The organism is Legionella cardiaca (assembly GCF_029026145.1).
Taxonomy (GTDB): domain Bacteria; phylum Pseudomonadota; class Gammaproteobacteria; order Legionellales; family Legionellaceae; genus Tatlockia; species Tatlockia cardiaca.
The window spans coordinates 2,062,401-2,120,071 of sequence record NZ_CP119078.1 but is presented as its reverse complement, the minus strand read 5'-3'; the positions used below and the strand labels follow the sequence as shown (position 1 = coordinate 2,120,071).

The window sequence follows — 57,671 nt, the reverse complement described above, 5'->3', positions numbered from 1 at the left end:
GACACGTTTTATACTATTAACACCCTGCCTGAAAGACTAAATAAAGTAAGTGATCCCTGGAAAGAATTCTGGACAATTAAACAATCATTGCATTTAAATGAATTGGATTAAGTCATCTATTCTTTAGAGGTTGAGAGAGAACGTGAGGTGAGTGCCTCTTGTAGATAAACAAGTTGCTGACATAAAAAAAAGCCATCGCTGCCAAATCAATCATGTAATTATTAAACGCTAAATGGGCTATAGTCAGTATTAAAAAACTGCGAAAAAATTCTGTATATTTTATATTAATGATAACACCGCGATTTAAAAGCATGCCGATTAAATAAAGCGTAGTCAGAATGAAAAGAACGAGTATCCAGCTCAATGGTGAATGCAAATCAAAAAATGCTAAATAAATAACAAAGAAGAAGATAGCAATAAAAAGATTCACTAAAATATAAGCAACAGGGTATTGAAACTTCTTTTCCGTGGTATCACTTTTTCTGGAGGAAAAACGTGTACCTAAGCGGTGAACAATCCATTCGGGAGGCATAAAAAATGCTAAAAAACGCTCCCGTATTGAGGATAAATTTTTTCCATAAAAAAAGGTATCGTACAGTACTTTAATATTGGCATAAAAGGGATTCCATGAAGCAAGTGGTTCTGTTGTGCCATAATCGGCAGGAATTGTTTCTTTTTCAAAAGTTCCGAATAATTTATCCCAAATGATCAAACTTCCCGCATAATTTTTATCAATATATTGTTTGTTTTTGCCATGGTGGACACGATGATGGGACGGTGTGTTAAAAATAAGCTCAAACCCACCCAGTCGCTTAATGAGCTTGGTATGGATCCAAAATTGATAAAGGGTATTTAGTGAGGAAACGATTAGAAACATCCAGGTTGGAAAGCCAAGCATCGCTAAGGGTAAATAAACAATCCAGGAGAATAAGGTTTGTATCATTCCCTGTCGTAAGGCAACTGATAAATTATACTGTTCACTTTGATGGTGTACTGCATGCCCCGCCCATAAAAAATTGTTACGATGGCTTGCTCGATGAAACCAATAATAAAGAAAATCAACGCCGAGCCATAAGAAAATCCAGGCGAAGATAGATTGCGGGTTAATCGAAAAAAATCCATAGTGATGATAAAGGTAGTTGTAACTAAAAATAAGCAAACCCTGTAAGGGTAACATGGTGGCTTGCTCGATGACTCCGCAACTAAGGTTGTTTGTGAAATCATTTAAGTAATAAAGTTGTTCGTGACGAATAACGGATATCCAGTATTCAATTGCCATTGATATTAAAAAAATGGGGATTGCTAAGGCAATTAAATTAATTTCCATATTCATTAACTGAAGTAGAAGATAAAGGAAAACAATAATTCATAAAGGCAGCCAAGGCAACTAGCAAATTATTGTGCGATAATTAAGTATAGACTAGGAAGGGAAAATCCTAACAAAAGGAAAAAATAATGAATAAAATCAAAGCCATTGTGCCTGCAATGATACTATTATTTTTTTGGATAACTTCCACCTATGCGGTAACCACCTGTTTTAATGAAAAAAAACTGGAAGTTATTGCCAAAGAACTTCATACAAATTTTCAAAAGGACTTTTGTACAACGGGAATTAAACCTAATCATTTGGAATGGATTTCCAAAACCGCTTTACCACAGATTATGAATAAATCCTTTTTGGGTGTAGAACCGCCTCCGAATTGGCAATTGTTAGCTGACGAAATCGTTCAGGATTGTTTCAAGGAGGGGGATTTATGTCATTATGAGACACAGAAACAGTTTGCTGCTTGTATGCAGGTTAAAATACCTGCCATTCTGTTGCAGCTAGGTCCTTGGCTTGCTGAAAACTGTGAAAAAATTAATAGCACAGTGATTGAGCATTGGTCTGACAGGAAAGGACAAGTGTTAGAGTTAATTAAGCAGTTTGAAATTGAATCTAAAAAATAAGTGGCGTTGAAGTTATCCCCGTTAAAAAGGGATAACGACAAGTCAAAATACTGCAGAGGTAGTGTTCGGATCAAAAGAAAGAGCTTTTTCTGCTACATTGTTAACCTGAGCCATGACCGACGATTCTTTTGAACCCTTAAAAAACGTGTAGATGCCAACACCTACTCCTAACGTACTACTAAGTGTTGCTACCGAAACTGCTGCTGCTTCACCAGCAATTAATCCTGTGATAAAAGCACCTGGTCCAGACCATAATCCTAAAGCAAAACCTATAGCAAATCCCAAGGCTCCTGCAACCAAGGTCACCAATGCTGTTGCAGCGACTGCGAGTAATGCTTTAATTACGTGAGGATATTCCCCTTCTAAGTGAAGACTACATTCATCAGCAAATTGCTGAATGACGGCAGTTTTATCCATATACTCATCCTTTAGAAGTGTTTTAACCAGCTTCAAAGTTTCCTCTTGAATAGCTTGATATTTTTGCGGAGGTAAATCTTTAGCCTGTTCATATAAATTATGAATAGCTTCATACAAAGGACAGGTGCAAGGTAGTAAGTCTCTTGCTTGCAGTAATTTATCGTTTGCTTCTTTCGTGTATTTTTCTAATAAAATCTCAAGTTCTGATATATTGGTATTATCTTTTGCTGAAGTCGCTAAACGTGTACAAAAAGTCCCTGGGATTCTTGCGAGAAGTTGCTCTGCTTTGCGTTGTTGCTCATTAAGGGTATCGGCCAAAAGATCAGCTTTGGTACCAATTAAAATGATTTTTTTACCTGGATTTTGGTTATGAAATGATTGTAAAATTTCATCGTCAATTTTCTTATCTGGATTATCCATTAATTTTTTCAAATCCACGCAGAAAACACCAAGGATGGCGCCACGATTAAACGCATTAGCTATGTAGGAGATACCCCCCGATTCCCCCTTGGTATCCCATAATTGCATCGTTTCGTCATCGATTTTTAGAATATCAAAATCTGGTGCTTTTGTTGGCTTATATTCTGAGTTAAAAGGAATGTTAAGAATACGCTTGAGTAATTGTGTTTTTCCTGTATTCGCTTCCCCAAAAAAGACAATTTTGTTAAGAGACATAAAAAATTCCCTAAAAAATTGGCAATTGTAACATATTAATTAATCAATAAAACATGCAAATGAAGAGGCAAATTTAGCATAATGAGATTAGATAAGTTATTAAAAAATTTGCAATTATTTTTAGAAAATCTACCTTAATAATATAAGTTAATTGCGAAGGGGTGTGATTATGAAAACAATTTTGATTACAGGAAGTAATCGAGGATTGGGATTGGAATTTGTTAAACAACTTGCTGAAAAAAATAATCATATTATTGCTACCTGTCGAACACCTGAAAATGCACATGAACTGTGGCAATACAGTCAAAACCGAAAAAATATCACTATTTATCAACTTGATGTAACTGACGATAATCAGATACTGTTTTTAGTCGGGAAACTTCAACATCATGCTCTTGATTGGATTATCAACAACGCTGGGATTGCTGGGCAATCGGGTGTAACTGTTGGCAACATTGCACGCGACAATTTTTTAAATGTGCTGAATGTTAACTGCATAGGCGCCTTGAAGGTTAGTGATGCCTTTCTGTCGTTATTATTAAAGAGCAAGGACAAACTCATTGTTAATATCAGTTCAAGCATGGGGAGTATTAGCAATAATCAATGGGGACGAAGCTATGCTTATCGTGCAAGCAAAGCGGCCCTTAATTGTGTAATGCGTTCTTTTGCATTGGATGTAATGAAAGATGGCGTCAAGGTAATGCTATTAAATCCGGGATGGGTAAAGACAGACCTTGGCGGTGCTGATGCGGAGCTTGATGTGAAAAAAAGTGTTAGCTTAATGCTCAAAGTAATCGAACAACATAAAAATGAAAGTCACGCAGAGGCATTGCGTAACTATAATGATGAGATTATTGATTGGTAGTGCAATGGATTTTTAAGTTTTCTTTTATCGGTTATACCATTAATATTGCGAGTATTGAATTTTATCCCTAAGCTTGGGCATGACTGCAATAAGAACGCTATTATCTTAAAACCTGTCAAGATTACACTACCAATTACGCCAATGGATAATGCAACCTATCACCATCAATAGTGCATAGATTTTGAGGAAAAAGAATGAATCATAAAGTTTTTGTAAATCGTATTTTAAATATGAAAAAGATCAAATACATTGGCTTAGATATGGATCATACCTTAATACGGTATAACACCAGGAATTTCGAATCATTGGTTTATAAGCTTGTGGTTGAAAAATTAATAAACGATAAAAATTATCCCGTAGATATTCGAAAATTCAAATTTAATTTTGACAGCTCTATTCGTGGTTTAATTATCGATAGTAAAAATGGAAACATTCTAAAACTGAGCCGTTATGCAGCTATCCGCCAAAGTTATCACGGCACCAAAGAAATTAGCTTTGCTGAACAGAAAAAAATATATCGCAGTATTTATGTGGATTTAAAAGATCCAAACTACATTGCAATCGATACGTCATTCTCAATCGCATTTTGTGTATTATATAGCCAACTTATTGATCTAAAAGATGAACGTCCGCAAGAATTGCCAACTTACTCTGGAATTGCCTTGGATGTTTTAAGCTCTGTAGATAAAGCTCATGCGGATGGTAGTCTAAAGGAATATATTGCCCAAAATATGGATGACTATGTTTTAAGAGAGAAAGAGGTAGTAGAGGGGCTTAAACGTTATATTCGCTATGGTAAGAAATTTTTCCTGCTGACTAATTCAGACTATTATTATACTAATCTTCTGTTGGAGTATGCCCTTACTCCCTTTTTAAAAGAAGGTGAGAGTTGGCGAGATCTTTTTGAGTTCGTCATTACTTTAGCGCACAAGCCACGATTCTTTTATGACAATTTAAGATTTCTGGCAATCAACCCCAAAGATGGCTCAATGTCCAATACTTATGGCCCCATTACTCCAGGTGTTTACCAGGGAGGAAATGCCCGAAAATTTACTGAAGATCTAGATATCAATGGCGATGAAATTTTATATCTCGGCGATCATATCTACGGTGATATTTTGCGTTTGAAGAAAGACTGTAATTGGCGCACGGCGCTGGTTGTTGAAGAGTTGGGTGAAGAAATTGAGTCACAAAGAAAGGCACTGCCTGTTGAGAAAAGAATTGTTGAGGCAATGAATGTTAAAAAAATATTAGAGCAAAAAAATATTGATCTTTACACCCGCAGTATTGAAGAAGATTCAACACAATATGATAGCCAAATTGCAGAGATACAGAAGCAGATCTCTGCCTTGGATATTGATATAGCCAAATTGTTACAAGAAGAGCAGACCTTCTACAATGCTCACTGGGGACGAGTGTTTCGTGCTGGTGCAGAAGAAACTTATTTCGCTTACCAGGTTGATCGCTATGCCTGTATTTACATGGAAAAGTTTTCAGATTTATTGGAGCATTCACCAATGACGTATTTTCGCGCTAATAGAAGATTGCTGGCTCATGATATGGAAATTTTAACTCAACCTCTATTGTTCTAGTTCCAAAAATAAAATCATGTGGGTTGGACTGCAAAGTTCCTGAGTAACCGCCACAACCCACGTCATCCCATCATCCAGAGCGAAGGATCTCCTGAATGTGAGATATTTACGCCACATTTAGGAGATCCTTCGTCGTAAACTCCTCAGGATGACGTGAGTCGTAAACTCCTCAGGATGACGTGAGTCGTAAACTCCTCTGAATGAATGTGGGTTGTGCACGGTTACTTTTGGATGCCTCGGACAAGCCGAGGTGGGGTAATGCTCACTAATAAAAATTTATCTTCGAAATCCTTTTAATAGGGAATCCTTCACGAGTGCTACGCCACGACGAAATTTTTGCTCGGGACGTGGTCTATATAGCGGGTTAAAAAGAGAATTCATATTTAAATATTCCTTACCCTCAGGAGAGTGTTCCGAGAAAAAATAATTAAACACACAACATCGAGGCATGTCAGTTACCACTCGATTAACAGAATGCCAGGATGTGCGATTAGTCTCCATTACTAATAGTCGATTAAAAAGACACGGAACAACAATGCGATTTTCTACAGATTCATCCCATAACTCGTAATTGCCGCCATTCGTTTCTTGCCAATTCGGGGAAACATAATAAAGTACGTTTACAGCTCGATAGAATTTTCTATCGACGTCGTGTGAATTATCGACGTGCGGATTGATATAATATCCCTTGAGTAACATGCTAATGCCACCGGCAAATCGGGAAGGATCGGGAATTTGATTTTTTATCTGTGTTATTTCCTCAACAATCGCAACTACTCGAGGATCTTGAATGGCAAAATTGATGTCTTGTATCAGACTTGAGGTATCCCTCAAATGGCTATATTTTAACTTTAATTCACCATGATGACTTAATAAATGCATTTTGCCGGGTTTAGGAAAATCGGCATAAATTTTTTCAGCTATCTCAGTAGGGAGAAAGTTGTCAAGTACGAAATGTCGTGCCACCTTGATAGGATGTGCACGAGAAAAATCCTTTTTTAATTGTTCTTTTGCCTCGCTTAATCTTTGGATGACTAAATCAGTCAATTGAGCTTTCATGGATAGATCGCGTGAATTTATCATTAAATTACATCCTGTTCTAAAAAATTACATAGCAACTTATACAGTATAGGCATTAATTAGCTTAATAAATATTCTATTCGTCTATTTATAATGAATTTTTTTAACAAAAATACTTCTTTTCTCAGAATATAAATTCACTGTAATAGTCTTAGCGTAACTCACCCCTGGGATAATCTTCTCACTTCATGGGTAATCTTACCCATATAGGCAACCAAGTGATTAAGATAAAATTCCAACAGTAAACCACAAAGAACAAAATAAATACACTTATTGAGTCTATTATGCCAATTCCTGACACTGAAATTATTACTTTATTAGATGAGGCTTTATCTGGACAAACCGAAGCTTTAATAAAATGGATTGACTATACGAATAGCCGTTCCTTCAATGAAGAACAAATTAGTCAGGTATTAAAAACTATCGATGGGATAGTAGCGAATAGCTCTACTAAAAATAGTAATGCTTTATTTTTAAGAGGATTATGGCTTCAGGAGGGTATAGGTGGCAAGATAAATACGGACAAAGCAATTAAGTTTTATCATCAAGCTATCGAACTAGGACATTCCTACGCAATGAATAATCGCGCCCTAATGCACCAGTATGGGATAGGGGGCAATATAAATATTCCTGAAGCAGTCAGTCTTTTTGAGGACGCTATCAAACTGAATAATGCCAGCGCAATGGATAATCTTGCCCATATGCATCAGTATGGTCATGTGACAGGTGAAAGGAATTATCCTGAGGCCATAAGATTATATGATGATGCAATTAAGCTTGGAAATGCCAGAGCAATGCAAAGTCGTGCTTACATGTATCAACATGGTATAGGGGGTGATAAAAATTACCCTGCAGCAATTAAACTGTATGAGGATGCTATCAAGTTGGGGAATGTTCAGGCAATGCGCGCTCGTGCTTTTATGCATCGTTCTGGTCAAGGTGGTAATAAAAATTATAGACAGGCTCTTGTTCTATATAAACAATATGAAAAGGCAACCGGGCAAAAGCTTAATTTGCAGGATTTATATAAGAAAATTATTGCTGATATAAAGAAGAATAATAAAGAACTAACTATCCTATATGAGCGAATTGATGATATGTATTACTATGGGCAAAAAATTGGCTTTAATAAAGGGGAAATAATTAGAGACCATACTCAAGCCTTAAAAAATAAACTGGAACAATTCCTGATAGATGCTTATTACCAAGAAACACCAAACTTAGAACAAGAGCTGGTATTTAAAGACGAATTTAAGCAGCTACTTAATAGCCAAGAGAAGAGATTAGAGATAGAGACGCATCGAGAAGCATGGAGACCAATAATTGCAAATATACTTCTTGCTTTAACTGGTATTGGGTTGCTAGCGATTATTGCAAAAGTAGTAGCACATGCAGTTGAAAGTCATGGGAATAAAACGGATTTCTCTATGAATAAAGCGTTTTTCTTTGCTAAAACACATTCTCAAATTTTGGCTGAAGAAATTGAGAAAGCAAATGATTGGTCTATACAACCATCATAGCTCCGGTCGTGACTACACTGCCAATTATGAACCGCAGTCTACTATTGGGGTGGGGTATGTCGAATTAGAAGATTCTATTAGCTTGTTGGGCTATAAGTGAAAGAGCTCGATGGTCCCTTCTTTACCCGCTTTATTATGGAAATGCTCAGGCCTTGATTGCAGTTGCTACTTTCATAATTTTTTGCCTGTTAAGTTTTTTACAAGCTCTTCATTCGCATCCCTAATTGTTTTCTCTGTAGGCGGAGAAACATTGATAGTAGTTCGCATCAGGCTAAGGAGATTATTAGGATGTCTGTATCCTGATAAGGCTGCGCGCTCCTCGGAGGTGAGCGTAATTATCTCTTGTACATTTTCAAAAAGTTGTTTTAAATTTTTCCTTAATAGACGATGAAAATCGCGAAAATCCATGTCCTCTTCAGTGTCTGGGATTGTAGTTCTTAGTGCTTCGACCATGGAAAGAACTGTGGTTGCGTAACCTATTTTTTGTCCAATAACTTGATATTTTTCATCTTCACTGCCATATTTTTTCAACAATTTTTCACTACGAGTTTCTAATTTAGTTTTATGATTCTTAAGAGTCCATTCCATCAAATTTAACTCATTGATATAGTTTTCTTTAAGAGTTGATTTATTAAGATGGCTTTTTAGTTGATGAATATCTAATATGACTTTTAAGCTATGTACGGCAGCATCGTAGCCCGTAACACAATTAGTTATCGTCCCGTTTTTATTGTATGTTCGATAAAATGTTTTTAACTTATCTTTCCATTCCGATGCACAGTACACCTGGTTTGACCAAGGGTCACAGATTACAGCATCAGTACCCCAGGAGTTAATATCATTAACGTTACTTTCAGGACTTCTTCCGATAACTAGAAAGATATGATCGCCTTTTTCTCCATCAATAGATAAAACCTCTACATTACTTGATGGAATTTGATTTGTTGTTGTTAAGAAATAATCCATCGCTTGTAATGCAAGCTCATAGCAATTCCCTAAGGAATATTTGCTGGTAAGTGAAATAGTTTTTTCATAATCATAAACGTCATCATCAGTGAGGAGCCGATAAGGATCCACGCGAGTCTGATTAATTAATGCTCTTACCTGTTTGAGTACGGCATTATTTAATGCTTCGAAATATTCGACAGGAAGATCATTATTTTCAAGTTGTGTGCAGCCATGGACAATCCGAGAGCGAGCGTAATCGTTTGCTTCGTTTGCCAGCTGCAAATGTAATTCTAGAGCGCTCATGCATTTATTATAGTAAGATTCTTAAAGTTTTATCTCATGTTTAAAATTTGCAAGCCTAATTGAGTAGGGTGGGCTTAAAAGCCCAACAACTTCTGGCTAGATCGTTTGAAGAAAGGGTTGGGCTTTTAGCCCAACCTACATGAGTTTATTTGGATGGTTTCAATATTAATCCTATGCAGTAGATTATTTGTTTAAGTCCGCAATGTTCCAAGCAATTTATCTTCTGGTGCCACCTCTTCTGCAGAAGTTTTTCTAATGATAGGTTTATCAAAAAAGGCATAGCTTCCAGTTACTGCTTTAGTAAGAAGGGATATAACAGCGGGTATAGTGCCAATTATCGTTACGAGCATTAGCATATTTTTCAAAAAAGGAGTCCAACTCTCATTACTTTCGTTTTTAACTTCATACCCACGAATTAATTGACCTGCTTTAATTTGAAACTCAAGAGATGCATTTTGAATAACTTCTATACTCTGATTTTCATCAACAACTTTTTTGAATTTCTCGAAAAGTATTGTTAAATCTTGTCTCATTGAGTTAATTTTTTCTAGATCATCTGGTTTTACTGAACCTTGTACTTTTTCAAATTTGCTAAATTCAGAATTGATATTTTTAGAGATTTCTTCATATAAGAAATTCATGAGGGACTTCAAGGTTACTCTAGCGGATGGATCGTTTATTATAAATTTATTTCTTAGTTCATTAAGATCTTGGTCTAATGAAAGAAATTGGCGATATAGTTCAACACGTAATGCGGCATCAAAGGCCGTTTTAAACTTTTCTTTATATTCTTCACCATCGTGAATATCTTTTACTTTATCACTCGCAATATTAAATGCGGCAAGTGAGGCTGCCATAATTTTAGCATCGGTATTAACGTCAGCAAAATCAGCACATTCGCCAGATGCACAGGTCGGAGCAGTGTCAGTAGCAAGTGTCTTTAATTTTTCTTTTATTTCGTGGAGATTATTCTCTTCCGTATTAATTAGAAGTATTGGTAATAATTTATTATATTCCGTCATAATTAATTCATAGATTTTGAATACATTCTCTGGCTTCATGAAAGGTTCCTATCGCACAAATATTGTACACATTATATCCAATATAAATTAAGATTTTATTAAGAATATTGCCTGAAATTTCTTTCACTTTTGTCATTTTTTTAAAGATTGCTATTCGATGTAGATTGAGCTGCCAGGGCACCCAATTCTAGCTAGATTGCTTGAGGGATCATCATTAATTTATCGAGATTTAGTGTCATTCCTGCGCAGGCAAGAATCTCTCTATGCTATTAACTCTTCTCTTCGTTTGAGAGATGGATTCCCGCCTACCCACGCAGAACATGAATTACTATACTTCAGGTTTTAAGGTTATCTTCATCATGTTTGTTTAACCAGTCTGACTGCGGATTGGCAACAATTGAGTTTTCTTATCTGTATTTTTTGCAATACAATCAGATAGAATTTATTGTTTTTAACATTCGCTGTAGAAATAATTGCGCCTCCTCCGAGTTAAAAAAGCGCGAATTGAACGCAAGTCCTATCATGTCACCCAGATTGCTGCTTCGTACAAGAAGATTTATTTTTTCAGGATTAAGGTAATTCCATAATGTAACTTTTTTTCCTCCTTGTTCAAGGAGGTTGTCGATTAGATAATCTGCAGGTTGAAATAATTTGCTTTCATTATCTGCTTTGTATTGATTAAAAATAAACTGAGGTTGTCTATAATTAATTTTTTTCATATCCCGGTCTAAAAATGAATACTGGTATTGTTCGATTAGTCCAATAATGTGGATTTGGATTTGTTTTATTTGTCCTATCAAGTCATCCGATGAACTTATTTGTACAAGGATAGGGATATTATCGGCATAATAACCTATCATATTCTGAGGAGTCAGTGAGACTCTGTTTGATTTAACAATACTAAGGTAAATTTTATCTTCCTGAACCAAGGTTTTTAATGTGTTACAAAACATATAAAGATAGAAAGCATAAAGAGAAAACTGATTTTTTTGACAAAAATATAGTATTTTTTCTGTGAGCTCTCTGGATAGTTGCTGGTAAACGACTTCTCCCATAAAATCAGGTTTTTGACAGTCCGCAGGCAGCCAACTATTTTCTGAAAGAAGTGAATTGATGTTAGCGATATAATTTGCATAGTGATGCAGATTTTGAGTATAGGCTGATTGCTCCAATTGGTATCTGCTTAAATAATGCTTGTCTTCGCTTGGTATATCGTCTTTTCTATCTTCCTGGTAATACCACCGCTCCAGCTCTTTAAGAAATTGTTCGGCAGAAAGCCCATCACATACAAGATGATGCAACCTAAGTAATAAAATTCTATTTTCTTTGTCTTGATTGTCCACCACGAGATAGGCTTTTAGTAAGGGCGGTTGCCATGGAGCGATTGGTTCTACTAATAGGTTATTCAGTGTTGCATAAAGATGATCAGTTTCGATGTGTTTAATTGCGGTTTGTACCTCAGAATGAATGCACCATTGGATACTTTTATCCTGTTCTATAAAGGATGTGCGCAAGGAAGGATTGTGTTGAATGGTTTTTTGCAAAGCAATATTCAATTGTTGTAAATCAACATCTTTATTCAGGATCTTAAATAGCGGAACATAGTAAGGTAGGCCATTGGGGTGTTTTTTTAACAATTGCCATAAGTTTGCTTGTAACGCTGAAGCTTCGTAATAGGATATATTTTTTTGATTGGCAAACTCTGTCGCATCCTCGGTGTTTTCATTGGCAAGCAGACGAGATAACCAGTTATCTAATAAGGTTTGTGCTGTTTCTTTTTTTATTTTATCAGTCCGGTATTTCAGCGCAAATTTCAGATGATCTTCAGACAAATGAACTTTGAACGACAATAATCTGGGTTCATCTCCCCATAAGTAGTTTTGCACATTGGTTGCTTTTACCATGGTCATCTGCAGCGTGGTTTTCAGATTCAATTCAATGCCTCGTTGGAAATCAAACGAGATCATTGGTTTGTTTAAACCCAGTTCTTTTAAAATAGGCAGACGGAAATACTGTTTGTCTCCTAGAGATAAGATCTGATCTTGTAGCAATTTGCTGTGCGTAAAAATATTAGGTTCGATTTTTGAAGTAATTACCACATCATTCGATGTATCACCGAAGACTGTAGCAAATTCACCGTTTTCTCTGCCTGAGAAAAGGACCACTATTCCGAGCTGTTCCTGTTGAAAGGTAGCAAATAAGACGTCAAACAGGTTTGCCAGCATGAAATTGCTCATCGATAAATTATTTTTTTCAAGAACATTTAAACTGCGTTTTATTTTTTCTAAAGCTAATACTTCAGAGACTACATGCGCTTCCATTGGTTGTTTCGTTTCCATTGCAAGAGGTACAGTGACGGGCATATTTTCCAGCCTTTGCTGCCAGTAAGATTTCAAATCATCATTCAAAGCGTAATAAACATTATCCCATTGCCATGAAATGAAATCGCCATACTGTGAGAGTGGGTCTTTCAAAGGCTCATCATCATAAGCCTGAACTACTTCATGAACGAATGAAGTAACGGTATAACCATCACAAATAAGGTGATGAAAATTGAGTAACCATAAATACTGTGTTTCATTTTGTTTAATGAGCTTTGTCTTGATTAATGGGGCTTTGGTCAAATCAAAAGGCGAGTTGAAAAAATCAACGACATCCTTTTCATTATGGTTGTCCAAAAATTCAAGATTAAGCAAACAGTCTTCATGAACATGTTGATTTACTTGTCCCAAGACCTCATAAAAACTACAACGTAAAATGTCATGGCGTGCCATTACTCTGGAAATCGCTTCTTGTAATCTATCTCTTGATAAAGCACTATCGATACGTATTGTAATTGGAAGCTGGTAGGCTTCTTTTTCGGGCGTCTGTTTCAAGAAATTCCAAATTTCCTGTTGTTGTAATGAGAGAGGGAAGGTTGTTGCACGAACTCTAACTTGTTCAGAAAGAGAGGCATAATTTTCCGGTGAAGTCTGATTGATTTTTTTTGCCAGCAACTCTGCTGAGGCATAGGTAAAAATGTCTTTGGCAACAATGCATTTTCTCTTATATTTTCGATTGATTTGATGAGCTAATTGAGCGGCCATAATTGAATCCATCCCCACATCAAACCAATTATCCTGCATTGAAAGATCACCTGACGAGATTCCCAGAATTTCTTGCGATATTTTGAGAATATCCTCTGCTTTTACCGTGGTTGCATCGAATTCATTGTTCTCTTCATTTTCTTCTTGAGGTTCTGTTAATGACGCTATTTCATCCAAGGGTTTAAGAAAATGTCCCAAAATAAGTTGTGGAAACTGTATTTGCTTTTTAAAAATATATTTGAGTTCTTCGATGGTTAAGGGAGTAATTCCTTTGGCAGATAAATAGGCTGTCAGCGCTTTTTCATTTTTCTTAAATAAACCAGTGTTTTTTACCGGACCCAAAATTAAAGATTGGGCCGCCTGATTTTGGTTGCGGCGTAAAGAGACCAATGCATTCAGGAATGAATTCGCTGCGGCATATATTGCCTGTCCCTGATTACCAAATATTGCACTTAATGAAGAAATACAAATAAATACTTTAAGTGAGTAACTACCTGTAGCTTGATGGAGATACCAGGCCCCCAAAGCTTTTGCCTTAAGGATGGTGTTCATCTCCACTTCTGTGGTTTCTAACCATGGTTGGTCAATGGTTGTGCCGGCAGCATGAATTATCATTGTCAATGGAGGAAAATGAGCAGGTAGGCTTTTCATGAGTTTTTCTACTTCATCAGCGTCAGATACATCGCAGCAACAATAGTGTAATTGCAGCCCTTTTGCTTTTTGATCAGTGATTACAGTGGACCAGGATGGTTCATTTTTTCGGCGTCCAACGGCAATAATATAGTTCAGGCCAAGTTCTGATAGTACTTCAATTAACGCTTGGCCAATATCACCATAAGCACCCGTAATCAAACATACATCCTGGGCTGTAATTTTAAAATCGCTATTGGCTAGGTGGGCATCGAGAGGGATAATTGTTTGTTGCTCATAGTGTCCTGTTGGTCCATAGCGTAATATTCCTTGTCTCTCAGGTTGAGCAAAAATAAAATCAAGCCACTTTTGATCGGTTTCTTTTGTTATCTGCAAACAACTGAGGGGCCATGCGGGATATTCCTGTTGTACTGATTTTAGTAAAGCCAATAAGGCTGTGCCTGTAAGTGAATCAGCATGAGTGAGGAAAATAAATGGTTTTTCCGATGCATTCTTTATTAATGCTTGTGAAAGCAACATCATGAAAGCCATTTCATTTTGTAATTGTTCATTATCAGCAAGACAAAGATAAATAAAATGATCTGCCTGTTGTAGAACCGTAGCCAATTGTTCTTTCTGCTGGTTGGAGGAAAGATATATAACGACTTGCACTGCGGGAAATTTTTGTTTTAAAAGTGAAATGTATTCATTAAGTTGATTGTCTTCCTCCCTGCTTATCAAGACAACCGTTCCTTCTCTAATAGCAAGTTCTGGCTGCCAATCAAGTTTTTCCCATTGCGGCTGATAAAGGCAGGATTTCCATGTGTTCTCTATTGAAACAACATCAGGTGTGGGGTCAAATTTTGGCAACCAATAATTTTTGCCTTTAAAGGGGTATTTAAGCAGGGGTTCTTCCACAAAAAGATGATGTTTATCAAATTCCTGCCAGTTGAGATCAATTCCTCGCAAATATAAATTTCCCAAAGTTTGCAATAATCCTGGCCAGGGTTGATTACAGTCAGAAACGGTTGGTAAGGCAAGTACATCATCATAGGTTTCCTGTATTTGTGAAGTAAGCAGGGGTTTAGGGCCAATTTCCAGACAGATATCAGTGCCTTTTTCAATTATAGTTTCTAATCCCTGATGAAATTGTACTGTTGCCAACATGTGGTTGCGCCAATAGGCTGCATTGATTTGACCGTTTTGAATTTCTTTTCCAGTAACATTGGATATAACAGCTATTTTTCCGGGCTTGTAATTTATTGTACTTGCTATTTTTTCAAATTCTTCAGCAATGGGCTTAATCAATGGTGAATGGAAGGCATGTGACGTGGCAACTTTTTTACAGCGTATATTCATTTCCTGACAAGAAAATTGGCATGCTGCGATGTCTTCGTGAGTGCCCGAAACGACGATTTGAGTTGGTCCATTTTTTAAAGCAATGACCAGGCTGTTAAAATTTTTAATTAGAGGCTCTACCGTTGAGGAAGGGGCGGTAATTGCCAACATGGAGCCATTGTCCGGAAGTTTCGAAAAAAGCATGGCTCGTTTACAGACAAGCATAAGCGCATCTTCAAGAGAAACAATTTCGGCAATGCATGCGGCAACATATTCACCTAAACTGTGGCCTAATAAACATTGAGGCTGCAAACCTAATTTCAATAACCATTGAGCCAGCGCATATTCATAGACAAAAAGAGCTGGTTGTGCGTACGTTGTATTATTGATATCTATAGATTCCGGCGTGTTTAATAAAATTTCCCGCAAATCATAGGGTAACCACTTTTTGCTCAAGGCACAGCAGTGTTCGATAATGGCGGCAAAGGGGGGTAGGGTGGCATACAATTGGGCAGCAACATTCGCCTGTAAACAGCCTTGGCCTGTAAATAGCCATGCCATTTGATTTTCGTCAGTAATACAGCCTTTCTGCCAGTTTTTATCTACTAACTTCTCTATCCATTCAGTTCTGCTTTGTGCTACTACAAAGGCACGATACGGTAAGTGGGTTCGTTTTGTTAACAAATGATGACATAATGAGGCAAAATGAATGCTTTCAGACTGTTGTTCGCCATACGCAAGATAGTTTTGTATGTAAGCACTCAATGTTTCTTTATCCTGAGCACTCACAACCCAAAGATGGTTTGGGCGGTTAACTTTTTCTTGAATTATTGCTGGTTCTGGTGCTTCTCCTAAAATAATGTGGGCATTGGTACCACTAAAACCAAAAGAACTGACGCCGGCGTAACGCTTGTTGTCATTCCAATTTGTAAGTTTTCCTGGCACTAACATAGTCTCTTGTTGATGTAGTTTTGGATTGAATTGGTGCAGATGAAGATGTGCCGGTATTTGACCATGTTTGATTGCTAAAACGGTTTTAATCAGTCCTGCTACCCCGGCAGCTGCTTCAAGATGACCAATTCGAGTTTTTAAAGAGGTGATATAAAGAGGAGTTTGGCGTTCAACGCCATAGGTACGACGAATTCCTTCCCACTCGATTGGATCACCAAGCTCCGTGCCCGTACCATGTGCCTCAACGTGGGTAATCTGCGTTGCCTGTAAATTCGCCCGACGTAAAGCGGTTTCAATGACATCAACTTGCGCATTTAAATTGGGAGCTGTCAAACCATTGCTTGCGCCATCCTGATTGACGGCACTGCCATGAATAACAGCATAAATTTTATTACCATCCTGCACAGCGTCGCGTAGTTTTTTCAAAATGACAACACCGCATCCTTCACCTCGAACATAACCATCTGCGCTGATGTCAAAGGTACTGCAACGATTTTTGGGAGATAACATATGGCTTTTACAAAATATAATATTTCCTTCCGGTGATAAAATGAGATTGACCCCTCCAGCAATAGCCATGTGGCAATCACCATCCTGTAAACTACGACTAGCCTGATGAATACTGACTAAAGAAGAGGAACAGGCAGTATCAATGGACATACAGGGTCCCTGAGTTCCGAGGAAGTAAGCCAGTCGACCGGCAGCAGTCGAGAAGCTGGTACCAGTAGCTTGATAAGTATTTAATTCTTCAAGAGGCACATTTTTTTGTATTAATGCATCATAATCATGCGTACTAATGCCTAAATAAATACCCGTTTTTGAATTTTTTATACTCTCAACGGCAATACCAGCATCTTCTAATGCATGCCATGTTACCGTAAGAAGCAATCGTTGCTGCGGATCGAGGTAAGTGGCTTCGCGAGGAGAAATATTAAAGAATTTGGCATCAAAAAATTTGATATTGTTAAGAAAGCCACCTTCAGAACAGTACATATGCCCTTTCTTTTCCCAATCAGAGTCGTAATACAGGCGGTTATCCCAACGATCAGACGGAATAGGAATGATATTGTCATTATTCTCTTTTAGATTTTCCCACAGCTCCTCGATGCCGTTAATATTTTTATAGTTTTGCCCTGGAAAGAGACAATCTATTCCTATGATCGCAATAGGTTCATAAGGCATGGTTTCTTCAATTACCTGGGGTCTTACTTCTGCTCTAAGCCGTTGGCTTAGGCTGCCAATAGTGGGAAACTCCCAAACCAGCCATGGATCCAGCGGTTGTCGTAACAGCTTTTCAAGATCGCCAATCATCGCAACGAGTTCAACGGAACTCATGCCGTATTCAGCAAAAGCCTTGTTTATATCAATCTTGGTGACAGGTGTTTGTGTATGATCAGAAACCCATTGTTTTATCCAAGGGATAATATCTGTAGTTTGTTGCGCCTGCTGCATCAAAGGTTCGTGTACCATGCTTTCTTGCAGTTGCTGCAAACGTGCAATCACTTCAAACTCTTCTTGAAGATAGGCATTTTTGCAAGTACTCCGTTGTATTTTTCCGCTGCTAGTTTTGAATATTTTTCTAGGAGGGATAAGTACAATATCGCGGGGAACAATGTCAGCGCTTTCAAAAACAGATTTTCTTATTTGTCCCAGAATACGTTGATATTCTGTTTTATCCAGGTCGGGATTTACCTCTGCAATAATAATACATTCTTCTGAACTGTCATTCTCCAGAGAAAAGGCAGCTGCACTGTTTTTTATTAATGCAGGATCACTTTCATAGCAGACTCTTTCTATGTCCTGCGGATAAATATTACGTCCATTGATAATTATTAAGTCTTTTAATCTGCCGCAAACAATCAGAGCACCATTCTGGTTAATAAGACCTAAATCGCCCGTTCTTAAAAAGGGACCTTCCTGAGTATCACTGGTAAATGCGTTAAATATTTCTTTGGTCTTTTCTGGAGCGTTATAATAACCTGCAGAAACTGATTCGCTCTGAACCCAGATTTCTCCAACCTGACTCATTGGAAGTACTTGCAGACTATTTGGATCCACTATTCTTAGCAGGCCCTTATCTACTGTTCCGCAAGAGACTAATTCTATTTGCGACTCAGGCGTTTTACTCGGAACAAGTAAACCTTGTTCCCATGACTTTTTATCTATTGAGATAAAACGAGAATTGCTTTTCTCAAAAGAGATACAAAGCGTTGTTTCTGCCATGCCATAACCGGTTCTTACTGTGTTTTTTGCTAAACCGTAAGGTGCCAGTAACTGTTCAAAATTTCTTACTGTTTGAGGTTTAACAGGCTCAGCTCCATTAACCAGAAAAAGAATATGAGAAAAATCGAGTTTTAGTTTAGATACATCTGTTTTTTTGAATGCTTCAGTAACCAAATCGTAAGCAAAATTTGGAGCCATGCTGAAAGTCCCTTTTTCCTGACTAAAAACTTGAAACCAAAACAGAGGATTTTTCAGAAAAGTAAGAGGCGCCATAAAAACACAGGTTCCACCATGAGATAAAGGCAGTAGCGTATTCCCGACTAACCCCATGTCGTGAAAAATGGGAAGCCATGAGACGCATTTTTCAAAAGCTCTTTCTTCTAAGTAGTGAGTCATTAAGTCAAGATTGGCAATTATATTTTGATGAGTTACTACAACCCCTTTTGGGGCACCTGTGGAACCCGAAGTGTATTGTAAAAAAGCGATATAATCTGGTTTTACGGTAGGTTTTATTCCTTCGAAAATATAACGCTTTTTCTGTAACTCCTCTATGCATATCAGATGACTGGTTTGGGGAAATTCAAATTGGTTTTCCTGACAGAAATTTTTAATTGCTTCAGTCGTCAGAACAAGCGAAGCATTGGAATTTTCGATGATTTTCAACAGGCGATGCAAATGTCGTACTTGTCGTGGCGGATAAGCTGTTATTGCAATATTTCCAGAGTTAAGTATGGCTAAAAAGGAAATAATGTATTCAATACTGGAATCAAAGATTAATAATATCGGTTGCTGTGTCAAAGGAAGGTTTTGTCGTAATTGAGTCTGTAATATGGCATCGGTCAGCAATAACATTTGTTCTTTTAATTGTCTGTAGGTGAGTGTCTGATAACTTTTATAATCTTCTTTGAGGAATTTCAGAGCTATTTTTTCAGGTTGAGTTTCAGCAAGATGAATAATTTTAAGGGGGAGTATATTTTCAAATTGATCTACCATAGCCTAATCCTTAAGAACAACAAAAAGTTAATACGTAAAGGTCAGTATGTAAAAATATAGAACAATGTCGCGCAAAAATCAGGTTTAAGAGAGCCGCTTATAAAAGTAATGGACTATACTAAATTAATTGGATATCAGAAAAATCAAGCGTGTTGCCATGGCATGGGGGTATTGATGTCTGGAAAATTAGAAGAAGCTCAACCGGTTGCAATTTTTGATTTTGATGGAACAATAACACGAAAAAGTACTACGGTACCGTTTCTTCGTTTTGTTTTCGGTGTTTCATTCCTTGCCAGGCTAAGCTGTCAGTTACATTCTTTACTTTTATATTATTGTCGAATTATAGATATCGATGAGTTAAATCAAATCATAGTTCAATCTTTTTTTAAGAACCTCTCCCGCGACTACCTTTTTCATCAGGGGCAAAATTTCTCTGAGAAAATTCTGCCTTCGCTGATAAGAGAAAGTGCGTTTCAGCGGATAAAATGGCATAAAAGTCAGGGGCATTATTGTATTTTGGCAACCTCCGCTTATGATCTTTATACCGAGCATTGGTCAAAGACTAATTGTTTCAATGATTTGGTATCTACCAAAATTGCTTTTGATGAGCGATGGCAGGCGACTGGTACTTTAGATGGGAAAAGTTGTTATGGTAAAGAGAAATTGCAACGGGTTCTCGAGTTAATTGGCGATAAACCAAGAATAGTTTACGCCTATGGTGATAGCGCTGGAGATAAAGCAATTCTTGATTATGCTACTTATCCTTACTATAAGTACTTCAAGTAAAAATTTCATCCACTATCAGAGGTTCTATGCTGAAAACAGAGGAGTTGAAGTATATCTCGGATGAGTTTGGTTTGATGGAAAGACTTCAAGTTATAAAGCCATTGGCCAGTGGCGATGTCAATTCTGCCTATCAGGTAGCCTGCGGTTCGCAAAAATATGTAATTAAAAAGATTAATAAAGAAAGATACGTTAAGGATTACTCTGTTGAACTCGACAAACTGACGCAGTCTTTGTTATTCAGTGAGCAAATTGCTGCACAATTATCCGAAACTAATCACGTTAGGTCTGCCTTTTTTACTGGTACTGACTGTATTGTACAAACAAAGAATGAACTGATTTTACTCTATCCGTATTTAGATGCTATTGCACTTGAAAATCATTCCCTATCTACAGATCATGTAAAGGACATAGCTGAATTTCTATATCAATTACATCACTGCCAATTAAGTTTTGATCATGATTTTGCCAAGAAAAAATTTGAAATTTACAAACAGCTTGGTGAGAAAATTATAAATCTTTCAGTGTGGAATCGAATGTCTTCCTTAACCCATCCTGGTTATTTTTTCCCCACAATTAATGCTATAGCAAATTATTTATTAGCTAATAAAGGCAATCTGCTTCATGCACTTGAGAATATGGAAGGTACGGTACTGTGTCATAACGATTTAAAACCTAAAAATGTACTTTGGAAAGAGAATTATTTTTGGGTGGTGGATTGGGAAACGGTGGGATTATTTGACCAAGCCGCTGATTATCTGGATAGTTTGTTGGCATGGTGCACTCTTTATAATAAAGATGGCGTTTCCATGGATCAAGGTAAATTACGTGTTTTTATGGAAGCTTATCCACTTCCAGAACAAGCTAATTTGGCAGAAAGTCTCAATATTGTTCTGATAAAATGGTATTTTTGGCTTGCCTTTTGTCTAAATAAATTAGTCAAGAATCCTAAAAAATTTAAAAGCAATTTTTGGCATATCCGTTATTCAATTAACTTTATAGTTTTTTTGATTAATGGCAAGATTATTTCTCAGATAGAAAATACACATTCAGGTTGAATTTAAAATATCTCATGAAAGGACTTTTGAGCATTATTTTTTTTATTACTATGGGATCAAGTATTATTAATCCCTTGGTAGGGCCTTTGATTTTTTCCGCGCAAGGTTTTTTGCCGGATGCAGAAACAAGTCAAAAAATACATGCCTATAGTTTAATCATGGGATTTTATGCTTTGGGGATGGTAATTGGGAACCCAATTTGGGGTATTATTGCTGATAAAACCCAAGGAAAGAAAGCTTTAATTTGGGCCTTGATAGGGACTCTCCTAAGTTACTTGCTTAGCATTGGTAGTATTGTTTTTACCTTCTTTAGTTTGTTTGTATTAAGTCGTTTTCTGGACGGCTTAATGGCCGGCCGACGAGTTATCGCTATTTCTATGTTGCTCGGTAAGGTTGAAGATAAAATAAAATCCTTTCAATTATCAGAAATGGCAAATGCTGCCGGACTTTTTTTAGGCCCACTTTGCAGTGGTTTCTTAATTACTTTTTTTAATGAAAAAACGTCTTTTTATGGTTATTCCCTGCCATTTATAGTTATGTTTATGGCGATTGTCATTAATTTAGGCTGGGTAGGCTTTTTTCTTGATAATACTAAAAGAACAGTAAAAACAGTTGTAAAAAAAATAGATACATCGAGAGGAACCTTTTTAATTTACGGACGTTTTTTTATTTTTCAATTCGCGTGGTATCTTTATTTTCTGGCAATAACGCCTTATGTAATTACTCATTGGCAATTTAATTCGTTGGCTGTAGGTATTTTTTTCTCAGCTATGGTTATTTTGTATTTTCTTTTTTTGTCTTTGCTTCTTTTATTAAAAAGCGTTATCCGACAGGAACTTTTGGCAGCAGGATCACTGTATCTTCTTATACTTACAATGTCCTTCTTAAGTTATTTTCATTATAACTTTTATCTTTTTTTAATGGGTAATGTGTTGATAGCCTTCGGTGTGGCATGTAGCTTACCTGTGTTTATGGCAAAAATACTAACTCAGAAGCAGGAAGATGAGCATAGTACTGCAATTGGTATTCAAAATGGTTTAATAGGGCTGGCATGGTTACTCGCCACCTTGGTCTTAAGCTTTTTTTCCTTTGTCCCTTTAAATTTATTTTTCTTATTCGCTGCAGTTAGCCTATCTCTTCTGCCAATTTTATCCTGGTATACAAAGAGATAATCCAATAACTTTATAAAACTATCTATAATTTTATAAAGTTAAGCTTTTATTATTACTGCGGAATTAGAAAAGGGATTTTAATATGGCCAAAAGAGTTAGTAAACCAGTTGTTATCATAACAGGTGCAGCTGGAAAAATTGGGATGGCTCTAACTCGCGCCTTACGAAACACTTACAAAGTTATCGGATTCGATATAGATAATTGCGAAATTCCTTGTGATATTACTTCAGCTAACTCCGTCGCTTTAGCATTTAAATTATTTAAGGAAAAATACGGTAGTAAAATTACAGCAGTAATTCATCTTGCGGCTTATTTTGATTTTACAGGCAATGAATCCCCATTATATAAATCTGTTAATGTGGATGGGACAAAAAAACTACTAGTAGCATTGCAAGATTTCGACGTAGAGCGATTTATCTATTCCAGTACTATTTTAGTTCATAAGCCATGCCCTCTTGGAGAAACCATTCATGAGGATTATCCACTTAAACCCAAATGGGCATATCCAAAATCCAAAGCTAAAGCTGAGGAAACAATTGCAAGTTATCATGGAAAAGTCCCCTATCTTATCCTGCGCTTGGCTGGGCTATATGATGATGTTACCTGTGTGCCAACACTTGCTAATCAAATAGCACGAGTCTACGAACGTGATATGAAAAGTCATTTATACGCTGGCAATGTCAAGGCAGGGCAATCGTTTATTCATCAGAAGGATCTTATAAAGGTATTTAAAAAAGCACTTTTGTACCGTAATAAATTAGCTGAAGAAGAAATAATCATTGCAGGTGAACCAAAAACCATCAGTTATGAAAAATTACAACACCAGATAACTCAATTAATTCATAGCGAAAAATCAACTTTATACACCGTTCCGTCTCCAATTGCCAAGGCTGGAGCCTGGGTCGAACAACATGCAGAACCGCTAATCCCCGATGATTTTGATCAAGGAGAAAAACCTTTTATTCGCTCTTTCATGGTTGATCTTGCCTCGGATCACTATGCATTAGATGTCTCAAAAGCAAAAAAAATACTTCATTGGGAGCCTAAGCATACAATTGAGGAAACTCTACCTAAAATAATTGAAGCGCTTAAGGCTGATCCTGAAAATTGGTATGAAAAAAATGGGATAATCAAGCCTGATTGGATGGTTGCAGCTAAGGAAAGTCCCGAGAAAATTCGTCTGCTTTATGAGTCTAACTTTCGCAAGCAGCATCAACAAAATCTATGGGCTCATTTTTTAAATATTGCTTTTGGTTTTTGGCTTATAACTTCCCCAGTAACTTTGGGGTACTTGTCTTATCCCCTTATGCTAAGTGATATCCTTAGTGGGACTGTCCTTATTTTTCTGGCATTCCTAAGCTTATCCTGGCGTTTAGCGCCGGCCCGTTGGGGATGTGCGGTAGTAGGCTTGTGGCTATTATTTGCTCCTCTTATTTTTTGGGCTCCAACTGCGGCCGCTTATTTAAATGATACGCTTATTGGTTCACTTGTTATTGGTTTCTCCGTCCTTGTTCGACCTGACATAGGCGTAGCACCCAATGCTCTTGAGGGACCAAGCATTCCACCTGGGTGGGAGTATTCGCCTTCTAGCTGGATTCAACGACTGCCCATTATCATCTTGGCATTCATTGGTTTTTATATTTCACGCTATATGGCTGCCTATCAATTAGGCCATATTGAGCATGTGTGGGACCCTTTTTTTATTGGTTATTTACCAGATGCAAAAAATGGCACAGAAGAAATAATAACGTCTTATGTATCCAAAGCCTTTCCCGTTCCTGATGCAGGGCTTGGAGCGGCAGTTTACATTTTAGAGATACTAACGGGTATCATTGGTGGTTCAAATCGCTGGCGGACAATGCCATGGTTGGTGCTGTTGTTTGGAATTATGATTGTACCTCTTGGTGTTGTATCTATTGCCTTTATAATAATTCAACCAATTCTTTTAAATACATGGTGTACTTTATGTCTGATAGCCGCCGTTGCCATGCTAATTCAAGTGCCATACTCATTTGATGAATTAATAGCCACAAGTGTTTTTCTTTGGCGAAGATGGAAAGCTGGCAGACCAATATTACGGATTTTATTTGTTGGTGATAGCGATAATATAACTAAAGCCACAAAAGAGGAAGAAACGTATCCCTTTGAACAATCACCGCGAATAATTCTAAGAGATATGTTGAGTGGTGGTATTACACTACCTTGGAATCTAATGTTTTGCTTACTCATTGGCTTATGGTTAATGTTTACTCGTATTACTTTAGGCACGGAAGGTTCGATGGCTAATGCTGATCATCTGATAGGCTCTCTTATAGTTACCATCACTATAACTGCATTGGCTGAAACGGTTCGTGTGTTACGTCTCCTGAATTTGTTTTTTGCCTTGGCTTTAATAATCACTCCTTTTATTTATGAGGCAACAACTTTGGCAACTATTATGAGTATAATTTGTGGGGGGGGGCTATTTATTCTATCACTTCCTCGCGGGACCATTCGCTCATCTTATGGTGCTTGGGACAAAATCATTCTTTAATTCATGTAACTATTTAAAAATAAATACTATTTTTTACAGAATGGGAATTGCAAATAACTCTTAATTCCAATAAATTAAAAATTTGAAATGTGTTTCATCACTTAGGTGTCATTTAAGTTTTATTTTTTTGCAGGTTCTTCGCTGCTTTTTTTATGCTTTTTTACTTTCTCACAAATATCCTTCGTATGTTTTGTTTCGGACGAAATATCACAAATATTTTTAACCTCTGTGACCTCAGGGTGATCCTTTTGCTTGTCATTGTGTTTCATAGAAACTCCCTAAATGCATTTTATTTAACATATAGTAAAGTTATAGCCATTTGGCCACATTAGATTTTCTTAGTAACCGCTATTTCGATAGTTGTGTTAGATAACTGCCGGTTATAAGATAAAATTAAGACAGGAATTTGAAAGATAATCTAAAAAAAGAAGTGGCCATGAACGCTCTCTATAAACAACTAATTCGATCCTCAGTTTTAGGGATGCTTGTTATGCTCGCGCTTCTTTTTGTTCCCGCAGGTACTTTAAACTACTGGCAAGGCTGGGTTTATATGGCTGTTTTTATGATTGTATGCGCCCTATACAGCGTCTATCTGGCAAAACATGATCCGGCTCTTCTCAAGCGTCGGACTGAAGCAGGCATATCCTATGAAAAGGAGCCTGCTCAGAAAATCATCATCTTTTTTCTTTTTGTTATGTGTATTGTACTAGTAGTTCTGCCGCCGCTTGATGTACGTTTCGGTTGGTCGTTAGTACCATGGTATGTCTCACTTATAGGGAATGCGCTCGTCGCTTTCTCATTCTATATTTTTTATCTTGTTTCGAAAGTAAATACTTATGCTGCCGCCAATATTCGGGTTGAAGAAGGACAAAAAGTAATTACGACTGGCTTATACAGCTTCGTGCGTCACCCGATGTACTTTGGTGCCATCTTTCTTTTGATCGGTACGCCACTTGCGCTTGGATCATGGTGGGCATTGCTTTTGGCTCCCATTTTCCTGGTAATCCTGGTAGCCCGCATCCTAAATGAGGAAAAAATACTCGCTCGAGATTTGCCCGGCTATACGGAGTATCAGAAACAAGTCACAACTCGGCTTATACCTTTTATTTGGTAATTAATCAGGAACTCCTAAGTTGAAATTTCTAACGAGAATTTGTAAAACACATGGCCTCCGATAGTGCAAACCGGTTTTTTAGAAATAACCGGTAACACTTAAAACAGTTACAAATTGCTCTAAGGAATTTATACTGCCCTCTAGCTTGCGCAAACTAATAAGTTGCATCATTCCTAAACTCATCAATGTTCACGTCACTACGGTCTTCAAAATCACCATAATTCCTTTTTCGTAGGCTTAGCAAATCCGCCAAAATGGTTGGTGCGGCAGTATTCAGCAAATCCAAAAGACAATTCTGAATCTTCGTTTTGTCGTTTTTTAGTACATAGAAGACTGATTAATTCTTTCCCTGATTTGGCTGAGTAGAGAGGCTAATCAAGGCAGCTGCTGCATTATTTTTATCGCGATTAGCGGAAAGAGTACTCTCTGGCTCTATTTGTGCCCACAGAGGAGTATGGTAATGAATGATGTTTGTTATGTTATGTTCTAAGCGAAAAATAATAAAAATCATCTTTATGATTAAAAATTAATCAGGATTATAGGAAGGATTGAGGTCTATGCATGGGTGAATTACACAATATCATCAGGTTAAGAGACTCGCCCTTAAATTAGGGTGAAAATTTTTTTAACTCTGGAGATTGAGCGGCAAAAGAGAAGTACATAAACTAGTCAGCCATTAAGATTGAATGGAAACATTCAACCTTAATGGAGGTAGAATCAGATAGTTTACCAAATTATACAACGGTTTTTATTGACCATAGGACTATTTTCATGGATAGCAAATGCTTGCTGAAATTGCGGCATATTGGCCAAAGTACCATTAACACGGTAAATCATAGGTGGATGAGGATCAGTTGTTACTAAATGTCGCGCTTTCTCCGGACGAATATTACTAGCCCATACATGAGCAGAACCTAAAAAGAATTGCTGTTCAGGAGTGAAGCCTGCAATTGTTTTTGCATTTTTATAATCTTTTGAAGCTTGAAATGCTTTAAAGGCTAACGTCAGTCCACCCAAATCAGCCGTTGCTTCACCAACAACGAGATTGCCTTGAACCGCTAAGTCACCATTTACCTTGTACTGAGAAAATTGCCTAGCAATACAATTTGTCGCAGCCTGGAATTTTTTCAAATCCTCAGGCGTCCACCAATTTTTTAAATTACCATGACCATCAAATAAGGCCCCTTTATCATCAAAACCATGAGTAATTTCATGACCAATAATGAAGCCAATAGCGCCATAATTAATGGCAGCGGGGGCTGTAGGATCAAAGAACGGTGGCTGAAGAATACCGGCTGGCAGATTAATATTATTCATCGAGGGATCATAATAAGCATTAATCGTTTGTGGAGTCATTGCCCATTCTGTTTTATCAACAGGTTTGCCAATTTTATCCAAGTCACGTTTGACTAAAAATTCATTAGCCCGGATTACATTAAGCACATAAGGCCCACGATCAATAATCAAACTGGAGTAATCCCACCATTTCTCAGGGTAACCTACACGCTCTTCCATTAGATCTAGTTTTTTTAGTGCTGCTTTACGTGTTTCTGGAGTCATCCAGTTTAAGGTTTGCAAATCTTCGCGCAAAACAGTACGGATATTCTGCAAGATTTCTAGTACTTGTTGTTTGGAAGTAGACGAAAAATATTTTTCAACATACATTTTACCAATGGCAAAGCCCAGCGCACCATTTTCGGTATTCACCACACGCTTCCAGCGTGGCAATAGTTTTTCAGCGCCACCAATTGCCGCAGTCATGCGGAAATCTTCGTCCACAAACGGTTGTGATAAGTAAGAAGCATAGGAATCGATCAGTCGCCAACGCAGATAAACCTTCCAATCTTCTAAAGAAACAGTCTTAAGTTGCTCATTTGCTTTCTTAAAAAAATCGGGTGTTGCCAAATTAATGGATTTAAGATTAGTTTGCCCTATGGCTTTTAGATAGCGTGGCCAGGAAAAATTGGGTGTTGTGGCTTCTAATTGTTTGCTATCCATGATGTGATAAATTGCGTAGGGATCACGTAATTCTGTCTGTGATAGGGACGCCTTCGCCAAAGTCGTTTCAATTGCCATTACAGTTTTGGCTTCTTTAGTAGCTTGATCAGGAGAATCACCCAATAACTCAAACATTTTCGCTAAATGTTTAAGATAAGCGGCACGAATTTTGGCAAATTTTCCATCCTCTTTTAAGTAATAATCCCTGTCGGGTAAGCCTAACCCCCCCTGTATGGCAGCACCTATCATTTCCTGACTGTTTTTAAAGTCTTGCATACTGCCAAAACCAAAAAGAGCATCAACACCTATCATTTGTAAATGAGCAATTACATCCTGTAGATCATTTAAATTGCTGATGCCTTCAATTCGAGCGAATTCAGATTGTAAAGGCACTGCCCCCACTTTGTTGATTAATGCTTCATCCATCCCGCTGAAGTAAAAATCGCCTACCTTTTGTTCAATGCTGCCTGGTTTGGCATTTTTATTATTAGCTGCGGTAATAAGCATTTGATGGATTACATCCTGAAGCTTATCCTGCAAAACGTAAAAAGTACCCCAACTTTCATATTCAGGAGGAATAGGATTCTGTTTTTGCCAGGTGCCATTCGCATAGGCAAAAAAATTTTCACTTGGATTAATCTTCTTATCAAGCCAGTCTATATGCAGGGCTGCCGCGTTTACATTCGATGCCGAAGTGGCTAGAAAAGGAACCCATAAACCGAGTAATGCAGTAAAAATTTTTCGTAGACGCATAAACTATCTCCTTTCAGGGGCAAGGTCATATTAATCTAAGTTGATTATAAGCTGTAATAGTTTGATTAATTTTGTCATTCTCACACATGGTAATCCTTTCTGTAAAAAGTCTGTCGTACCTGCCGGATAGATTTCCGCCTGCGCAGAAATGACTAAAAAGTATAATTTTGCCCTGTCCTTAATATTTATTCTAGTATGCAAATTTAGTTAAAATTGCTCAAGTTCGCTAACAACATTTAACCATTCCTCCTCAGCATCCATAAGTTCTTTTTGCAAGTTTTTTTGCTGATTGAGTAACATTTGTAAATTGTGTCGTTGGCCGTCTTCGTAAAGGGATAAATCAGTTAATTTAACCTCAACTTGTGATAAGCGTTCATGAAATTGCTCAACCATTTGTTCTAATTTTTTCATGCGATTTTGTAACGATTTTTTTTCGCGATATTGATTGCCATTATCTAAGTCTGAGGCGGTTTCTTTACCAGATTCTCTGGTTTGTAGCCATTGATGATAATCATCCAGGTCACCTTTAAAACTCTGCACTTGTTTTTGATAGACGAGATAAAAATCATTTACCGTGGTGCGTAATAAATGACGATCATGAGAAATTAAGATCAAGGCACCTTCATAACTTTGCAAGGCAATTTCTATTGCAGCGCGCATACCTAAATCGAGATGGTTTGTCGGTTCATCAAGAAGTAACAAATTTGGCTTCAACCAAACAAGTTTTGCTAAAGCTAGTCTTGCTTTTTCACCGCCCGAAAAATGATGAATAGGCTTCATTGCCATGTCACCAATAAAATTAAAACCACCTAAATAATCACGGATAGTTTGTTCTCTTGCATCCGGGGATAAGGCTTGAATAGTCGCAACAGGGCTTAAATTATTATCTAACTCATCCAATTGGTGTTGCGCATAATAGCCAATCTGTAAGTGAGGGGAGCGATGAATCGTGCCTGATATAGGAGGAAGAGAACCTGTCAGCGTTTTAATAAGTGTTGATTTTCCTTCGCCATTTGGTCCAAGCAACGCAATGCGATCGCCGGGATTAAGAACTAAGTTAATCTTTTTCAATATTGCCGTATTGCTATCATAGCCAGCCACGACATGTTCACAATAAATTAAGGGATTACCTGCGCGTGGACATGGATAAAAATTAAAAGAAAAAGGAGAATCAATCTGGGCCTGAGCAACAATATCCATTTTGGCAATTGCATTAAGTCGACTTTGTGCCTGCTTGGCTTTTGAAGCTTTGGCACGAAAGCGATTAACATAATCCATCATATGACTAATTTTTTGCTGTTGTTTCTCATAAGTCATTTGTTGCAAAGCAAGTTGCTGTGCTCTTGTTTGCTCAAAGCGGCTATAATCGCCGCTGTACAAATTCATTGTTTGTTGTTCAATATGCAGAATATGCGTGACAAATGCATCTAAAAATTCCCGATCGTGAGAAATAAGTAGAATACTACTTGGGCATTGCTTCAACCATTTTTCAAGCCAGAAAATGGCTTCCATATCAAGGTGGTTGGTTGGCTCATCCAGTAACAATAAATCGGCAGGTTTCATCAGGCAACGCGCGAGACTTAATCTCATGCGCCAGCCCCCAGAAAAACTATTCACTGCTCTTTTTTGTTCTTCTGCTTTAAATCCAAGGCCTGCCATGATAGATGCCGCTTTGGCTGGTTTGCTATATCCTGCTGTTTGCGTTAGAAGTTCATGGCAAAGAAGAACCTCAGCATGATCTTCCTTCTTTTCAGCAGAAGCCAAACGCTTTTGCAAGTCTAAATAGTCAGAATCTCCTGCAAGCACAAAATCAAGTGCGGGCTCATCGCTATCAGGCAATTGCTGGGATAGGTGACTAATCCGCAATTGGGGATTGATAAGACAATCACCTGTATCGGTTTGTAAATCTCCCAAAATCAGGGCAAATAAACTTGATTTACCACAGCCGTTATGACCGACTAGACCAATTTTCTGCTTTTCATGCAAGGTTACACTTGCATTTTCCAAAAGGATTTTATTGCCACGAGAAAGAGTAATTTGACGCAAAGTTAACATGACACTAACAACAAATAATCAAAATGATAGTATAGTATCATGATAGTAGGGCGAAGTATCCAGAAGATCCTTCGCGGTATTCGGAATAGTGAAGGCTTTACAGTAGCTAACTTATTTCCACATTACATTACATTGCTGTTTGCTTGCTGCTTTGAGCATATTAATTAATGGTAGGGCTCGATGAGCTAAACTGACTTCTGGTTCATCATCGTCGCTGTTTCGTATTTTTTGCGCGGGATGCTGCTGCGATTTCTCTTGTTCAATACCGCCTTGTAAACGTGACAAGGCTTGCGGCACCTCTTCTGCAACAATAGCACCAGGAACAGTGCCACTATGTCCCATAAGTTTTAATAAATGTTGGGCTATATGGCCAAACATGACAATGTTTTCATAGGCATCGCTGTAGAAAGTAACTAACATTTCATTTCCTTATCTTAGTAACACTCATAAAATGATTACACTTAGATATCATACTTCAATAGAAATGAGTATATAATAGGGCAGTTAGTTGTAAGGTGAGAAATGAAAAAGCAAGATTTTTACTTCGATTTACCGCAAGAGTTAATTGCGCAATATCCTCTTCCCAATCGTAGCGATTCCAGGCTATTAGTTTACAATCGTCAAAACGGTACTCATATTCATCACCAGTTTAAGGGGGTGGCTCAATTTCTGGAAGCTGGTGATTTATTAGTTATGAACAATAGTAAGGTAATTCCAGCACGTCTATACGGGAGAAAGGAAAGTGGTGGCAAGGTCGAGCTTTTGGTTGAGCGCTTGCTGGATGAAAATTCATTTTTAGCCCACATTAAAGCCAGTAAAGCTCCTAAGGCAGGGAGTATCATTAATCTTGATAAGAATTGGTCTATTGAAGTTATTGTTAAACAAGATGATTTATATCATTGCCGAGCTTTGGGCAATGTTGAAATCATGCTCAATGACATAGGACATATTCCTCTGCCGCTTTACATCACGCGTCCTGATGAATTAATGGATTTAGACCGCTATCAAACAGTCTATGCCTTGCATAGCGGATCTGTGGCAGCTCCGACGGCTGGTTTGCATTTTGATGAAAGTATTTTGCAAGAAGTAAAGGCAAAAGGGGTTAATCTTGCCTATTCAACCTTACATATTGGTGCAGGTACTTTTCGACCTGTTCGCTGTGAGGATATAAAAGACCACAAAATGCATAAAGAGCAATTTATTATTAGTGAAGAATTGGCTCATGCAGTCAATAGCACACGTGCGGCAGGCAAGCGGGTTATCGCTGTAGGAACCACCGCCTTACGAAGTTTGGAAAGTGCTGCTCATGAGGGTATTTTACAACCCTGTCAACGCGACACGGATATTTTTATTTACCCCGGTTACCAATTTCAAATCTGTGATGGCTTAATTACCAATTTTCATTTGCCAGAATCCACGTTATTGATGTTGGTTGCGGCCTTTATTGGGCATGAACAAGCAATGACACTTTATAAAGAAGCCATTGCCGAAAAATATCGCTTTTTTAGCTATGGCGATGCTAGTTTATTGTTGTAGCGAGAGGAATCTAAAATGAATAACAAACCAGCTCCTGCGCCAATTTATACGCCAATGCTAACGACAGAAGCAGGGAGTTGTTTGACACTTGCAAATTGGCAAGAAACAGGAACTACGACCGTTTCTTATCAGCTGGAAAGTTTGCTTTTAAAACCTGGCTTTTCTCTCCTTAAGGAGCTTAAGACCTTAAAGTCCTATGTCGGTTGGCAGAATAAGATTGTGTTGAATGCGTCGCTACCTCCAAATAAGCAAGGCATTTATTCGATACGTTCGCCCTATGATGGTAGCGTACTACGGATTGCACAAGAAGAGATTTGTTCTTTAATTAATCAATTGCAGCCTGATATGGTTATTTTGCCTGCAGATATTGATTTAGCATTATCGACCACCCTATTTTCATTGATGAATACCTTTATTGTGCCTAACGAGAAGTCAAGTGCTTCAGGGCAAAATTATGGTTGGTATTTGTCTTATGAATTGTCATCCTCATTTGAATCTTTGCAAAAAAAAATTGAGACATATCAGGATAAACCTATTTATTTGAGCGGTAATTTTGACTTGTCTCAATGGTCTGTCCTGACCAAATATAATTCTTTATATGTTGAATCGGATTTACCAGCTCAGAATGCCATGTTAGGGAAGGTATATAGCGAGGGAAAAATAATTGATTTGCATAATGATGCAATGACTCATCAGCAAATAGTCATTGATAAAAATTGTAGTTGTCCTGTTTGCCAACAAATGTTTACGCGTGCTTATTTTCATCATCTCATTAGCCAAACGCCATTATTGTGTCAGCGTTTTCTTATTCAACATAATGTCTATTATTATCAAAATTATGGCCAGTTCCTTTAAGCTTGATGAAATACTTGGGACATTTCATTTACGAGCGAGGGAAATCTAGATATGATGTCACGCACCTTGCTCTGCCCCTTTAAGTAGTGCAATGACTTAACAGCGAATTTGAGGAGAAATGGTATGAGTTTTTTTATAAGTGATGCGATGGCTGCAGCCCCTACTCAAGCAGCACAAGCTGATGGAACTTTTTCGCTGATCATGATTGTCGCCATTTTTGTGTTGTTTTATTTTATGTTAATAAGACCACAAAACAAACGGGCGAAAGAACATCGCGAACTGATTAGTAATCTAAAGAAAGGTGATGAAATAGTTACTTCTGGCGGTATGTTAGGGAAGGTTGTTAATCTAGATGAACAATATATTAAAGTAGCTCTTTCTGAAACAGTTGAAATTAACATCCAAAGAAGTGCAGTAAGCGCTGTTTTGCCTAAAGGCACGATTAAATCCCTTTAAGTTGGGCTTGGGACACGATATGCAGAATAAATATCCTCTGTGGAAAAATCTTATGCTGGTCATTATTGCAGTGGTCGGCTTAATTTATGCGATACCTAATCTCTATAGCGAAGATCCTGCTGTACAAATTTCTTCGCAGAATCCGGTTGATATGGATCAACTAAGTCAACAAATCAGTACGTTATTGAATAATTCAAAAATAAAATATAATTCAATAACCACCACTAATGATCGCTTGGAGATAAGGTTTAACTCAACTGACGTTCAGTTGCTGGCACGTGATGCGATTAAAAATGCTCTGGGCTCTCAGTATACTGTTGCTTTGAATCTTGCACCAACCACTCCTCGTTGGCTAAGTATGATTGGTGCCGAGCCAATGAAACAAGGGTTAGACCTCCGCGGAGGGGTGCATTTTCTGCTCGAAGTAGATGTCGATAGTGTTATTAGCCGTCGTAATGAAGGGTTAATGAAAAGTATTGGTCAGGACCTGCGCGAAGCTGGTATTCGCTATATAGGTATTCGTTATATTGCAGATAAAGGGATCGATATTCGCTTTCGTGATGAACAATCAAGGGATGCTGGTTTAGAAGAAGTTAAAGACAAATTTCCTAATTTAATGATTAGTCAATCTAATGCCACCTACTCGATTTTGGCTGCCTTATCACCCACCGAATTAAATTCGATTCGTCAAAATACAATTGATCAAACAATGAGTATTTTACGTAACCGTGTTAATGAGTTGGGAGTAGGTGAAGCTATTGTGCAACAGCAAGGCGCAACTCGGGTTGGTGTGGACCTGCCAGGCATACAGGATGCTGCTCGTGCTAAACAGATCCTGGGCGGTACGGCAACGTTACAGTTTTATTTAGTTGATCAAGATAATGATGCACAACTAGCTAAACAAACTGGTGTTATCCCGGTTAATAGCAAACTGTATATGATGGATGGTCATCCTATTCTCTTGAGGCGCCAAGTGGTGTTAAGTGGTGATTCAATTACCAGTGCTGTTTCAAGTTTTGATCAGCAAACAGGAACACCCGCCGTACAAGTCCAATTAGGTGGCGGTGGCGAAAGCTTATTTACCAAGGTTACTCGTGAAAATATTGGCAAACGTATGGCTATTGTATTTGTTGAAACTAAAACAAATACCTATACCATTGATGGTGTTGAAAAACGTGTTACTCAGCGTGAGGAACGAGTGATCAGTGCTCCAGTTATTCAAAATGCACTGGGGAATAACTTCCAAATTACAGGATTAACAGACAGCAAAGAAGCCAGTAATTTAGCATTATTATTACGTGCCGGTGCTTTGCCTGCTGTAATATACCCGGTGGAAGAGCGGACGGTTGGCCCATCTTTGGGTAAAGAAAATATTCATCGTGGATTAGTTTCTCTTGAAGTAGGAATGGGCTTAATCCTGGTGCTTATGTTAGTTTACTATCGTTTTTTTGGATTTGTGGCAAATATAGCACTCTTTTTAAATCTGATTTTACTGGCTGCATTAATGTCCTTGATTGGTAATACTTTAACATTACCCGGTATCGCGGCGTTTGTATTAACAGTGGGTATGGCCGTAGACGCCAACGTACTTATTTATGAAAGGATTCGTGAGGAGCTTCGCAATGGTTTGTCACCTCAAGCTGCAATACATGCCGGCTATGATCGGGCATTCGCAACCATTGTGGATGCAAACGTTACAACATTGATTGTAGGTATTGTCCTTTTCGCGATAGGTAGCGGTCCTATACGTGGTTTTGCTGTTATTTTATCGCTAGGTTTGCTGACTTCCATGCTGACCAGCATCACTTACACTCGTGCTATCGTCAATTGGTACTATGGCGGCCGTAATGTAAAAAAACTTTCAATTGGTATTTGAGAACGAGGCTCAGATGGAATTTTTTAATCCAAATTCAAAAATAGACTTCATGGGGGCACGTAAGTGGACCGCTTTGCTGTCTGCGCTTATTTTTATAGTGTCTATTGGTGCTTTGTTTACTCATGGTTTGAAATGGGGATTGGATTTTACCGGTGGAACACAAATTGAGGTTTCATACCCACAAGCTGCCGATTTAGAAACTATTCGTGAAAAATTATATAGTGTTGGTTTCAAGGAGGCACAGGTTATAAGCTATGGAACATCGAAAGATGTTTTAATTAGTATTGCTCCAAGAGCCGATCTTGATCAGACTGTGCTCGTTGATAAAGTAATGGCTCAGTTGCCTGGAGCAGCAAAGCAACGTGTTGATTTTGTAGGTCCGCAGGTTGGTCAAGAATTAGCAACAAAAGGAGCTCTGGCCATTATTGTTTCTTTACTGGCCACTATGATTTACATCGGCATGCGCTTTGAATATCGTTTGGCCGTAAGTTCCGCAGTCGCTCTAATTCATGACCCTGTGTTAATTCTTGGTGTGTTCGCATTATTTGGTATCGAATTTGATTTGAAGGCCTTAGCGGGACTGCTCGCAGTTATTGGTTATTCGTTAAACGATACTATTGTTGTGTTTGATCGTGTCCGCGAAAATTTTGTTAAAATTCGTCGTGCCACTCCTTTAGAGATTATGAATATTTCTATTAACCAGACATTGTCACGTACCATCATGACATCTCTGTTAACTCTTTTCGTCGTGGTAGCATTATTTGTCTATGGTGGAGAAACAATCCGCGGATTTTCTCTTGCATTGATTATTGGAATTATCGTTGGAACCTATTCCTCAATCTATGTTGCCGGGGCATTGGCTGTGGCAATGGGATTAGATAGAAAGGATTTTTTACCTTCGCAACGCAAAGAAATTGATGATAGACCTTAATTTATCATTGTAAATTCGAGCATCGTGATGTCTTTTAATCTAGGCAATTGATGCTATTACTTGCCGCGGTCTATCCGCGGCATCCAAAGTCAGGCGCATATTTCAGATACCGCTAATAAACCACAATACGAAGGGCGGGAGATAATAAGAAAAAAAGAGTAGTCAAAAATAAATTATGTTATTGTATTCATCGATTTAAAAATTTTTGAATTAAAATTGATATGTCCATTATAAGGCCATTTTTTGAGGGAATAGGAACTGGCGCAGGAGTGGCTTGGCCCCTATTTGGTATTATTTCCTCCAGCTTAAGCTTAGGGATAGGTAGTGCTTTTGCTTTGACATTGGGGTTAATATGCAGCAGTATATTTCTACTTGTCAGTATCCCGGTATTTTATCTAGCTTACCAACGTTTCCAGGAAGAAGAAAAAAAGTTAAATGACAAATTTTTAGGACTTCTTAAGAAACTGACTTTGAAATCAAAGCAATTTCTCGACGAGTGCAGTCAAGAGGATTTGCTGCGAATCATTGGAGAGAAAAGTGAGCAGAATATTCATTACGATCATGAATTAAAAGACGATCAAAGCTTCTCTAATTTTATTGCCTGTTTAGCTGCAACCTGCAACAAAAATAATTTTACTAATTTACCGGATAAAGAAAAAAATAATATTATATTTCAAGCATTGTATGTATGGATGCATTCTGCTGAAGTAAAAAAAAGTCTAAAATCAGTTAGTAACATGAACTTGCTTTATGCTGGTTTTCTCGGCTTTGTTGGGGTATTTGGTTCCATAGCTGGGTGCAGTGCTGGTTTAATGGGATTATTGGGAGGACTTGGTCTTCTCACAGGTTTTAGTGCGTTCCCTCTTGTGGGTCTAATCGTTTTAACCTTAGCGAGTGGGTTTGGTATCTATACGGCAATAAGCGCGACAAGCTCCACAATTGAAAAGGATAATAAAAACCAGTTATGCAAAAAAATGAAGGGTTTGATTACTTCTTTAGGTACTTATCAATTATCAAAGGAAGATAAGGTACACACTGTCGAGACGACAGATGATGTATTTTCTTATAACCTCGAGAGTACTCCGAAAAATCGTTCGCAATTTGTTAATCCTGGAATATCAATGAATTGCTTATTTTGCAAAGATAAAGAAAACATTCGCACCGAAGAAGATTTATTATTGAATAACGAGTCAACCTCTTTTTTGCTGAATGCCTGATTAAACAATATTCCTCATTAGAATGAAGTTGGATGGATCTATTGTAGAAAAGAACATAAATTGCTATTTATAGTTAAATTAAGCGATTTTCTTTCTATGAAAACATTTATTTATCAATGGTCACCGACACTACTCGAATCAATTCGACAAGATATTAATTCCTATCTTGAGGCGCGCCCTTATTCAGCTCATTCATCTACTGTTGATTTTGCGCGGGAAAATTTTATTGCAGAAGTAGACACAGAAGGTTGTCAAGAAGAAGAGATTTATGAAAAAGTAACTCGTTATACCCAAAATAAATTATTAACAGAAACTATCTTGTCTCCCGCTGGAGGACAAGCTCTTTTTAGTATTCCTCATCTTATCATGAATGATTTGACGATAAGGGAAGAAAGCACGCTAAATCAATATTATAAAACCGGTAATTTCCGTCAATTAGTCTATACAAAAGACGCCAAGGGTGATCATTTTGCTAGTCTCTTTCTATGTTTTTATGGTTTGCGAAATAGCAAAGAAAATCTTCTTCTGGATAGAAAAACAGGTGAAGTAAAACAGGTTGATTTTGTAACATATCAGTCAATATTTAATCCAATCTTATCTCAATTGGATAAAACTGTTTTAGAAAAAACAGCAAGAAAAACGCTAAAATTTGATATCGCTCCTTTTGCTGCTGTTCATATTCGTCTAAGGTTAAAGGCAACTGCAACAAAAGCAGAATTTATACCGATTACCACGAAAGTAGCTGTAAACTACACTCGTTTTGAACCTAAAAATAGCGATGAAATGTATTCGTTTAAAACATTAGGTTGCTCGGCGGATGTTTCTGTTTATAAAGAATTTATTAATGGCATTACTAACGATTTAGCCGCAATTCCTACTGTTCACGCAAATATCTCAACGATGCAATTTGCAAGAAAATTAAAGCACTGTTTTTCTTGTCTTAGAATGCACAATCATAATCAATTTTTATGTTTGCTGGAGGATTTTTATTTTCAGGTAAAAGAATATTTGGCGTGTGACGCTGTTAACAGAAAAATAAAGGCAGTTACTGCAGACGATATTATCGAAGTGGTTATTGAATGTTTGCAAATCACAAAACCTGAACTAAGTGATTTGGTATTGGTATGCCAACTTATGACTGCGCTTTACAATCATAAAATATCAGCATTCGCCAGCATGAGATACTCCCTAGGCCAACTTTATTATGCTTTAAGTCACTACATTGGAAGTCGTAATGATTCAGAACGTATACGTGATGAAACGGATGAGAAAACATTTAGTCCGGAATTATTAGAAAAAATCATTAATAACATACACGTCGATTATCTTCTGGCAGAATTTAGAAAAATGGAGACCTTCCACATTCTAAAAATTAAATCTTGTGAAGTATTATATGCTTATACTATTCCGACTTTAGCTTTTGAAGGAGAATATGATGAAGTCGAATATGCTTTCTACAGTCAAATTAGCTATATACAACAATTAGAATATTCCCCTCTTCTAACTCGTCAAGATTATCGTTTATTGTTACTTGAACGCCTGCATCTGCTAAGCAATGTGATTGATAAACTTGATAAATCTGACTACTATAACAAAGAACGACAGGCATTTGTTATTAGTAAATTGTCGGAACTATTGGGTTTAATTCAAAATTTTTTATATTTAAGTCACAATTCAGCCTTAGCCGACAAAATACTTACTAAACCATTAGAAAAACAATTTGATTCAATTATTTTAGGAAAAAAAAATTCGGAGCTTAAAGAAGGGGCATTTTTCCAGACGCTATTTACTGAAAGTGATACAGATAATTATTTTTTCATAGAAAAAGTGACTAAACTGTGGCTAGCTTATTTGGATTCAATTGCAAAACTTCTAACATCACCACCTGCAAGCTCAACGACAGATGGCGATCGTTTGCAACTAATTCGCCAATTGGAACAAGTTAAAAAGCAATTAAACTCCCAGAATCAGACGCTTATTGCAAACAGTGTGGTAATTGCTGAGTTTAGAGATTTACTGGAGATTTTTTGCACTTTAAATCGCCCGGGTTTTTCCAGCTACTTTAGAGCTGAGTCCGCTGAATGGTACGACAAATTATATAAGCTTGCGATGGGGGCATTAGAAAATATTTATTTATTGCAAATAATATCTAAATTCTATATGGGTGATTATTATCTGCCTAATTTGCAGGATGAACTAGGACAGGTTTTGAAACCCGTACAAACATACTGGTCTCGTTTAAACTTTTTTCAAGGCACCAGTTTTGGACAGTCCTATCTAGAGCAATTTTTGAAAAATATAACTAATCAAGCAGCCGATGATTATCTTCTTTGCATGCAATATGGTGTTATTGAGGCATCCCAATCAGAGGTTGAAGTGAAAGATGAATTAATTGTTGCACAAGTTTAGTCATTTGGTCGGGAGGAGGGACTATTCCTGTAATATTTTTAATAAACCATTCCATGTATTACCGTCCATTTTAAACTTCTTTAAGTTATTATAAGCGTATTCTAGTTTGTATTTTCGCCCCAACGACCCATCTTAGCTACCCAATACAGTAAACTGAAATGCAAATTTTACGTAGAAGCATTAAATATCCACTAATATGACCAAGCCTACAATAGAGGAATCATTTATCTAGTTATTGGAGTTAGGATAATGGGATTAGAACTATTTAAATTTAGCGGTACTAAAAATACTCGAGAAAAAGAATCCTCCAATATAATAATGCAACCAGACGGTTTGGGTGATCACTGGATTGAGTGCAGTAGAAAAAAAACAGGGGTAATAACAAAGGAGCTATTGGAAGAAGCCTTTACTATGATGGAGGAGCTGGAGCGAAAAAACGACGATATCATCATTGTTACTCAGGAGATGGCTGAAAAAATAAATCTGCTTCCCAAGAGATTCACTTCAATTGTTTTTTGGTATCGACTATTTGAGTATCCTGCTTCAATATCAAAGCCAGCTGAGCAATCGAAAGCGGATTGCATTAAGTATTTAAAACACCTCCCTGATTGTGTTACAAAGGTTAATTTTAACATCCACGTTAAATGGAAAAATCCCGAGGACCTAATAAAGACTCTCCCAAAACATGTGACTCATTTCACTATTAATGCGGATATTATTGAAAATTGTACTTATGCGGAACTAATCCCATTTTTTAGTAGCTTTTCAGAGAATATAAAAGAAATCTCTCTTTTAGGTCACGATAATAAAAAATTGGCAATTGATAATAAAGTATTACGTGATTTGATAATTAAATTACCTCTTTCTGTTAAGACACTTACCGTTCCAAGGGATGATTTAAGTGTTTGCAATCTCGCGACAGAAAGAAAAATAAATCTGGATGTATACAGAAAGAAAGAGTACTTTCCTGAAAGCTACAGTAAACTTACCCACTCATCAAAAGATATATTTCAGAAGGCAAAAAATCTTTTAAATGATTATACAAAAAATAGCAGTTGGAGTCCTGGATTTACTCTTTTTGCTAGTTTTCACTGGAATCGGCATCATGTGGATAAAGTGAATAAAATATTGAAAGAAAGTACCCATATAGAAGACTTATTGGCAAGACTTAAAGATATCGAAACGCAAAAAGATTTTAATCCCACCGGTTCTCTGGCGCGTCGAATTTACTACATTAAAAATATGCAACATCTGTCTCAAGAGTTGAGTAATGAGGTTGAGGAGCCCAGCTATAGTGAGTTAAAAATTTAAAAAAGAAAGGGTCATTATTGATAGCCTTAATAATTATTATTTGATAACAAAGCATTAATAATAATTTAATTTCTCTTCATCCAATTCAGACTCTGGTACATACATCTTTCTTGCATTTTGTATTATTTGCTGCAGTTTAGCGATTTCTCTAGTCTGAAAAAAACTCAAGTCTTGCATATGCACTTCGAATAATCCTTTCGCCAAGGTGCCGAAATAATCATCACCCTCCTCAATGACACCAAGATAGGAAAATATACTTATGAATGCAAAATCATAACCTAAGCCCTCGTTGGGCTTATAAGGAAGCAAAAAAACTTCTTTTCGAGTATTTGCATTAAGTACCTGACGTTGCGTGGAGAGGGTGTGCATAGGTGGGCGTGGATTATTCCCCCACCATGGCTGCGGGTGACACATTAATTGTATTAAATAGATAGGCAAGTGCTCACGCTGGCTAAGCCCTAATCTGGCGTAAGCTGCTTTAAGAGCATCTTCTGATAAGCCATCGCTTCTATAAGCATCAAATATCTTAAAAAATTCCTCGTATTCTGCAAAAAGAGCGGGAAAATTGATGTATTCTTTTTGTTCTTCTGCTTGCTGTAAAAACTGTGATAAGTACTGATTATTATCTTTGATTGCATTAAAGAATACATTTAAGAGGTCAGTATCCAGGATTTTTATGACATATTTCAGGGGACTAATTTTCTTAGGATACTCATCAGAATGAACATGGGTGAACATTAGTGAAGGATCTTGGGTTATAACTCGTACAATTTCCTGGTAATTTGCATGATGAATGAGCTTAATTAATCCCGCCGCATGGACATGAGGTTGAAAAAAGGAGGCCCCTATTTTTGAGCTTAAGAATACATCCCGTAGTTTATTGTTGTTAAGATAATTGTCGCCAACTAGCCATAAAGCTAAATCGGGAATTTTTGTTTGGTTGGGCATTTAAATCTCACACTGCCAAATTTTAAATAAGTTAACAAATTTAATAAAAAATTGTAATTAGTTAGCAATTATCCGGTATTTATTTTAATCACATAATGTAAAAATTAATTGATTTGTTTTTTATTCATTACGTGCGGTAAACTATTTTCGTTTAGGAATAATGGTTATAAAAGATGGGTCAAGTGAAAAATTACGAGTGGATTTTATTTGATGCTGATGAAACGCTATTTTCGTTCGATGCATTTAGTGGTTTGCAACGTTTATTTTTGGATTTTGGAATAAACTTCACCCAGCAAGATTTTCAAGAATATCAACTCGTTAATAAATCGTTGTGGGTAGATTACCAAAATGGAGCTATTACTGCACAGCAACTGCAACATCTGCGATTTAACAAGTGGGCTAATAAATTAGAAATTTCATCTAAAGAATTAAGCCGTGCATTTTTAGCAACTATGGCCGAGATTTGCACTCCGCTAGAAGGAGCTGTTAATTTACTTGCGACTCTGCAGGGAAGAGTCAAACTTGGTATTATCACCAATGGATTTATTGAACTCCAGCAGGTTCGTCTGGAACGCACAAAACTTGGTGGTTATTTTGATTTGTTAGTGATATCCGAAGAAGTAGGGGTAGCTAAACCCGATCCTGCGATTTTTAACTATGCGCTTTCTAAAATGGGAAATCCTGCACCAGAGCGTGTATTAATGGTTGGTGATAATCCGGATTCCGATATTCTGGGAGGAATGAATGCCGGATTAGATACTTGTTGGTTTAATGCTGACAAGAAACCTATCCCTTCAGGACTAAATCCTCAATACCAAATTTCTTCTCTGCTAGAACTTGAGGGTTTACTGCTGAATAAAACCACTGTAAAGCCCTCTTATTCGTAGTGCTTTAAACTAGCAATGCATCTATTTTAGCCGCACAGATAAAATCGTTATGGGATAGGCCTTTTAGGGCATGAGTCATAAAACGAACATGGCAATAATTGTAGCCTACTTCAAGATCAGGATGGTGATTCTCGACATTGGCTATCCAGGCAATTGCATTAACAAAAGCCATTGTTTCATAAAAATTGGCAAAATTGAAAGAACGTTTAATTTCTTTATTATCATTTTGTACTTGCCAATGGCTATCAAGTTGTGGCATCAAATGATGAATCTGCTCAGCAGTTAAGGCTTTACCAATCCCTTCACAAGACTCGCAATGTTTTTGACTTAAATCAGTTTTCATCGTTTTAACTCCTCTAATTCGTATGATGAGATAAGCAAAGCGCTAGTTTATCAAGAAATCGAGCATTCTGAACGCTATTACCGATGGTCACTCGTAAATGATTTGATAACTTATAAGGTTGTAATGGTCGAACAATCACACCATGCTTTAATAGTTCCTCATAAATCGGTAATGCATTCACTCCACAGTCGAAGGTGATGAAATTACAACGAGAAGGTAAATAACTTAAATTTAAAGTATCAAAACCTTGCTGCAGTTGCTGCATGCCTTGTTGATTAAGCTTCAAGGTTTCAGTGACGAATTCATGATCATCTAAAGCAGCGTTGGCAGCTTCAAGAGCAGCTTGATTGACGCCAAATGGGGGCTCAACGCGTAACAATAATTCCGTGATTTCAGGACTGGCAATTGCATATCCCAGCCGTAATCCTGCAAGCCCATAAGCCTTCGAAAAAGTGCGTGTAATAATTAAATTTGGATAATCTCGTAAGAGATTAATGCTGGTCTTGTCTCCCGGACTATAGGCATATTCATAATAGGCTTCATCTAAAACAATAATCGCTGTAGCCGGGACATTGGCTATAAGTCGTCTAATCTCTTCTGGATTAATAAAAATGCCTGTTGGGTTATTAGGATTAGCTAAAAAAATAACCGCTACATTCTGCTGACTCATGCTAATCATTGTATCAATATCCACGTGCCAATTGGGTTGCAAAGGGATTTTTTGTACAGTTATGCCTAAAGTCTGTGCCTGAATTCCGTAGGAAATAAAAGAATGCTCATGAGTTAACATGTGCTTGCCGGTATGGAGGGCAAACGTGGTTAAGATTAACGAAAACAATGAATCTGAGCCGTTACCTAGCGTTAGCATGGTTTCACTAACTCCTAATTTTTGGCTAAGTTTGTGTCGTAATGGATGATTCATTGGAGAAGGGTAGGTTGCTAGTTGGTGTGGTGTGAGTCTGGCTATCGCCTCTTTAGCTTTATAACTGCAACCAAGGGGGTTTTCATTGCTAGCAAGTTTAATAATATCAGTTATGCCTTGCTCGCGTGCCAATTCCTCAACCGCTTTACCTGGAATATAAGGCTTTAATGATTGGATACCTGCATGAGGTAAATGATGATAGTCACAAGACAATGGACTCTCTCCTTAGATCCTAACGAGGTTTGATATTACCTAAGAGCTATTAAAAAGTGAATGTATCTATTTATATAAAAAAGCAATTTTAAAAACTTCTTGCTTTCTCCTGCTACTCCTAGGTAATCTAAGCCTGCAAAACGACCTCAGGAATGGATTTATGAAAACCTCTCATGGCTTTTCTGTAATGGAGCTATTGGTAACTTTATTATTAGTAACAAGTATCTCGCTTACGGTTCTCCAACAACAATTGCAAATTAAACAGTTATTGCACCGTGCTTTACAACGCTCGTTGGCGGCAACACTGCTTGATAATAACTCCGAACGTGCCTTAGGACGACAACCATTACTTCTTACCCACGACCCTTTTCAATTTAAGCAGACACCGATTGCAAAAGGGAGCTTCCTTGAGATTTCCTGGGGATTTGAATTACCTGATTCTTCTTGCTGCAAATTGCAACGGGAAATTATGGTTCATGAGTAAACAAGGTGGTTTAAGTTTAGTCGAGATAATGCTAAGCCTTTTCTTGAGTACTCTCTTGTTAACGGTGTTGATTGAATATTACCTATCGGCAAAGAAGCAATATCATGAGACGCAAAAACTATTAGAAGATGCTTTTGAATTAGAGTGGGTACAGGATTTAATTCGTGATAGCGTTCGTCGAGCAGGTTTTACCCCGTGCATGAATCTTCATTGGTTAACTACTGAAAAACTTCAGGCAATTCAATTAAACGTTGATAAAGCGCAGAGTCTGCGTATTAATCACATGAGTGAACACTATTCGTCAGTATTAACGTTTAATGTTGATGAATTAACTCTTGCAGAGGGTTCTTTTAAAACGGGTGATATTGTTCTTATTGCTGATTGTTATCATGCAGAAGTGGCGGAGGTTCTTTCCAGTCGACGTATCAACGACCACCCGGTCGTTAGGCTGAAAAATTCCTTGATCTATGACTATGTAAGGCCAATTTATTTGGGTAAATGGTTACAGGAAGTGTTTTTTATTAAAAATAATCAACAAGCAAAGAAGGCCTTGTATTACCAACAAAATCATGCTGAGGAATTGACGCCTCTAGTGAATAGCTTGATTACTCATCTCCAATCCAGTGATGGTTTAACAATGCTGCAGGTCTCACTTGGGTTAGCTAACCAAGAGACCATCATGATTGAGACAACGGTGCGGGCTTTATGATGAATCAAGAGGGCATAGTGTTATTGATGACAATTCTTATCCTATCTTTATTATCACTTTTGGTTTTATTTGAAATGCAACATATTTTTTTATATTACAAAGGGTTAAATCAAATTATTGAAAAAAGACAAAACTTCTACACATTGGAATTAGGGGCGCAAAAATTAGCGCTACAATCCTGGCAATATGGTCAATCATGTATTAGGCCAGAAAAAGATTCTAAGGAAATAATGCATTTATTAACCACAGAGGCCTGCAGTTTTAAAGAGAAGAACCAGGTATTTTTATATCTTGTCGAAGACTTGGGAGAATTTCCATGCTTACAATCCCTGCTCAATAAACGGCACTATAGTACCCACCATTGGCGAATTAATGTACTGATGCAAAAAACGGGTGCCAGGTTGTTACAATGGCGTATTGCGCGTCCTATTGCATTGCTGCCTTGTTTAAATAAGCCGAATAATATACCTCTGGGACTTCTTAGCTGGCGTTATTTAGAAAATAATTAACATGTTAAGTATTTGTTAATTTCAATAGGATAAAATTACTATAATTATAGTACTTCTTGGTAACTGTAAATGGGAAGAAGATTTAAATGCTTGGGTGGTCTTACTCTTGTTGAGGCAAAACTTACCGATCACGAACCTATTCTTGATGGGGGAGTGTGCGTATTAAATTTAATGTGCCTTGGCAATGGCAAAAATAATTCTTTTGGTTTCACCGAGACTCCTGATCAATACCGAATTAGATTGGCAAAATTAGTCGAAGCTATTAAAGAACTTAAGGAGTCAGATGGTATTGATGTCTTCATGTTTCAAGAGGCACCGAAGTATAATAGCGCAGAGGATCCCACGAATCTTTTTTATAGAGAACTCCAAAAAATTCCTGGCTTTGAAAAGCTTAATCCAGCAAATATTACACCAACACAGAACACGCGCTCAGCAATGTTTACCATTGCCGATTATGATCGCTTTCCGATACAGAGTAATACCACTATAAATTCACCGTTAGGTATTCATGGGAGATTTCAGGAGTTACAACTGACTTCGGCGGATGGTAGAACAATTTCTACAATAAATGTTCATGGTGATTGGACCCAGCAACAGGCAACCAAAAAGGCAATAATGGACAGCACCAATTTGCCTTACCCTACTATTATCGGCGGTGATTTCAATGTGACTTCAGGGATTGATGATGTTATGTTTGGCCAGAAAGGAATTTATCAAAAGGCGGACTTATTTCAAACGTGTGATGGTTTATTAAGTAGTACTACACCCGTAGCCGCTTTAGTCCCTATTGGGTCTAGAGACCCTGTAGAAAAACTAATAGTGGATGGGAAAATGGCAACTCAATTGCTCAATAAGTTTAAAGCCACTCCTTTGTTCTTGCAGTTGGGCATTCCTTTGAATCATAAAGGATTTATTCCAGGGATAAATTTGTCTTCACCCCCTGGTTTAATAGAAAAAAATCAAGCGCTTATTACAATTTCTGGCCCTAATTCACATCGTTTGAAGATAGCACTGGAATCATTTCTCAAGCAAGAAAATAGCAAGGCTCATACTAAGGGGACAGAGGTTACATCCACTAATCAAACAGTTGAGTCTGCAAAAGAAGACTTTTATAGCAAGCATAATGAACTTTACAAAGAGCAGAGGGCTCATTGTTTGTGGGGTTTCTTTAGAAACACAAAAATAAAACCATCAATGAGTCTGCAAGAGATTATTTCCCATGCTCAATCAAGTAATAATAGAAGTCGGGAAGTATGTGTTAGTTTAGGATGGATGAATAATAAAGGAAAGCTTACCCCACAAATTGAGGCTTTGATTGAAGAAGAGAACAAACAAGTTTTTGGTTATTAATTAATACCTCTATTAGCTAGATAAAAATGTCATGCCCGCGTAGGCGGGTAACCATCTACCAAAAAATCCAATATATCCAAATTAGCTACCCGTTATCTGCTCAGAGAAAAATCTACCCCTATACATAGAGCGAATACCTATACTTATAAGTATTAACTATTCAAGATTAGGAAATAGAAATGGATTTTTTATCACAAACATTAAATGCTTTTAGCCATTCTAAGAAAAGTTGATGACTACTGTTGAAGAATGGCTCGTTTTAAGACCGCAAGGGCTTTATTGTATCCCAGGTGATTTTTATATTGATCCTATCGATAAAGTGGACGCAGCCATTATTACTCATGGTCATCGTGATCATGCAATAGCTGGGCATAAAAAGGTATTGGCTACTCCCGAAACGATTGCCATTATGCAGCTTCGCTATGGTTTGGATTCAACGCAGTTTTGGCAAAAACTCGCCTTTGGCACACGTGTAACCATTAATCAGATTAAAGTTTTATTGTTACCTGCAGGACATGTTTTAGGAAGTGCACAAATAGTTCTTGAATATAAACATAAAAGGGTCATTATTTCTGGGGATTATAAGCGGCGAGGGGATCCTACCTGTGCAGCTTTTGAGGTGATGCCTTGTGATATTTTTATTACGGAGGCAACGTTTGGTTTACCCATTTTTAGGCATCCCGCAATCCAGGAAGAAATTGGGAAACTCCTTCAATCCCTGAAAAAACTTTCCTTATGTCATCTGGTTGGGGTTTATCCACTAGGTAAATGTCAGAGACTAATAAAAGCGTTGCGAGAAGCCAATTACCATGAGCCAATTTATTTACATGGCGCTTTATTTAAACTCTGCCATTTCTATGAATCATTGAATATTCATCTTGGTGATTTAAGGCAAGCCAATACCTTAAATGAAAAAAATGCAGTAGGAAAAATTGTACTATGTCCTCCGAGTTCACTTCATGATAGATGGACGCGGCGTTTTGGTGAAATTGTTAGGGCAAATGCTTCTGGGTGGATGCAGATTCGTGCTCGTGCCAAGCAAAAAGGCATTGATTTACCTCTGATCATTTCTGATCATGCTGATTGGCTGGAGCTTCTGCAAACCATTGATGAGGTACGTCCCGGAGAAATTTGGGTAACTCATGGCCAAGAAGAGGCTTTGGTATATTCTTTATTAAAGAAAGGATATAAGGCTCAGGCGCTTCATTTGCTAGGTTATGAAGATAGTGAGGAATGAGATGGAAAAATTTGCTCAATTACTCAATAGTCTCTATTTTGCTTATAGCCACTTAAAAAAAGTAAGTTTACTTAACGAGTTTTTTGCTACAACGCCTGATCCAGATCGTGGTTACGCTTTGGCTATTTTGGCGGATACTTTAGAGTTTCCAACCTTTGGTCGGGCTTTAATTAAAGAGTTAATGCAAGAACGAATCGACCCCTATTTGTTTGCTCTTTCTAACGATTATGTAGGAGATGTCTCAGAGACACTTGCTCTATTGTGGCCTGAATCGTCAGTTAAACGAACTTCTTTACCAAATCTGAGTGAAATTATCACTGCTCTTAAAGAGTTACCCAAACAATCAATCGCTTCCTACCTGGCAGAATTACTAAGTAAAAGTAATGTGGTAGAACGTTGGGCTTTATTAAAATTAGGAACAGGAAGTTTAAGAGTTGGGGTATCAGCACGTTTTGTTAAAAAAGCATTGGCACAATATGGCAATGTGGATATTCAAGAGATTGAACATCTTTGGCATGGTTTACTACCTCCCTATATTGAATTATTTGCCTGGCTTGAAGGAAGACGGTCGCTTCCTGATATTTCTGAGAATATTTTCTTTCATCCGGTTATGTTGTCTCATCCCCTTAAAGAGAAAGATTTACCTTCTATTACAGCAGAGGTATTTTTTGCTGAACATAAATACGATGGAATTCGAGTACAAGTGGTGTGTACCTCACAAAATAAGGCACTATATTCACGCACTGGAGATAATATCAGTGGTTCATTTCCTGATGCTCTTGCCTCTATAAATACACCTGTTGTTTTAGATGGTGAATTAGTTATTCAAAGTCAACAAACAATTGGTAGCTTTAATGAGTTGCAGCAACGTTTAAATAGAAAAAAAGTAAGTGAAAAAATTCTTAAAGAACAACCCGCAGCTGTAATCTTATATGACATTCTTGAGGAGCAGTCGATTGATTTACGACCTTTGCCACTTAAGGAAAGGCGCAAAAAATTGGAAGCTTGGTTTGCAAACTATCGTCCTCATAATATGTGGTTATCAGAACTATTGCCCTTTTCTTCACCAGATAGTCTTTTGAAATTAAAAGAAAAGGTTCTTGCTAAGCAACATGTGGCGGTTGAAGGATTAATGTTGAAGCGCAAAGATGGTCCTTATATTGCCGGAAGACCGGTTGGGTATTGGTATAAATGGAAAAGAGACCCTCATTTAATCGACGCTGTACTCATGTATGCACAAAGGGGGCATGGAAAACGCTCTTCCTTTTATTCAGATTATACGTTTGGATTATGGCATGAAGAAAAGCTACTACCTATTGGTAAAGCCTATTTTGGCTTTACTGATGAGGAGTTGTATCAATTGGATAAATGGATTCGCCACCATATTGAACATCACTTCGGACCCGTTAGAGAAGTAGAGAAATCCCTTGTATTTGAGGTTGCATTCGATGCCGTTAACCTTTCATCTCGCCACAAATCAGGTGTTGCCCTACGTTTTCCGCGAATTCATCGCATTCGCTGGGATAAGCCTGCAAGTGAAGCTGATAATTTGGAAACGCTTTTAGCACTCATTAAGTAATCATTTGTTGTCTTACTTCCCCTTATTTTTCCCTATAGATAATCAGGAATATGGCGAAATAAGAATTATAATTAATTATAAAATAAATGAGGAAAAGGGATGATCGGCTATACGTTTCTTGATTTGTTGGAGGATATTTCTGACTTTCTTTGGTATCAGAAAAACAAACTATGGGTAACATCATTATCTCCTCTATTGTTTTTTGGTATAACAATTACTTTTTAACTTTTTCAACATTACAAGAACTGACAAAAGAACGAAATTTAGTTATTACTCAAAGTGATTTTAATAAACTTGAGCGTTATTGTTATAAAAAAAATTTGCAAAAATCCTTTTTAAATAAGACAGATTTAATCTCTGATTTAATTATAAAAAAAGTTGAAAAGAAGATAAAAGATACCTGGTTATATTTATATATTGATTCTAATAAAAAAGTGCATGATTTTTACTTTAATAAAAATGATGACTTGGACAAGATACGTGAGTTCTTCAATAACTCGCTGGCATCAAATGGCTTACCTCATAAAATAAATTCCTACATGGCAGAGAAAGAAAAAATTATAAAAAGTAAATTTGATATAATTAAAAATAACCGTGATATAGATTTTTTTTAATAAAAACTGCTATTCAATTCCTCTATATTATTTTGAAATATTCTAATTTAATAGGTTAATATTGGCGCCTATTTAGCATGTACAAAATTCAAAATGTCAAAAGAGCGTTATGAAGACAATGAATATGAGCAATTATCAATAGCCAATCCATTAGAAGTTTTTGAAATTTTAGGCGAAATTGCGGGATCTCTTTCTAATCGGGAGATAACAAACAAGGACAAAGAGAGCAACGAACAAGAGCTACTCAATATTATCAATGCACGCGAAGCTTATACTGCATCGTCGCGGCTGTTTTATCATGTCAGTGCTAAAGTACCACGCTCTCATATTGTAACCCAGTTGTTGTTACGCACGGCTCAAGGTAAAGAAGATTCGGTTAAACAGTTATTTGAGTTAGCCCCGGCCTGTATTCGCTATTTAATAGCTAAAAGTGATGTAGAAGATTACTCTGGGAGACGGTTTAAAAATATTTCTGCATTTCAATATGCTTTATGGTCCTGGGATTGGCACATGTGGGAGATGATGTTAGCGGCATTAGAAAAGGCTGAGATCTACGCGCTTGATAATAATCCAGACAAGAGAATAGATATTCTCACGAAACAAGAAATCATTGAGATACGAACAACCTTATTAGATCAATATCATGAAGTAGTGGATAAAGGACTTGATTATACCGTTAGCCGTGTACGTGGAGAGGGGGACAATGATACTTCTTATACGGTGGAGGTTAAAGGTGAAAATCATTTCGATCTCACAGGACCTGAATTTTGTTTCATCCCGGAAGATGACAATTTTATTCCGGAAAAAGGCAAAATCTATGTCAAGATTGTGGATAATTTACTGCATTATACAGTGATTAGTTTATCAGGTGAGCGGGTTAATGCGAATATACCTTTAGCAAACCTAAATCTTCCACAGTTAGATACCCTTGCAGACCTAAAACCTTTTGTAATTTCTATCCTGAACGTTATGGCCGAATCTGGTCATACCCACCCACAATCACTTATCAGTAGCTTAACAACCTATTGTGAGCAATATGGCGGTTGGCATATGTCTGAGTGGACAAAGCATTGGTGTCAGGTAGTGGGTGCAGCACAGCGAGAACTCCCTGCCAATATTGCGCAAGAGTATTGTCGCACCGATGTATTACTTAATAACACACGCTCATTTAAAGAGTCGAATTTTCCAAGAACCCTAGAGTATTCCTGTTCCCTAATCTACAAAAATAATGGTTGGTTTCCCCTTAATAAATTTTGGTTCCCTCTGACAGCAGATAACAAACTTGGGACCGACTATGGGATATTTGGCTGTACACGGGATTGGCCTGGTGGGGCGGCATCAGGAGGGACGGAGAGGAGAGCTCGCGATAATTTGGAGGGATTGCTCACACTATGTCAGGTAAGGGCTGAGCAGGTTAGCGAGCTTGGTAATCGTTTGTCAAAGCAGGTTCAAGAAGCGTTAAATGCGCGGGAGCAATCAAGCGAATTGAGTAATTTTAGTGTACAGTGATTAACGGTCAGGGTTAGTGGAATCTAAAAACAGGAGCCAACCTTTAAAGCCCTTCTTCTTTTAAAGAGGAAGGGAGATCAATGTCTAACCAAAATGTGCGCTTTTCGTCTCTTCCGGCTCCGTTTCAGTCAAGTGATTCAGAGCATTAACTACTAGTTTAGCTGATTCCGGAGAATAATGGCCATTAGACGGAACAGGGCTAGGATAATCATTAATCTTTAGCACTTTAGAGAATTCATCCAACAAATAAGAAGAAAATGAATGCCGGTGGTAACGCGTTTCTTTGGCAGTTAAAAAATTATTTAAATTACCAATAATCTTATTTGCCGAATCACAGGAATCTATATCAGTTTTAAAATTTTCTGCTCTTACTTGTCCATATTTTCCATGCCTTAGCCAGCTGAAAAAGCCATTTGCAAATCCTCGATTATTTTTATTATTATCCTCATAATGTGCTTTATATTTTTGTTGAGCGTCCTCAACCGCTTTTTTAAGCTGTTCTGCTAACGGTTTTTTAGCAATACCACTTAAGAATAATTCTCCGTCAGTGGGAACATTCGTTGTGTCTTTATTGTCTCTTTCATAAACAGAATTATTGTTATCAGCACTTAATTCTTGTTCTTTATAACTTTCGGGGGAAAGAGCGCATTGGTTAAGAAAAATTTTTCCTACATTTTCGGCCACATGATGCGAAGTTGAATGCCCACCGTGACCATCATAAACACCTATAAGAACTGGTTGCCCCAGCGTAATAGTTTGTACACCTACGGAGATATTATCGTCTGAGGAAGGTTTAGCTGCTGCAACTAAATGCTGCGCAATTTCTTTTTCAGATTTCTGCCCTGGTTTACCTCCATTAAATTCTGATAATACCCGAGCTAAATATTCTTCCTGTGCAGTTTTATCATCTATACCTGCAGCATCAGTAAAGCCATCACAAGTCGTAATGATTTGAATGCTGCCCACTGAACTTTGTGGTATTTTTTTTTGATTTAAAAGAGTTGGCAGGTTGGTTATATCAATGGTTGCTTCCGAAGTAACGAGTTTTGCTTGGTTGTCGCCCAGTAAACGCTCATCAAAATCCCCAATTGCTCGAGATACTGCTAAAAGGCCGTTTACTCTACCAAAGATGATGCTACCACCTAAACTTTTTATTCGATCCATTTCTGTGGCATTTTTGGGTTTATGAGTGACTGAATTTAATCGTGTTACGCCTAAGAGCTGTCCTTCTGTTCCATAAATGACTGCAAAGGAGGCTGCATCAGCTAGAGTGGCTGTCACCAGGTTGACACCGCCGTCATAAACAGTCGTGGAGGCAGTAGTACCAGGTCTATTATTCGAGAGTCCTTTGACATTCTTATCAAGTTGCCTATAAGTTGTCCATAAACGTTTTCCTATATCCTGGGCACTGAGATTGGCTAATGCTCCTTTATCAATAACATGCCAGGCCATGGCATCTTCCTGAGTTTTTCGTGTATGCGTTGCTTCTACACAGGCAAATTTGTATTCTTTATTCTCATGCTCTATATCCCCTTTAAAAGCAGGATCGGGTGTAGAGATAATTTCAACCATTTTTAGAGATCTCCAGTATTCTTTTTTGGTATTATAGAACCTAAAACTGAAAGAAATATTAAGGCGCGAATTGGCTCAAAAAACCTAAAGGGAGCCATTATTTTTCTTTTCTGACTATGCTTATTTTTACAAGAGAAATTAAATTTTAGTAATATTTTCTGACGGTTAAATATTAATGTCTTGTGAGACAATTTTAATTTCATTTGTTTCGTGACGGGCAATAATCAAGGTATATTCAGGGACCTCAAGCCAGGTGGTGGTGTCTTCAGTTAAGGGTTCGGAAGCAATAATAATACTTGATTTGATTTGGCTTCCCTTCATCTTATATTCATTATCATAAAAGCCATAGCTTTCCCCGTAGGTATACCATAAGGAATGATAGCCAGAGTGTGTGGTGGAAGGCGAATCGGGCGCATGCCAGCCATAATCGAGAACAAAGCGGGTGGCCGCGATAAATTCACCATTAGTAATAAATAAATTAACAGGTGAATTAATTTTAATGTTTCTTTTAGCGCGAACGCGTTGCAAAATCTTTAATGTCTCTATAAGTGCTTTGGCAATTTCTTCCGTTTCATAATTCCCTACAGGTTTTGCAAGCTGAGATAAGAAAACGGCATAGATCCACTCACTATCAGTTGTACCTGTAATATCTTTTCTATAATCTGCAGTGACATACTCCAAAAGATCATAGCGCATCAACGCAAAATTACTTAATGAACCATTATGTGCCAGAGCCACATTCGAATGAGAAAAGACGAACGGGTGTACATTTTGATTCGAAATAATTTGCTTATCGTGATAAGAAACACCGCGTAAATGAGCAAGAAGACAATGAGGTGAAATTTTTGACGCGAGATTTTTTAAATTTTCATCGTAAAATGGAAGCTGTGGTGTTTTATAAAGATGAGGAAAGCTGGGATTATGAGAAGTATTGTCCCAAGCAGCAATGCCAAATCCTGCCAAATTTAATAAATGTGACATGTACTTAGGGTGATAACTTTGTTTGATAAACGAGTTATCAGGCTTATAAAGCAGCTCTTCAACTAAAATTGGTTTACCCAGATAAGATAATATTCTGCACATAGTATTTACCTGTTATAAGCTTCAATTTGAAGTCGGATATCTAACTTATCAATGGATTTTTCCAGGGCAACTAAGGATGCACAAATTAGGCTATATAACTTATACCAGAGTTGTGGTTTATTTTCTTGAAAATAGGTTAATGCGGTATCCGATATTTTCAACAAAATAGCCTGTTCACAAGTTGAAAACGTAATCGTGTAGGAAGAATCATTATCCACACAAGCAACGCCGGCAAAGAATGTTCCAGGCCCAATAACTGATAATTTGGCAAGCTTATTATCATGAACAATACTTGATTGGACCGCCCCACAAATCACAATATAGCATGAGGAGCGCTTCTCTCCTTCATAGATTAATTTGCAATTTTTAGAAGCCTCTATTAATTCCATGCGTTCGAATAAATCATCCAATTCTGCTTTATTAAAAAATTTAAATAATGGTTTCTCCGATAAGTGATCCTTATCAATATGAGCCTCTGCAAAAGTAATTGTTTTCGGTTGATTAAAGGTATGAACTACCTTGCCAAAGAAGGATAGGCTAACCATGTCAGAATTTGTAATGTAACTGGTTACTTTATCGTGCATGCGTTTTAAGCGCCCACAGGCTTGCCGAGAAAGAGCATCCAGGAGCTTATAGGTTATTTCAGGATAATGAGCGGATAATAGTTCAAAATAGGTACTATCAATCAGCAAACATTTAACCTGTAATCCTGCAATAACTGAAGTAGGGCATGGTCTTTTTTCGATAAAAAATATTTCTCCAAGAAAACAGCCCGGACCTAACGTTTCAATGGTTGTTATACCTTGGCCCATAGCGCGTGCGGTAACCGTCACATGGCCTTCAATGATAATATAGATTCCTTCGGTTTCCTTGCCCTGCTTTAAGATAATTTGACCGGGTAAAAAGTCCGTGATTTTGCTATGTTTAATTAAAATATCTAATTCCTGCTGATTTAGGTATTTTCCTAATGCACCACTTTCCAAATTATCAAGCAAAGTTCGGTATTGATTGCTGTTATTCATTCCTAATACGCTACCCATCACTATGCTCTCTCCGTACTACGGATCATTCCCAATTTTAATTGATAATGAATGCCTTAAATTATTAGTCCTAATAAAAAACATAGTACATTTTTGCAGGTTAAGTAATGGAAATTTCGCTACAAAAGAGATAAAAGTTTCTTTTGTTATGTAATTATTAAATTTTTTATACTAAGTAGAGTGATTGAGACTGGCATGTTCCGTTCTAGGTAAAACACAATAAAGTTCGCGCAATTGAGCAAGGGGGATATGGGCTACATCCCAGAGGCTCCATCCATGGGAAAACAAATTCATTTGCATTTGTGAACCTCTATACCATGCTTCCCAAAATTCATAAGGATTGATGGCAACCTTATAAGCCCCAGCGAGATCATTAATTTTTATCCCTAAATAAAAGGAGTACATCACTGGAATAACATGGCCCTCAATTGAATTTTTTTCTAACATAGTAGAGGTAAAAACCGACACCAGAAGTTCTCCATAGGGGGTAGTATCATATTCACTTAAAACATGAATGGAGTCATGAGGCATTACAAAAGCGAAATTAACCCCTTCTTCTTCTCCGGGAAATTTGTAGTTGTTGTTTTTAAACTGTAACCAAATATGATAACCGAAACTATCTTTTGGTAGCTGGCTTAAATTTTCATAGCGTTGTGCTAACAAAGGATCTTTGTTATTTCCGCGATAGGGAAAAAGCCAATTATCAATATCTTTATCATTCTGAAGATTCGGGAAGATATCAAAACTTTCAAGATTTTTACGCGAAATATCTTTGATAAGCCAAGGAAAATCCCCTTCTAAAGTTTTTTTTAGTTGCTTAAGATAATGAGGATTAATATTAGCCGCTTTTGCATAATCAAAAACTACCTGAATCTGTGCTGGATTGATTTTTCCATCCATTAATGCTGTGACAACTAAAAAGCGCAATATATATTCCGCCTTAGTTGGATTAGGGAAATTTTTAGCAAAATCATTGGCGGTTATATGGGGTAAATTGGCCAATTGAAGCTCATCTTGATGCGTAA

At 37.4% G+C, this 57,671-nt stretch carries 44 protein-coding genes (2 of these 44 cut by a window edge); 27 read left to right on the top strand and 17 right to left on the bottom strand.

Going from position 1 to position 57,671, the window contains the following annotated elements; all coding sequences use genetic code 11:
• Positions 1 to 111, top strand: partial view of a DNA ligase D gene (gene ligD, locus PXX05_RS09030; RefSeq protein WP_275087901.1) — the end only. 2,385 nt of this gene lie to the left of the window's left edge; 111 of the gene's 2,496 nt are visible here — the last part of the coding sequence; its start codon lies off the left edge, out of view; its stop codon occupies positions 109 to 111.
• 1 nt (position 112) lies between these two features.
• On the opposite strand, the gene PXX05_RS09025 is transcribed toward ligD, so the two are convergent.
• Entirely contained in the window at positions 113 to 1,333 is a 1,221-nt protein-coding gene (locus tag PXX05_RS09025) for a sterol desaturase family protein (protein ID WP_275087900.1), read from the bottom strand.
• A gap of 122 nt (positions 1,334 to 1,455) precedes the next feature.
• Between PXX05_RS09025 and PXX05_RS09020 the strand changes: the two genes are divergently transcribed.
• Positions 1,456 to 1,947 carry a hypothetical protein gene (locus tag PXX05_RS09020; protein ID WP_275087899.1) on the top strand — a complete coding sequence of 164 codons (492 nt, stop codon included), beginning with the start codon at positions 1,456 to 1,458 and terminating at the stop codon, positions 1,945 to 1,947.
• Positions 1,948 to 1,989: 42 nt separating this feature from the next.
• Here the strand turns inward: PXX05_RS09020 and PXX05_RS09015 are convergent, their stop codons facing one another.
• Positions 1,990 to 3,039 carry a GTP-binding protein gene (locus PXX05_RS09015; protein WP_275087898.1) on the bottom strand — a complete coding sequence of 350 codons (1,050 nt, stop codon included), beginning with the start codon at positions 3,037 to 3,039 and terminating at the stop codon, positions 1,990 to 1,992.
• 169 nt (positions 3,040 to 3,208) lie between these two features.
• Here PXX05_RS09015 and PXX05_RS09010 point away from each other — a divergent pair, with 169 nt between their 5' ends.
• Both PXX05_RS09010 and PXX05_RS09005 read left to right on the top strand, forming a co-directional pair.
• A complete protein-coding gene (locus PXX05_RS09010) occupies positions 3,209 to 3,904 on the top strand; it encodes an SDR family oxidoreductase (protein ID WP_275087897.1) in 696 nt (231 codons plus the stop codon).
• Positions 3,905 to 4,134: 230 nt separating this feature from the next.
• Positions 4,135 to 5,496 (top strand): HAD-IG family 5'-nucleotidase, encoded by a 1,362-nt coding sequence (locus tag PXX05_RS09005; RefSeq protein WP_420844646.1) that lies wholly within the window; start codon positions 4,135 to 4,137, stop codon positions 5,494 to 5,496.
• 276 nt (positions 5,497 to 5,772) lie between these two features.
• On the opposite strand, the gene PXX05_RS09000 is transcribed toward PXX05_RS09005, so the two are convergent.
• Positions 5,773 to 6,579: a 2OG-Fe(II) oxygenase gene (locus PXX05_RS09000; protein WP_275087895.1), complete on the bottom strand. Its 807-nt coding sequence runs from the start codon at positions 6,577 to 6,579 to the stop codon at positions 5,773 to 5,775.
• 281 nt (positions 6,580 to 6,860) lie between these two features.
• On the opposite strand from PXX05_RS09000, the gene PXX05_RS08995 reads away from it, so the two are divergent.
• Positions 6,861 to 8,096 carry a tetratricopeptide repeat protein gene (locus tag PXX05_RS08995; protein WP_275087894.1) on the top strand — a complete coding sequence of 412 codons (1,236 nt, stop codon included), beginning with the start codon at positions 6,861 to 6,863 and terminating at the stop codon, positions 8,094 to 8,096.
• Between the two features lie 171 nt (positions 8,097 to 8,267).
• Here the strand turns inward: PXX05_RS08995 and PXX05_RS08990 are convergent, their stop codons facing one another.
• From PXX05_RS08990 to PXX05_RS08980, 3 genes are all read right to left on the bottom strand, one after another.
• A complete protein-coding gene (locus PXX05_RS08990; RefSeq protein WP_275087893.1) occupies positions 8,268 to 9,347 on the bottom strand; it encodes a hypothetical protein in 1,080 nt (359 codons plus the stop codon).
• Positions 9,348 to 9,538: 191 nt separating this feature from the next.
• Entirely contained in the window at positions 9,539 to 10,408 is an 870-nt protein-coding gene (locus tag PXX05_RS08985) for a hypothetical protein (RefSeq protein ID WP_275087892.1), read from the bottom strand.
• Positions 10,409 to 10,800: 392 nt separating this feature from the next.
• Positions 10,801 to 19,590: a type I polyketide synthase gene (locus PXX05_RS08980; protein WP_275087891.1), complete on the bottom strand. Its 8,790-nt coding sequence runs from the start codon at positions 19,588 to 19,590 to the stop codon at positions 10,801 to 10,803.
• 174 nt (positions 19,591 to 19,764) lie between these two features.
• Between PXX05_RS08980 and PXX05_RS08975 the strand changes: the two genes are divergently transcribed.
• The 4 genes from PXX05_RS08975 to PXX05_RS08960 all read left to right on the top strand — a co-directional run bounded on the left by PXX05_RS08975 (position 19,765) and on the right by PXX05_RS08960 (position 25,136).
• Positions 19,765 to 20,376 (top strand): HAD-IB family hydrolase, encoded by a 612-nt coding sequence (locus tag PXX05_RS08975; RefSeq protein WP_275087890.1) that lies wholly within the window; start codon positions 19,765 to 19,767, stop codon positions 20,374 to 20,376.
• A gap of 26 nt (positions 20,377 to 20,402) precedes the next feature.
• Complete coding sequence (locus tag PXX05_RS08970; protein ID WP_275087889.1) at positions 20,403 to 21,431, top strand: phosphotransferase; 1,029 nt, start codon at positions 20,403 to 20,405, stop codon at positions 21,429 to 21,431.
• Between the two features lie 14 nt (positions 21,432 to 21,445).
• Positions 21,446 to 22,603 (top strand): MFS transporter, encoded by a 1,158-nt coding sequence (locus PXX05_RS08965; protein ID WP_275087888.1) that lies wholly within the window; start codon positions 21,446 to 21,448, stop codon positions 22,601 to 22,603.
• 82 nt (positions 22,604 to 22,685) lie between these two features.
• Positions 22,686 to 25,136, top strand: a complete 2,451-nt coding sequence (locus PXX05_RS08960; RefSeq protein WP_275087887.1) for a vitamin K epoxide reductase family protein — start codon at positions 22,686 to 22,688, stop codon at positions 25,134 to 25,136.
• Positions 25,137 to 25,255: 119 nt separating this feature from the next.
• Here the strand turns inward: PXX05_RS08960 and PXX05_RS08955 are convergent, their stop codons facing one another.
• Positions 25,256 to 25,405 (bottom strand): hypothetical protein, encoded by a 150-nt coding sequence (locus tag PXX05_RS08955; RefSeq protein WP_275087886.1) that lies wholly within the window; start codon positions 25,403 to 25,405, stop codon positions 25,256 to 25,258.
• A gap of 167 nt (positions 25,406 to 25,572) precedes the next feature.
• Here PXX05_RS08955 and PXX05_RS08950 point away from each other — a divergent pair, with 167 nt between their 5' ends.
• The gene (locus tag PXX05_RS08950; protein WP_275087885.1) at positions 25,573 to 26,250 is read left to right on the top strand and encodes a methyltransferase family protein; all 678 of its coding nucleotides are present in this window, start codon (positions 25,573 to 25,575) and stop codon (positions 26,248 to 26,250) included.
• Between the two features lie 726 nt (positions 26,251 to 26,976).
• Here PXX05_RS08950 and PXX05_RS08945 read toward each other — a convergent pair.
• The 3 genes from PXX05_RS08945 to PXX05_RS08935 form a co-directional block, all read right to left on the bottom strand.
• Complete coding sequence (locus tag PXX05_RS08945; RefSeq protein WP_275087884.1) at positions 26,977 to 29,001, bottom strand: M13 family metallopeptidase; 2,025 nt, start codon at positions 28,999 to 29,001, stop codon at positions 26,977 to 26,979.
• A gap of 207 nt (positions 29,002 to 29,208) precedes the next feature.
• Positions 29,209 to 31,056 (bottom strand): ATP-binding cassette domain-containing protein, encoded by a 1,848-nt coding sequence (locus PXX05_RS08940; protein WP_275087883.1) that lies wholly within the window; start codon positions 31,054 to 31,056, stop codon positions 29,209 to 29,211.
• 111 nt (positions 31,057 to 31,167) lie between these two features.
• Positions 31,168 to 31,476, bottom strand: coding sequence for a DUF1840 domain-containing protein (locus tag PXX05_RS08935; RefSeq protein WP_275087882.1), 309 nt, complete (start codon positions 31,474 to 31,476; stop codon positions 31,168 to 31,170).
• A gap of 102 nt (positions 31,477 to 31,578) precedes the next feature.
• Here PXX05_RS08935 and queA point away from each other — a divergent pair, with 102 nt between their 5' ends.
• The 8 genes from queA to PXX05_RS08895 all read left to right on the top strand — a co-directional run bounded on the left by queA (position 31,579) and on the right by PXX05_RS08895 (position 41,647).
• Positions 31,579 to 32,592 (top strand): tRNA preQ1(34) S-adenosylmethionine ribosyltransferase-isomerase QueA, encoded by a 1,014-nt coding sequence (queA, locus tag PXX05_RS08930; RefSeq protein WP_275087881.1) that lies wholly within the window; start codon positions 31,579 to 31,581, stop codon positions 32,590 to 32,592.
• Positions 32,593 to 32,607: 15 nt separating this feature from the next.
• Positions 32,608 to 33,447 (top strand): tRNA guanosine transglycosylase family protein, encoded by an 840-nt coding sequence (locus PXX05_RS08925; protein ID WP_275087880.1) that lies wholly within the window; start codon positions 32,608 to 32,610, stop codon positions 33,445 to 33,447.
• A gap of 123 nt (positions 33,448 to 33,570) precedes the next feature.
• A complete protein-coding gene (gene yajC / locus PXX05_RS08920; protein WP_275087879.1) occupies positions 33,571 to 33,903 on the top strand; it encodes a preprotein translocase subunit YajC in 333 nt (110 codons plus the stop codon).
• 19 nt (positions 33,904 to 33,922) lie between these two features.
• Positions 33,923 to 35,779, top strand: coding sequence for a protein translocase subunit SecD (gene secD, locus PXX05_RS08915; RefSeq protein ID WP_275087878.1), 1,857 nt, complete (start codon positions 33,923 to 33,925; stop codon positions 35,777 to 35,779).
• 13 nt (positions 35,780 to 35,792) lie between these two features.
• On the top strand, positions 35,793 to 36,710 hold the full coding sequence (secF, locus tag PXX05_RS08910; protein WP_275087877.1) for a protein translocase subunit SecF: 918 nt from the start codon (positions 35,793 to 35,795) through the stop codon (positions 36,708 to 36,710).
• A gap of 221 nt (positions 36,711 to 36,931) precedes the next feature.
• Positions 36,932 to 37,927: a hypothetical protein gene (locus tag PXX05_RS08905; RefSeq protein WP_275087876.1), complete on the top strand. Its 996-nt coding sequence runs from the start codon at positions 36,932 to 36,934 to the stop codon at positions 37,925 to 37,927.
• Between the two features lie 96 nt (positions 37,928 to 38,023).
• On the top strand, positions 38,024 to 40,336 hold the full coding sequence (locus PXX05_RS08900) for a hypothetical protein (RefSeq protein ID WP_275087874.1): 2,313 nt from the start codon (positions 38,024 to 38,026) through the stop codon (positions 40,334 to 40,336).
• Between the two features lie 249 nt (positions 40,337 to 40,585).
• Positions 40,586 to 41,647, top strand: a complete 1,062-nt coding sequence (locus PXX05_RS08895; RefSeq protein WP_275087873.1) for a DUF5617 domain-containing protein — start codon at positions 40,586 to 40,588, stop codon at positions 41,645 to 41,647.
• 54 nt (positions 41,648 to 41,701) lie between these two features.
• Here the strand turns inward: PXX05_RS08895 and PXX05_RS08890 are convergent, their stop codons facing one another.
• On the bottom strand, positions 41,702 to 42,595 hold the full coding sequence (locus PXX05_RS08890; protein WP_275087872.1) for a hypothetical protein: 894 nt from the start codon (positions 42,593 to 42,595) through the stop codon (positions 41,702 to 41,704).
• A gap of 173 nt (positions 42,596 to 42,768) precedes the next feature.
• Between PXX05_RS08890 and yjjG the strand changes: the two genes are divergently transcribed.
• Positions 42,769 to 43,482 (top strand): pyrimidine 5'-nucleotidase, encoded by a 714-nt coding sequence (yjjG, locus tag PXX05_RS08885; protein ID WP_275087871.1) that lies wholly within the window; start codon positions 42,769 to 42,771, stop codon positions 43,480 to 43,482.
• Positions 43,483 to 43,486: 4 nt separating this feature from the next.
• Here yjjG and PXX05_RS08880 read toward each other — a convergent pair whose 3' ends face one another.
• On the bottom strand, positions 43,487 to 43,825 hold the full coding sequence (locus tag PXX05_RS08880; protein WP_275087870.1) for a 4a-hydroxytetrahydrobiopterin dehydratase: 339 nt from the start codon (positions 43,823 to 43,825) through the stop codon (positions 43,487 to 43,489).
• Between the two features lie 13 nt (positions 43,826 to 43,838).
• Positions 43,839 to 44,960 carry a histidinol-phosphate transaminase gene (gene hisC, locus PXX05_RS08875; protein WP_275087869.1) on the bottom strand — a complete coding sequence of 374 codons (1,122 nt, stop codon included), beginning with the start codon at positions 44,958 to 44,960 and terminating at the stop codon, positions 43,839 to 43,841.
• A gap of 160 nt (positions 44,961 to 45,120) precedes the next feature.
• On the opposite strand from hisC, the gene PXX05_RS08870 reads away from it, so the two are divergent.
• From PXX05_RS08870 to PXX05_RS08835, 8 genes are all read left to right on the top strand, one after another.
• Positions 45,121 to 45,444, top strand: a complete 324-nt coding sequence (locus PXX05_RS08870) for a hypothetical protein (protein WP_275087868.1) — start codon at positions 45,121 to 45,123, stop codon at positions 45,442 to 45,444.
• Entirely contained in the window at positions 45,437 to 46,153 is a 717-nt protein-coding gene (locus PXX05_RS08865) for a prepilin cleavage protein (RefSeq protein WP_275087867.1), read from the top strand. The genes PXX05_RS08870 and PXX05_RS08865 overlap by 8 nt, the downstream gene beginning before the upstream one ends.
• The gene (locus PXX05_RS08860) at positions 46,150 to 46,662 is read left to right on the top strand and encodes a hypothetical protein (RefSeq protein ID WP_275087866.1); all 513 of its coding nucleotides are present in this window, start codon (positions 46,150 to 46,152) and stop codon (positions 46,660 to 46,662) included. The genes PXX05_RS08865 and PXX05_RS08860 overlap by 4 nt, the downstream gene beginning before the upstream one ends.
• A 69-nt stretch (positions 46,663 to 46,731) precedes the next feature.
• Complete coding sequence (locus PXX05_RS08855) at positions 46,732 to 48,012, top strand: endonuclease/exonuclease/phosphatase family protein (RefSeq protein WP_275087865.1); 1,281 nt, start codon at positions 46,732 to 46,734, stop codon at positions 48,010 to 48,012.
• A 232-nt stretch (positions 48,013 to 48,244) separates the two neighbouring features.
• Complete coding sequence (locus PXX05_RS08850; RefSeq protein WP_275087864.1) at positions 48,245 to 49,249, top strand: ligase-associated DNA damage response exonuclease; 1,005 nt, start codon at positions 48,245 to 48,247, stop codon at positions 49,247 to 49,249.
• Position 49,250: 1 nt separating this feature from the next.
• On the top strand, positions 49,251 to 50,828 hold the full coding sequence (locus PXX05_RS08845; protein WP_275087863.1) for a cisplatin damage response ATP-dependent DNA ligase: 1,578 nt from the start codon (positions 49,251 to 49,253) through the stop codon (positions 50,826 to 50,828).
• 170 nt (positions 50,829 to 50,998) lie between these two features.
• Positions 50,999 to 51,442, top strand: coding sequence for a hypothetical protein (locus PXX05_RS08840; protein ID WP_275087862.1), 444 nt, complete (start codon positions 50,999 to 51,001; stop codon positions 51,440 to 51,442).
• Positions 51,443 to 51,535: 93 nt separating this feature from the next.
• Positions 51,536 to 52,951 (top strand): hypothetical protein, encoded by a 1,416-nt coding sequence (locus PXX05_RS08835; RefSeq protein ID WP_275087861.1) that lies wholly within the window; start codon positions 51,536 to 51,538, stop codon positions 52,949 to 52,951.
• 84 nt (positions 52,952 to 53,035) lie between these two features.
• Here the strand turns inward: PXX05_RS08835 and PXX05_RS08830 are convergent, their stop codons facing one another.
• The 4 genes from PXX05_RS08830 to PXX05_RS08815 all read right to left on the bottom strand — a co-directional run.
• Positions 53,036 to 54,523, bottom strand: a complete 1,488-nt coding sequence (locus PXX05_RS08830; protein ID WP_275087860.1) for a PP2C family serine/threonine-protein phosphatase — start codon at positions 54,521 to 54,523, stop codon at positions 53,036 to 53,038.
• A gap of 165 nt (positions 54,524 to 54,688) precedes the next feature.
• The gene (locus PXX05_RS08825; protein WP_275087859.1) at positions 54,689 to 55,606 is read right to left on the bottom strand and encodes a class II glutamine amidotransferase; all 918 of its coding nucleotides are present in this window, start codon (positions 55,604 to 55,606) and stop codon (positions 54,689 to 54,691) included.
• Between the two features lie 5 nt (positions 55,607 to 55,611).
• Positions 55,612 to 56,646, bottom strand: coding sequence for a cyclic nucleotide-binding domain-containing protein (locus PXX05_RS08820; protein ID WP_275087858.1), 1,035 nt, complete (start codon positions 56,644 to 56,646; stop codon positions 55,612 to 55,614).
• Between the two features lie 171 nt (positions 56,647 to 56,817).
• Positions 56,818 to 57,671, bottom strand: partial view of a hypothetical protein gene (locus tag PXX05_RS08815; protein ID WP_275087857.1) — the 3' portion only. The gene runs 127 nt beyond the window's last position; 854 of the gene's 981 nt are visible here — the last part of the coding sequence; the start codon falls outside the window, past its right edge; its stop codon occupies positions 56,818 to 56,820.

Bases quoted from the DNA above. Each gene is read 5' to 3' on its own strand.
- PXX05_RS08995 (WP_275087894.1), top strand. From the start codon at position 6,861: ATGCCAATTCCTGACACTGAAATTATTACTTTATTAGATGAGGCTTTA.
- PXX05_RS08940 (WP_275087883.1), bottom strand. From the start codon at position 31,056: ATGTTAACTTTGCGTCAAATTACTCTTTCTCGTGGCAATAAAATCCTT.
- PXX05_RS08955 (WP_275087886.1), bottom strand. From the start codon at position 25,405: ATGAAACACAATGACAAGCAAAAGGATCACCCTGAGGTCACAGAGGTT.
- PXX05_RS08905 (WP_275087876.1), top strand. From the start codon at position 36,932: ATGTCCATTATAAGGCCATTTTTTGAGGGAATAGGAACTGGCGCAGGA.
- PXX05_RS09025 (WP_275087900.1), bottom strand. From the start codon at position 1,333: ATGAATATGGAAATTAATTTAATTGCCTTAGCAATCCCCATTTTTTTA.
- PXX05_RS08840 (WP_275087862.1), top strand. From the start codon at position 50,999: ATGGGTAACATCATTATCTCCTCTATTGTTTTTTGGTATAACAATTAC.
- PXX05_RS08865 (WP_275087867.1), top strand. From the start codon at position 45,437: ATGAGTAAACAAGGTGGTTTAAGTTTAGTCGAGATAATGCTAAGCCTT.
- PXX05_RS08990 (WP_275087893.1), bottom strand. From the start codon at position 9,347: ATGAGCGCTCTAGAATTACATTTGCAGCTGGCAAACGAAGCAAACGAT.
- PXX05_RS08820 (WP_275087858.1), bottom strand. From the start codon at position 56,646: ATGGGTAGCGTATTAGGAATGAATAACAGCAATCAATACCGAACTTTG.
- PXX05_RS08970 (WP_275087889.1), top strand. From the start codon at position 20,403: ATGCTGAAAACAGAGGAGTTGAAGTATATCTCGGATGAGTTTGGTTTG.
- PXX05_RS09015 (WP_275087898.1), bottom strand. From the start codon at position 3,039: ATGTCTCTTAACAAAATTGTCTTTTTTGGGGAAGCGAATACAGGAAAA.
- PXX05_RS08935 (WP_275087882.1), bottom strand. From the start codon at position 31,476: ATGTTAGTTACTTTCTACAGCGATGCCTATGAAAACATTGTCATGTTT.
- PXX05_RS08855 (WP_275087865.1), top strand. From the start codon at position 46,732: ATGGGAAGAAGATTTAAATGCTTGGGTGGTCTTACTCTTGTTGAGGCA.
- secF (WP_275087877.1), top strand. From the start codon at position 35,793: ATGGAATTTTTTAATCCAAATTCAAAAATAGACTTCATGGGGGCACGT.
- PXX05_RS08985 (WP_275087892.1), bottom strand. From the start codon at position 10,408: ATGAAGCCAGAGAATGTATTCAAAATCTATGAATTAATTATGACGGAA.
- PXX05_RS09005 (WP_420844646.1), top strand. From the start codon at position 4,135: ATGAAAAAGATCAAATACATTGGCTTAGATATGGATCATACCTTAATA.
- PXX05_RS09010 (WP_275087897.1), top strand. From the start codon at position 3,209: ATGAAAACAATTTTGATTACAGGAAGTAATCGAGGATTGGGATTGGAA.
- PXX05_RS08965 (WP_275087888.1), top strand. From the start codon at position 21,446: ATGAAAGGACTTTTGAGCATTATTTTTTTTATTACTATGGGATCAAGT.
- PXX05_RS09020 (WP_275087899.1), top strand. From the start codon at position 1,456: ATGAATAAAATCAAAGCCATTGTGCCTGCAATGATACTATTATTTTTT.
- yjjG (WP_275087871.1), top strand. From the start codon at position 42,769: ATGGGTCAAGTGAAAAATTACGAGTGGATTTTATTTGATGCTGATGAA.
- PXX05_RS08835 (WP_275087861.1), top strand. From the start codon at position 51,536: ATGTCAAAAGAGCGTTATGAAGACAATGAATATGAGCAATTATCAATA.
- PXX05_RS08850 (WP_275087864.1), top strand. From the start codon at position 48,245: ATGACTACTGTTGAAGAATGGCTCGTTTTAAGACCGCAAGGGCTTTAT.
- yajC (WP_275087879.1), top strand. From the start codon at position 33,571: ATGAGTTTTTTTATAAGTGATGCGATGGCTGCAGCCCCTACTCAAGCA.
- PXX05_RS08860 (WP_275087866.1), top strand. From the start codon at position 46,150: ATGATGAATCAAGAGGGCATAGTGTTATTGATGACAATTCTTATCCTA.
- PXX05_RS08975 (WP_275087890.1), top strand. From the start codon at position 19,765: ATGTCTGGAAAATTAGAAGAAGCTCAACCGGTTGCAATTTTTGATTTT.
- queA (WP_275087881.1), top strand. From the start codon at position 31,579: ATGAAAAAGCAAGATTTTTACTTCGATTTACCGCAAGAGTTAATTGCG.
- PXX05_RS08825 (WP_275087859.1), bottom strand. From the start codon at position 55,606: ATGTGCAGAATATTATCTTATCTGGGTAAACCAATTTTAGTTGAAGAG.
- PXX05_RS08925 (WP_275087880.1), top strand. From the start codon at position 32,608: ATGAATAACAAACCAGCTCCTGCGCCAATTTATACGCCAATGCTAACG.
- PXX05_RS08830 (WP_275087860.1), bottom strand. From the start codon at position 54,523: ATGGTTGAAATTATCTCTACACCCGATCCTGCTTTTAAAGGGGATATA.
- secD (WP_275087878.1), top strand. From the start codon at position 33,923: ATGCAGAATAAATATCCTCTGTGGAAAAATCTTATGCTGGTCATTATT.
- PXX05_RS08890 (WP_275087872.1), bottom strand. From the start codon at position 42,595: ATGCCCAACCAAACAAAAATTCCCGATTTAGCTTTATGGCTAGTTGGC.
- PXX05_RS08870 (WP_275087868.1), top strand. From the start codon at position 45,121: ATGAAAACCTCTCATGGCTTTTCTGTAATGGAGCTATTGGTAACTTTA.
- PXX05_RS08900 (WP_275087874.1), top strand. From the start codon at position 38,024: ATGAAAACATTTATTTATCAATGGTCACCGACACTACTCGAATCAATT.
- PXX05_RS09000 (WP_275087895.1), bottom strand. From the start codon at position 6,579: ATGATAAATTCACGCGATCTATCCATGAAAGCTCAATTGACTGATTTA.
- PXX05_RS08945 (WP_275087884.1), bottom strand. From the start codon at position 29,001: ATGCGTCTACGAAAAATTTTTACTGCATTACTCGGTTTATGGGTTCCT.
- PXX05_RS08950 (WP_275087885.1), top strand. From the start codon at position 25,573: ATGAACGCTCTCTATAAACAACTAATTCGATCCTCAGTTTTAGGGATG.
- PXX05_RS08845 (WP_275087863.1), top strand. From the start codon at position 49,251: ATGGAAAAATTTGCTCAATTACTCAATAGTCTCTATTTTGCTTATAGC.
- PXX05_RS08980 (WP_275087891.1), bottom strand. From the start codon at position 19,590: ATGGTAGATCAATTTGAAAATATACTCCCCCTTAAAATTATTCATCTT.
- PXX05_RS08960 (WP_275087887.1), top strand. From the start codon at position 22,686: ATGGCCAAAAGAGTTAGTAAACCAGTTGTTATCATAACAGGTGCAGCT.
- PXX05_RS08895 (WP_275087873.1), top strand. From the start codon at position 40,586: ATGGGATTAGAACTATTTAAATTTAGCGGTACTAAAAATACTCGAGAA.
- PXX05_RS08880 (WP_275087870.1), bottom strand. From the start codon at position 43,825: ATGAAAACTGATTTAAGTCAAAAACATTGCGAGTCTTGTGAAGGGATT.